Annotated in this window: 41 protein-coding genes and 2 pseudogenes (1 of these 43 cut by a window edge); 23 read left to right on the top strand and 20 right to left on the bottom strand. The window is 58.5% G+C overall.

Features of this window, described 5'->3' with window-relative positions; genetic code table 11:
- Positions 1 to 126 precede the first annotated feature (126 nt).
- Positions 127 to 324, bottom strand: a pseudogene (locus tag VB780_RS31330) (transposase family protein); the annotation flags it as partial.
- 231 nt (positions 325 to 555) lie between these two features.
- On the opposite strand from VB780_RS31330, the gene VB780_RS04925 reads away from it, so the two are divergent.
- On the top strand, positions 556 to 2,019 hold the full coding sequence (locus VB780_RS04925) for a formylglycine-generating enzyme family protein (protein WP_323350026.1): 1,464 nt from the start codon (positions 556 to 558) through the stop codon (positions 2,017 to 2,019).
- A 326-nt stretch (positions 2,020 to 2,345) separates the two neighbouring features.
- On the opposite strand, the gene VB780_RS04920 is transcribed toward VB780_RS04925, so the two are convergent.
- On the bottom strand, positions 2,346 to 2,756 hold the full coding sequence (locus VB780_RS04920) for a tellurite resistance TerB family protein (RefSeq protein ID WP_323350025.1): 411 nt from the start codon (positions 2,754 to 2,756) through the stop codon (positions 2,346 to 2,348).
- A gap of 347 nt (positions 2,757 to 3,103) precedes the next feature.
- A complete protein-coding gene (locus VB780_RS04915; RefSeq protein WP_323350024.1) occupies positions 3,104 to 4,591 on the bottom strand; it encodes a S10 family peptidase in 1,488 nt (495 codons plus the stop codon).
- Between the two features lie 175 nt (positions 4,592 to 4,766).
- On the opposite strand from VB780_RS04915, the gene VB780_RS04910 reads away from it, so the two are divergent.
- Entirely contained in the window at positions 4,767 to 5,621 is an 855-nt protein-coding gene (locus VB780_RS04910) for a DUF1361 domain-containing protein (RefSeq protein WP_323350023.1), read from the top strand.
- A gap of 143 nt (positions 5,622 to 5,764) precedes the next feature.
- Positions 5,765 to 7,297 (top strand): AAA family ATPase, encoded by a 1,533-nt coding sequence (locus VB780_RS04905; RefSeq protein WP_323350022.1) that lies wholly within the window; start codon positions 5,765 to 5,767, stop codon positions 7,295 to 7,297.
- 168 nt (positions 7,298 to 7,465) lie between these two features.
- Here VB780_RS04905 and VB780_RS04900 read toward each other — a convergent pair whose 3' ends face one another.
- Positions 7,466 to 8,617: a glycosyltransferase family 61 protein gene (locus VB780_RS04900; protein WP_323350021.1), complete on the bottom strand. Its 1,152-nt coding sequence runs from the start codon at positions 8,615 to 8,617 to the stop codon at positions 7,466 to 7,468.
- 753 nt (positions 8,618 to 9,370) lie between these two features.
- Here VB780_RS04900 and uvrA point away from each other — a divergent pair.
- Together uvrA and VB780_RS04890 are read left to right on the top strand one after the other, a co-directional pair.
- Positions 9,371 to 12,454 (top strand): excinuclease ABC subunit UvrA, encoded by a 3,084-nt coding sequence (gene uvrA, locus VB780_RS04895; protein ID WP_323350020.1) that lies wholly within the window; start codon positions 9,371 to 9,373, stop codon positions 12,452 to 12,454.
- An 87-nt stretch (positions 12,455 to 12,541) separates the two neighbouring features.
- Positions 12,542 to 14,278 (top strand): toll/interleukin-1 receptor domain-containing protein, encoded by a 1,737-nt coding sequence (locus VB780_RS04890; RefSeq protein ID WP_323350019.1) that lies wholly within the window; start codon positions 12,542 to 12,544, stop codon positions 14,276 to 14,278.
- Between the two features lie 327 nt (positions 14,279 to 14,605).
- Here VB780_RS04890 and VB780_RS04885 read toward each other — a convergent pair whose 3' ends face one another.
- Together VB780_RS04885 and VB780_RS04880 are read right to left on the bottom strand one after the other, a co-directional pair.
- The gene (locus tag VB780_RS04885) at positions 14,606 to 14,971 is read right to left on the bottom strand and encodes a hypothetical protein (protein ID WP_323350018.1); all 366 of its coding nucleotides are present in this window, start codon (positions 14,969 to 14,971) and stop codon (positions 14,606 to 14,608) included.
- A 240-nt stretch (positions 14,972 to 15,211) separates the two neighbouring features.
- Positions 15,212 to 16,840, bottom strand: a complete 1,629-nt coding sequence (locus VB780_RS04880) for an ArnT family glycosyltransferase (RefSeq protein WP_323350017.1) — start codon at positions 16,838 to 16,840, stop codon at positions 15,212 to 15,214.
- 169 nt (positions 16,841 to 17,009) lie between these two features.
- On the opposite strand from VB780_RS04880, the gene VB780_RS04875 reads away from it, so the two are divergent.
- Positions 17,010 to 17,756 carry a methyltransferase domain-containing protein gene (locus VB780_RS04875; RefSeq protein ID WP_323350016.1) on the top strand — a complete coding sequence of 249 codons (747 nt, stop codon included), beginning with the start codon at positions 17,010 to 17,012 and terminating at the stop codon, positions 17,754 to 17,756.
- A gap of 22 nt (positions 17,757 to 17,778) precedes the next feature.
- Here VB780_RS04875 and VB780_RS04870 read toward each other — a convergent pair whose 3' ends face one another.
- The gene (locus VB780_RS04870) at positions 17,779 to 19,935 is read right to left on the bottom strand and encodes an S-layer homology domain-containing protein (RefSeq protein WP_323350015.1); all 2,157 of its coding nucleotides are present in this window, start codon (positions 19,933 to 19,935) and stop codon (positions 17,779 to 17,781) included.
- 105 nt (positions 19,936 to 20,040) lie between these two features.
- Here VB780_RS04870 and VB780_RS04865 point away from each other — a divergent pair, with 105 nt between their 5' ends.
- The 3 genes from VB780_RS04865 to VB780_RS04855 all read left to right on the top strand — a co-directional run bounded on the left by VB780_RS04865 (position 20,041) and on the right by VB780_RS04855 (position 21,466).
- The gene (locus VB780_RS04865; RefSeq protein ID WP_323350014.1) at positions 20,041 to 20,394 is read left to right on the top strand and encodes a hypothetical protein; all 354 of its coding nucleotides are present in this window, start codon (positions 20,041 to 20,043) and stop codon (positions 20,392 to 20,394) included.
- A 77-nt stretch (positions 20,395 to 20,471) separates the two neighbouring features.
- On the top strand, positions 20,472 to 20,807 hold the full coding sequence (locus VB780_RS04860) for a YtxH domain-containing protein (protein ID WP_323350013.1): 336 nt from the start codon (positions 20,472 to 20,474) through the stop codon (positions 20,805 to 20,807).
- 11 nt (positions 20,808 to 20,818) lie between these two features.
- Positions 20,819 to 21,466 (top strand): hypothetical protein, encoded by a 648-nt coding sequence (locus VB780_RS04855; protein WP_323350012.1) that lies wholly within the window; start codon positions 20,819 to 20,821, stop codon positions 21,464 to 21,466.
- Between the two features lie 85 nt (positions 21,467 to 21,551).
- Here VB780_RS04855 and VB780_RS04850 read toward each other — a convergent pair whose 3' ends face one another.
- Positions 21,552 to 23,168 carry a Ppx/GppA phosphatase family protein gene (locus VB780_RS04850; RefSeq protein ID WP_323350011.1) on the bottom strand — a complete coding sequence of 539 codons (1,617 nt, stop codon included), beginning with the start codon at positions 23,166 to 23,168 and terminating at the stop codon, positions 21,552 to 21,554.
- Positions 23,169 to 23,403: 235 nt separating this feature from the next.
- Between VB780_RS04850 and VB780_RS04845 the strand changes: the two genes are divergently transcribed.
- The gene (locus VB780_RS04845) at positions 23,404 to 24,804 is read left to right on the top strand and encodes an FAD-dependent oxidoreductase (protein WP_323350010.1); all 1,401 of its coding nucleotides are present in this window, start codon (positions 23,404 to 23,406) and stop codon (positions 24,802 to 24,804) included.
- A gap of 50 nt (positions 24,805 to 24,854) precedes the next feature.
- Here the strand turns inward: VB780_RS04845 and VB780_RS04840 are convergent, their stop codons facing one another.
- The 3 genes from VB780_RS04840 to VB780_RS04830 form a co-directional block, all read right to left on the bottom strand.
- Positions 24,855 to 25,934: a thermonuclease family protein gene (locus VB780_RS04840; protein WP_323350009.1), complete on the bottom strand. Its 1,080-nt coding sequence runs from the start codon at positions 25,932 to 25,934 to the stop codon at positions 24,855 to 24,857.
- Between the two features lie 110 nt (positions 25,935 to 26,044).
- The gene (locus tag VB780_RS04835) at positions 26,045 to 26,455 is read right to left on the bottom strand and encodes a fasciclin domain-containing protein (protein ID WP_323350008.1); all 411 of its coding nucleotides are present in this window, start codon (positions 26,453 to 26,455) and stop codon (positions 26,045 to 26,047) included.
- 72 nt (positions 26,456 to 26,527) lie between these two features.
- Positions 26,528 to 27,823, bottom strand: a complete 1,296-nt coding sequence (locus VB780_RS04830) for a CO2 hydration protein (protein ID WP_323350007.1) — start codon at positions 27,821 to 27,823, stop codon at positions 26,528 to 26,530.
- A gap of 149 nt (positions 27,824 to 27,972) precedes the next feature.
- Here VB780_RS04830 and VB780_RS04825 point away from each other — a divergent pair, with 149 nt between their 5' ends.
- The gene (locus VB780_RS04825) at positions 27,973 to 28,401 is read left to right on the top strand and encodes an NUDIX hydrolase (RefSeq protein WP_323350006.1); all 429 of its coding nucleotides are present in this window, start codon (positions 27,973 to 27,975) and stop codon (positions 28,399 to 28,401) included.
- Between the two features lie 61 nt (positions 28,402 to 28,462).
- Here VB780_RS04825 and VB780_RS04820 read toward each other — a convergent pair whose 3' ends face one another.
- Positions 28,463 to 30,043, bottom strand: coding sequence for an NADH-quinone oxidoreductase subunit M (locus tag VB780_RS04820; RefSeq protein WP_323350005.1), 1,581 nt, complete (start codon positions 30,041 to 30,043; stop codon positions 28,463 to 28,465).
- 104 nt (positions 30,044 to 30,147) lie between these two features.
- The gene (locus VB780_RS04815) at positions 30,148 to 32,001 is read right to left on the bottom strand and encodes an NAD(P)H-quinone oxidoreductase subunit F (RefSeq protein ID WP_323350004.1); all 1,854 of its coding nucleotides are present in this window, start codon (positions 31,999 to 32,001) and stop codon (positions 30,148 to 30,150) included.
- 431 nt (positions 32,002 to 32,432) lie between these two features.
- On the opposite strand from VB780_RS04815, the gene VB780_RS04810 reads away from it, so the two are divergent.
- The gene (locus VB780_RS04810) at positions 32,433 to 34,733 is read left to right on the top strand and encodes a tetratricopeptide repeat protein (protein WP_323350003.1); all 2,301 of its coding nucleotides are present in this window, start codon (positions 32,433 to 32,435) and stop codon (positions 34,731 to 34,733) included.
- A 40-nt stretch (positions 34,734 to 34,773) separates the two neighbouring features.
- Here the strand turns inward: VB780_RS04810 and VB780_RS04805 are convergent, their stop codons facing one another.
- Complete coding sequence (locus VB780_RS04805) at positions 34,774 to 35,436, bottom strand: DUF2834 domain-containing protein (protein WP_323350002.1); 663 nt, start codon at positions 35,434 to 35,436, stop codon at positions 34,774 to 34,776.
- A gap of 266 nt (positions 35,437 to 35,702) precedes the next feature.
- On the opposite strand from VB780_RS04805, the gene VB780_RS04800 reads away from it, so the two are divergent.
- Together VB780_RS04800 and cutA are read left to right on the top strand one after the other, a co-directional pair.
- On the top strand, positions 35,703 to 36,695 hold the full coding sequence (locus VB780_RS04800) for a pentapeptide repeat-containing protein (RefSeq protein ID WP_323350001.1): 993 nt from the start codon (positions 35,703 to 35,705) through the stop codon (positions 36,693 to 36,695).
- Positions 36,695 to 37,021, top strand: coding sequence for a divalent-cation tolerance protein CutA (gene cutA, locus VB780_RS04795; RefSeq protein WP_323350000.1), 327 nt, complete (start codon positions 36,695 to 36,697; stop codon positions 37,019 to 37,021). The genes VB780_RS04800 and cutA overlap by 1 nt, the downstream gene beginning before the upstream one ends.
- 77 nt (positions 37,022 to 37,098) lie before the next feature.
- On the opposite strand, the gene VB780_RS04790 is transcribed toward cutA, so the two are convergent.
- Together VB780_RS04790 and VB780_RS04785 are read right to left on the bottom strand one after the other, a co-directional pair.
- Entirely contained in the window at positions 37,099 to 37,494 is a 396-nt protein-coding gene (locus VB780_RS04790; protein WP_323349999.1) for a hypothetical protein, read from the bottom strand.
- Positions 37,495 to 37,651: 157 nt separating this feature from the next.
- Positions 37,652 to 38,524, bottom strand: coding sequence for a M48 family metalloprotease (locus VB780_RS04785; protein WP_323349998.1), 873 nt, complete (start codon positions 38,522 to 38,524; stop codon positions 37,652 to 37,654).
- A gap of 325 nt (positions 38,525 to 38,849) precedes the next feature.
- Between VB780_RS04785 and gndA the strand changes: the two genes are divergently transcribed.
- The 5 genes from gndA (at position 38,850) to VB780_RS04760 (ending at position 44,703) form a co-directional block, all read left to right on the top strand.
- Positions 38,850 to 40,274: an NADP-dependent phosphogluconate dehydrogenase gene (gene gndA, locus VB780_RS04780; RefSeq protein WP_323349997.1), complete on the top strand. Its 1,425-nt coding sequence runs from the start codon at positions 38,850 to 38,852 to the stop codon at positions 40,272 to 40,274.
- 409 nt (positions 40,275 to 40,683) lie between these two features.
- Positions 40,684 to 41,211 (top strand): M23 family metallopeptidase, encoded by a 528-nt coding sequence (locus tag VB780_RS04775; RefSeq protein WP_323349996.1) that lies wholly within the window; start codon positions 40,684 to 40,686, stop codon positions 41,209 to 41,211.
- Between the two features lie 45 nt (positions 41,212 to 41,256).
- Positions 41,257 to 43,374 (top strand): pentapeptide repeat-containing protein, encoded by a 2,118-nt coding sequence (locus VB780_RS04770; RefSeq protein WP_323349995.1) that lies wholly within the window; start codon positions 41,257 to 41,259, stop codon positions 43,372 to 43,374.
- A gap of 43 nt (positions 43,375 to 43,417) precedes the next feature.
- Entirely contained in the window at positions 43,418 to 44,014 is a 597-nt protein-coding gene (locus VB780_RS04765; protein WP_323349994.1) for a 5-formyltetrahydrofolate cyclo-ligase, read from the top strand.
- A 53-nt stretch (positions 44,015 to 44,067) separates the two neighbouring features.
- Positions 44,068 to 44,703 carry a CatB-related O-acetyltransferase gene (locus tag VB780_RS04760; RefSeq protein WP_323349993.1) on the top strand — a complete coding sequence of 212 codons (636 nt, stop codon included), beginning with the start codon at positions 44,068 to 44,070 and terminating at the stop codon, positions 44,701 to 44,703.
- Between the two features lie 424 nt (positions 44,704 to 45,127).
- On the opposite strand, the gene VB780_RS04755 is transcribed toward VB780_RS04760, so the two are convergent.
- A complete protein-coding gene (locus tag VB780_RS04755; RefSeq protein ID WP_323349992.1) occupies positions 45,128 to 45,391 on the bottom strand; it encodes a hypothetical protein in 264 nt (87 codons plus the stop codon).
- Positions 45,392 to 45,579: 188 nt separating this feature from the next.
- On the opposite strand from VB780_RS04755, the gene VB780_RS04750 reads away from it, so the two are divergent.
- The 4 genes and pseudogenes from VB780_RS04750 (at position 45,580) to VB780_RS31320 (ending at position 48,830) form a co-directional block, all read left to right on the top strand.
- Positions 45,580 to 46,152: a hypothetical protein gene (locus tag VB780_RS04750; protein WP_323349991.1), complete on the top strand. Its 573-nt coding sequence runs from the start codon at positions 45,580 to 45,582 to the stop codon at positions 46,150 to 46,152.
- A gap of 95 nt (positions 46,153 to 46,247) precedes the next feature.
- The gene (locus VB780_RS04745) at positions 46,248 to 46,730 is read left to right on the top strand and encodes a hypothetical protein (RefSeq protein ID WP_323349990.1); all 483 of its coding nucleotides are present in this window, start codon (positions 46,248 to 46,250) and stop codon (positions 46,728 to 46,730) included.
- Between the two features lie 114 nt (positions 46,731 to 46,844).
- Positions 46,845 to 47,855, top strand: a pseudogene (gene thiO, locus VB780_RS31325) (glycine oxidase ThiO); the annotation flags it as partial.
- Between the two features lie 147 nt (positions 47,856 to 48,002).
- Positions 48,003 to 48,830: a thiazole synthase gene (locus tag VB780_RS31320; protein WP_416349199.1), complete on the top strand. Its 828-nt coding sequence runs from the start codon at positions 48,003 to 48,005 to the stop codon at positions 48,828 to 48,830.
- 43 nt (positions 48,831 to 48,873) lie between these two features.
- Here the strand turns inward: VB780_RS31320 and VB780_RS04735 are convergent, their stop codons facing one another.
- The 3 genes from VB780_RS04735 to VB780_RS04725 form a co-directional block, all read right to left on the bottom strand.
- Positions 48,874 to 49,074 carry a hypothetical protein gene (locus VB780_RS04735; protein WP_323349988.1) on the bottom strand — a complete coding sequence of 67 codons (201 nt, stop codon included), beginning with the start codon at positions 49,072 to 49,074 and terminating at the stop codon, positions 48,874 to 48,876.
- 64 nt (positions 49,075 to 49,138) lie between these two features.
- On the bottom strand, positions 49,139 to 49,516 hold the full coding sequence (locus tag VB780_RS04730) for a response regulator (RefSeq protein WP_323349987.1): 378 nt from the start codon (positions 49,514 to 49,516) through the stop codon (positions 49,139 to 49,141).
- A protein-coding gene (locus VB780_RS04725) for a PAS domain S-box protein (RefSeq protein ID WP_323349986.1) crosses the window boundary here: on the bottom strand, positions 49,509 to 50,292 show its 3' portion. 1,868 nt of this gene lie beyond the right edge of the window; the window shows 784 of its 2,652 coding nt (coding positions 1,869–2,652); its start codon lies beyond the right edge, outside the window — the gene reads right to left on this strand; its stop codon occupies positions 49,509 to 49,511. Before VB780_RS04725 ends, VB780_RS04730 begins: the two co-directional genes overlap by 8 nt.

Below are 50,292 nucleotides of genomic sequence, written 5' to 3'. Positions count from 1 at the left end.
GTACCGTTGCATTTGAGCTTCAATTGGGGCAGGGTAGGGGGTGATCATCTATCCGCTCCTCTCGCTACCTCTCTAGCTTAGGAGCCCAACCCGCAGTATTACACCTTATTCAATCCACGATCCTTAGCGGTCGGTATAGCTCCGCCGGTCCCCCACAAACTCCAAGTCCTCGCTGAACGGCTTACCACACACCGCACACTTAAACTGGCGGCGGTTAACCCGTAACCAGGTCTGGCCATAGTGACTGATGGGCAGGTCTCGCACGAGATGCCAATGATTCTGGTGCAGGTGGTGACTGACGGTGCCACAACGAGGACAGAGGGCTGACGCCGCATGGACTTCCACATCGAGAATCAAGCTGTCCTCAGTGGCCTCATAAGACTCGACATCAACACCAGATAGACCTAGTAATTCCGTGAGCAGAGGCACCATAACGACTCGGTATAGTATCGACTACATCAGCATACTCATTCCCGTAGAGCCCGTTCTATTCAGGAAGTAGCTGCCCTTTTACCTAAAGATGCTCCTGAGAAAAGCTTTTTTGAAAGTGATACTTTGCGTCAAAATTTTCCACTAGGGAATTTTAACTGTTGGGGTTTGCCAGAACGTGCGGAGCCTTCATTCCTAAAGACAAACGTAAGCGATTTGGTGGTTTTTGCCCCTGAAATCGGGAGTGAAGGAGGAGTCAAATATTTTGGTTTTGTGAAGGCAATTTGTCCTGTTCGCTGCTACGCAGCGTCCCGCATTCTCCGGCCTGAGACACCTGATGATCGACTGTTTCCTTTCCTATTTTTCTTTGATACTGAGAAAGGATGTATTCCTTGGTCTAATTTCCTTGAAGAACTTCAATACAAATCGAATTGGAATCCTCGAGGGTGGTACAGAGCCATTGATACCAAGCGATTTTCAAAATGGGGTAGTAAGGAGAACTATGCTCAACATCTGCGTCAGAGCTATGAATTTTCTCCAATTCGCTCAAAGCATCTAGTCGTCGAGCGCCAGTTGCAAAGAAAGCAGTGCTTCATAGAACCTGCCATTCAGCTAGACCTTGTACTAGTTCCTGGCGGCACCTTTACCATGGGTTCTTCACCGGGCGAGTTAGGACGTTGGGATGACGAAGGTCCCCAACGCGAAGTATCTATTCGCCCATTTCTCATGGGGCGTTACCCCGTTACCCAGGCCCAGTGGAAAGCTATTGCTAATCGTACAGACCTGAAAGTCAATACAGACTTAGATCCTGACCTATCTAAATTTAAGGGCGATGACCACCCAGTTGAGCAAATCTCCTGGTTCGAGGCGTTGGAGTTCTGTGAAAGACTCTCTTGCCTCACCAACCATACCTACCGCCTACCCACCGAAGCCGAATGGGAATACGCCTGCCGGGCTGGCACAGAGACTCCCTTCCACTTCGGCGAAACCATCACTACCGACTTAGCCAACTATCGTGGTGAAGATCTTGAAGATAATCCCGAAAATTTTCCTGGTCACCATGGCAGAGGACCAAAAGGTGTTTGCCGGAAGTCTACAACGCCAGTGAATCATTTTCACCCGTTAGCTAATGCCTTTGGTCTTTGTGATATGCACGGCAACGTCTGGGAATGGTGCTTAGACAACTGGCACGACAATTACGAGGGGGCACCGACCGATGGCAGTGTCTGGTTAGCCAAAGGTAAGGAAGTAGGTCGGGTTCAATGCGGTGGCTCTTGGGATGCTACTCCGAGGAATTGTCGTTCCGCGAGCCGTATCTTCCTCGACCCATTCGACCGCGGCAGCCCTCTCGGTTTTCGTAGGGCTCAGCTTTGCATCTGTCGAGGGGCCACCGCCATCAACGAGTCCATTCCAGATGCTCTAACCAGTCATGCCAAATCCTGTTTGGGTACCCCCGATTCGGCAGGGCGAATGTCATTCGCCTCTACGGTTTGGCCTTTTGTGAATCGGGGTTATGTGATTCGGATTTGGTATCAGACTTCAAACACAACGACAAAGACGAATCCCAGCTATGACGATATAGCCTTCTAATTCTCACTTTTCTTAGAATTTGGAGATCAGAGAGGTTTCCAAGTCTCTAGCTTTCTCTTTTGCTCTCCAAGCAAAAGAGAATCGAGCGGGACCGATTCAAAGTCTCATTTTGGTCTCTGCGAGCTTAAAGCCAAGGTTTACCAAAAAAATGCCACCACTTCGTTTTGAGTCTTGTTTGTCTTGCGATGAGCAAGCTTGTCAAAGATTTATATAACTGGCACAGTTGCCATGCCCCAAATTTATGAAAAAATGAGCAGTAAGATAAATCTTTTTCTAGAGATTGCCTTATTGAGATGGAATATTCTCAGTAACCCTGGGGCGGTGCCCTAGCCCCGATTTTTGATCGTCATCACCTGCACAATCTGCTGTGCCATGGTGCCAGAAATCTCTAAAATTCGGTATAGATCTTCTAAAAATGCCTGTTCTTGGGGAGTAACGGTGCGATCAGACAGCACCAGATCGGTGGCGATCGCAAAGGCCGTCTCCCGCAAATCTTGGGGCAAAATGGTTTTGGCCTGGTCAACCATCGCCCCCGGCCCCTCGGTTTTGAGACGCGTTAGCAACCTATCAAACAGGTGGTGCATCGCCTCTTTGGAGTAGCTGCTAAACAGTGCCATGCGCGACAGCAGCATGGTCATATCCTGCCCCTCCTGATCGGCTAGGTAGCCGTCGGCAGCGATCGCCACCAGCGCAATACTGGCTAGCGCCTCGGCGGTGCCCATGGATGACTCGGTCATGGCGATATTCTCGGTATCCTTGGCAAAAAGCCTTGTGTGACCCTATTTTTGCCCCAAAGCCGATATGGCGCAATCCTGTTGTGAGGAGTCTTTACAGCGTTTGTGCTAATGCCGTTGCGTCCTTCACTTGTTGAGAGTTCATATAGCTAGTTGCCAAATTCTGCAACTGACATCCGCCAAACTACGTAACCTTGTGATCAAACTCACCGCTGGCAGTGACAAATTCGCTAGGTTTCCAGGAACCTTCCAGAGATACTAAGGTTGACTCAACTTTAGCCGAGTCATCTACAGGGAACACACAACCAACCGACAAGCCCGCAAGGGACTGTCGGTTTTTTTGTCGTCCCCTACTTGCCCGAGGCCCGCTGGTAGAACCGCTGCATATCTTCAAACCACAGCCGCCGCGACTCATCCCAGGTATAGAACATGTGGCCGCCCTGAAAGTGGCGCAGGGTGAGGTTGGGGCGCAGATCAGGGTTGAGGTTCATTAAATCCTTCAGGTGCTCTGAGGAGAAGTAGGGCGTCACCAGGTCGTAGATGCCGTGGGTAATGTAGACCTGGAGGTAGGGGTTGAGGGCCATGCCCACCCGTAGGTCATCCACCGAGCCCACAAAACCCTGGCGATACTCGCTCTCGGGCAAAAACTCCCAGGCTTTAAACACCTCAAAGCTGAGCAGGTTGTAGGTCAGGGTGGTGTTCACGCCCAACGTCGAGCGCAGGTGGCTGTTGATGGCTCCGGTAAACAGGCGATCGATGCCCTCCAGGGTGGGGTCGGTGCCCTCATGCATCAGGCGATCGGGAAAGGGGTCAATGGCGGTGACCGAGCCGTCGTAGAGGCCCAAAATGCGCTGCTGGTGGCGCAGCAGTTCGCGGGCAAACACCACAATGTCGATGCGACCCCGGTGGCGCTGCACCACCTCCAGCGGTAGACCAACCAGATAGGCTAGCTGACCAAACACCCGCTGCTGGTCTTCGGCGGTGGCGGTACTGCCCAGGGCCAAAAAGGGAATCAGGGTCTTGCGAGCAAAGTCGGCGGCCTTAGCCCCGTGAATGGCAGGGCTGTCGGTGGTGTTGACCTGGCCGTGGTACACCGCCGTAGCCGCCATGGAAGGAATCACCGTGGCCCAGCCGCTGAGGCTGTAGTCGGTGCCCTCTAGCAGCATAAACTCCATCACGGGCGAAATCAGCACTGCGCCGCAGAGGCCAACGCCGTAGTCTTGCTGAAGCTTGCGACAGAGCTTTGCCACCCGAAAGCCACCGTAGCTCTCCCCAGCGATGAACACGGGCGACAGCCAGCGGTGGTGGGCCGACAGATAGCCTTGAATAAACTCACCCAGGGCGTTGAGGTCGCGATCGACCGTCCAGAATTTTTTAGCCTTTTCGTCAGGTTTGTCCTCATCCTTGTCGGCGGGCTTTTCGTCTGATTTCTCAGCCTTGTCGCCATCCTTAGGTAAAACGCGGCTGAAGCCTGTGCCCACGGGGTCAATAAACACCAGATCGGTAAAGCTCAGCCAGCTTTCGCCGTTGTCGGCCACCTGAACCGGCGGGCGCGGCAGGCTGCCGTCAGGGTTAAACACGACTCGACGCGGCCCCAAAGCCCCCACATGCAGGTAGGCCGAGGCTGCCCCTGGCCCGCCGTTAAACACAAAGGTAATCGGCCGCTGGGCTGGGTTCTGGTCAGCGATCGTGTAAGCCACGTGGAACAGCTCCGCCACGGGTTTGTCGTTTTCGTAGAGCGTTTGCCACTGGGCCGAAGCGGTGTAGGGTTGGCTACCGTGGGGAGTAGTCAGCTGGTGCTCAGTGGTGTTGCCCTGACGCGGAGGAGTTTCTGGCATGGCGATGCTGTTGAGAAGACTCTCCCTGTTATAGCGCGGGTGCTGCTGGGCAAAGGGCACAATTCCTAAAGCGAACGTATCACAAATTTTCCTCCACTTATTCAGGAACGGACACAGTGCCCTTTGAAGATTTAGATTGGGTTAAATTAAATTCTGCTTTAGGAGTTGAGACCCGATGAGATGGCTCCTGCCCAATATTATCAGCGCCTTTGATAACGTCTACAGCGGCTGGATTCTATGGAACTTGTTTTTGGCGGCGATTCCGCTGCTGCTGAGCTTTAGTTTATTTCGTCGCCAGAGCTTAGCCAATCGATGGTTTTTGGCGGCCTGCGTGCTGGTGGGGATAATTGGTGTGCTGGGGCTGGGGCCTCGCATCCCTCGTGTTATGCAAGGGCTCTACAACCTGCTCCGAGACAACTCCAGTCCGATCTCCGGGTTTGAGCTGCTGTGGCTACTGGCGGTTACGGCCTTTGCCGGTCTGCTCAGCCTGAAAATTTTTAAGACCAAGCAAGATCCCCAGGGTTGGCTGTGGTGGGTTGGGCTAGTGGTGTTTTTGGTCTTTTTGCCCAACGCGCCCTACGTGCTCACCGACATTATTCATTTGATTCGAGGCACTAGCTCGGGACAGATTCGCATTTTGGTTGTGGCTCTGGTGTTCATTCCCCTTCACGCGGCCGCCATTTTGCTGGGGTTTGAAGCCTACGTCATCTCGATTCTCAACCTGGCCGCCTACCTCAAGCAGCACGGTGCCAAGGCGATGGTTTTGCCCCTCGAGCTAACGATTCACGCCCTCAGCGCGGTGGGTATCTATCTGGGTCGGTTTTTGCGCTTTAACAGCTGGGATCTGGTGGTTGACCCCACGGGCGTCATCGCCTATACCCTCGATGCTCTGACCTCAAAGCAACCGGCCGCTGTTATCTTCGTCACGTTTCTGATTTTGACCAGCCTTTATTGGGTGATGAAGCAGATCACCCTGGGGCTCAAGCTGCGGATTCGCTATGCTCGCCAGGGCATTGACGTGCTCGATTAGCCTAAATTCGGTGTCTTTCTCCCTTTGGGAGACGCAAAGCGAACGACTTCGTCCAGCCACCCAAGCTAGACAGTCCGGAAAAGACAATGCCAACCCTGTAGGAGAAAGCGGGCACCTTAGCCCTAGCGTTACTTCTCGTAGCTATGTCTTTCAAAACCAGCGTGCAGCATTTTCAAACCCTGGTGACCTCTTTTCACCCAGTCGTGGTCATCGACACGGTGGAAGAAGAGCGGGTGCAGGGGTTAATTAGCGCTGCCTGCAACGACATGCAGATGGCGGTGTTTGAGTGGAGCGTTGCCCAGGGTTTGATGCGATCGCCCGACAGTCCCGACCACCGCTGGCAAAACGAGTATGCGCCCCCCGGCACCAAGCGCGGCCAAGCCCTGCCCAAGACCGCCGAACCCCTCGACATGCTGCGCCACATTCAAGAGATGAGCTTTAAAGCCATCTTTTGGCTCAAAGACTTTGCCCCCCACCTCAAAGACCCGGTGGTTGCGCGGCAGCTGCGGGAGGTGGCCGAACAGTTTTCTCACCACCGCTCCACCCTGGTGATCAGCGGCAGCGACAATGACCTACCCCCCGAAATTGCCCACGATGCGGTGTATTTTGATATCAAACTGCCCGAGCCCGAAGAACTCTACAACGCCGTGTCTGATGTGGTGCGGGCGCTGAAGGGGCGCGTTAAAGTCGACCTCACCCCCGAAGATATTCGCGACCTGGTGAGCGCCCTGAGGGGCATGACCCTGAGCCAGACCCGCAAGGTGGTCTCCTACGCCGCTCTGCACGATGGTCGGCTCGATGCCGACGACGTCAAGCGAGTGCTGGAGCGCAAGGCCCGCGTCATCCACGAAGAGGGGCTGCTCGACTACTTCCCCCCTGAAACAAACCTGTCGGAACTGGGCGGGTTTGAGGGTCTCAAGCGCTGGCTCGCCTACGCCAAAGTAGGCTTCACGCCCCAGGCTCGTCAGTACAACTTGCCCGCCCCTAAGGGAATTTTGATCGTAGGCATCCAGGGCTGCGGCAAGTCGCTGGCCGCCAAAACCATCGCCCGCCAGTGGAATCTACCCCTGCTCAAACTCGATGCCGGTCGCCTCTACGACAAGTACGTGGGCGAGTCCGACAAAAACTTTCGCCGCGCCGTCACCATGGCCGAAACTATGGCTCCCTGCATTCTGTGGATCGACGAGATTGAAAAAAGCATGGGCCAAACCAGCGGCGAAGCTGACGGGGGGCTGAGCCGTCGCCTATTTGGCTACTTTTTGACCTGGCTGCAAGAAAAATCCCAGGAGATCTTTGTGGTGGCCACCGCCAATGACTTGTCAGCCATTCCGCCAGAACTGCTGCGCAAGGGGCGCTTTGACGAAATCTTTTTTGTGGATCTACCTGAGGCCAACGAACGCCACGCCATCCTGCATATTCACCTGGGGCGGCGGCAGCAGGGTACCGACAATTTTGATCTCAACCAGTTGGTGATTGCCACTGAGGGGTTTAGCGGGGCCGAAATTGAGCAGGCCATCATCACCGCCCACTACCGAGCGCTGTACGAAAATCGACCTGCCGACACCAACCTCTTGCTCGAAGAGATTAAGCGCACGGTGCCCCTCTCTGTCACCCGTCGCGAAGACATCCAGCGGCTGCGGGCGATGGCCCAAGAACGATTTGTAACCGCCCGCTAGCCCCAGCCGGAAACTGGGATTGCCGCATAGGGTTGAAAAGTGCGATCGCCATTTTCCCTAACCTCTAAACAGATTGGGTGCAGCTAGAGGTTAGGGGAGCCAGGCAGAATGACGCTGAAAGAGCGGGGGAAAGGGAGTATCTGAATGGGCAACCCATTCCCCGGTTTCCTAGTGGTAAATTAGCTCTTTTTCTGGATGGTTTACCCCAATGTAATCGAGGGCCAGTTGAATAGACTGACAGTCAACCTTAAAAGGATTCTGAAAGGAAGGCCGAATGGCATTGGGCGGTAGGTTGCAGAAGTCAACATCCTTCAGGGACTCTGGTGTAATCTGGCCCCGGACGCCGCACCACTGGCCGTTGATACCGGCAACCTGGCGTCGGTGCGCCCACCGACTAGCCCAGTTGGGAGGATAAAGCTCAACCACCTTAACTCCACTACCAGGCAAATCAGGGTTTTGCAGCCCCAAACGATTAAAAACTAAATGGCTGAGGGCAGCACCATGAACAGCGACAACAACCTTGGCATCGCGGGTGAGCGACCATTTTTGAGCGCAGGTTAGATCTTCAAAGTAGTAGGTTTTGAAGCCCTTAGCCTCTAAAAACTGAGCTACTTCGTCATGATTTGCTAGAGCGCGGCTTCCTCGCCGGGGGATAAAAATTTTTTCGGCATCCAGAGACTCAGTCCCAGAAAAATTAGAATTGTTAAATAAAGTCGTATGAATATTGTAAAATTTTGCATCCATCTCGGCGAGGGGTTCGTCATTAATAATAGGGAAAAATTTGGGTTCTTCTGATACTGCATCGACTTGGGGTCGAAAGGCTGAGATAGAGACTACTTCACCGTAGACGCTATCGTCAGTGTAAATTACCGGAATGCCCAGAGTATCAAAGACCTCTCGGGCTAGATTGGGGGCACGCTCTCGGAGAATTACATGGACAATTGTGTCGTAGCCCAAGCGCTTAGTTAGCATTTGCCGAGCAAACAGGGCCAAAGCCGCGATGTTTTCAATGACATGGGCAATGTTAGTATCCAGCTCTAGGCGACCATCAAGCAAAAACTTCTCTGGGTAATCTATTACGCTGTCTCCCTTGACTCTCTTAGAGAGGGCTTTGTAGATCTTCCAGCGGGTAGACCCTAGCTTTCGAGGGCCTGTACGTCCTGATTCAACCTCTATCTTTACTTGCAAAGGTTGCAAATATTCTGCGGGCATGAATATTCTTTCAATTGCCGGGCGCAGCGTATCCCCTAGGGCCGTGGGGTAAGAAAAAATCATTGAGTCGGGGATTTTTATCGCAGGCAAAACTTCAACAAATGACAACCCCATAGGTAGTATCTCTCTTCTCTTTGATAGTTGAAGACTGACAGAAGACGGATTTATCCTGAGCGACTAGATCTATCCAGCCATAAAATTGGCATGCTTGATTCTACGATTTTATAGATGCTGGCACTTTAAAGCTTCAGTGAAGTAATCCGTATTTTTGGTTATAATTCATCAATTATTAAAATCAAGCTAGGTTAATTATTATTAATATCGAACGCAAAATCACACGGGCAACTTTGATGGGCCGCTGTAGACATTATCTCTCCGCTGGTCGCATCCAGAAGCAGCCCTGACTTGCGTTGGTTTGAGGCTGTCCAGTCTACTGTCTTGCCATTTCCCTGCCCTTTGGTTGACACAATGGCAGGGTTGCTGCCAGAGGGCACAGGCCAGGGAACAATTCCATAGCGTCTAAAGTTGTGGCGGCAATAGGCAGACACAACAAACGCCATAGGGCCGACGATGGTAAGTCAATTTTTACCGGCAGGTCACTCCGTTTTGGCCATTGCAGACCTTGGTGACACAGTTTCTTTACTGTTGGGGGCTGTGCTTTAAAAAAGCATCGGCTTCAATGGCGTTCAATTTGGCAAAAGGAGTGCTGTAGGCTATTGGCGCTAATTAGGCTTGGGCGGCTGACCGCTCAGGCTAACCGCCTCGGTCTCTAGGGGTTACCGCCCCTACTTCTTGGTGACGACCTTGACAAGTGTTTATAAATGTTAAATTGGTACATGCGTTGTCACTAAGCCCCCAGACATGCCCAAACCGGACGCTTCCGCCAAGAAAACCGCCGCCTCTAAGAAGGCCCGAGCGTCCAGCAATGACAGCAGCGGCAACCAGCATACCGGCTTAGCCCACCACCATGCCGCCATTGACGACAACGTTATCCGCATTCGCGGTGCCCGCCAGCACAACCTAAAGAATCTCGATCTGGAGATTCCCCGCAATAAGCTGATTGTGTTCACCGGAGTTTCCGGCTCAGGCAAGTCTTCCCTGGCCTTTGATACCATTTTTGCCGAAGGTCAGCGCCGCTACGTGGAGTCGCTCAGCGCCTACGCCCGCCAGTTCCTTGGTCAGGTCGATAAGCCCGATGTGGATGCGATCGAGGGGCTGAGCCCGGCGATTTCCATCGATCAAAAATCCACTTCCCACAACCCCCGCTCGACGGTGGGAACCGTCACCGAGATCTACGACTACCTGCGGCTGCTCTACGGGCGGGCGGGCGATCCCCATTGCCCGATCTGCGATCGCAGCATCTCCCCGCAGTCCATCGACCAGATGATCGACCGGGTGATGGCCCTGCCCGATCGCACCCGCTTCCAGATTCTCGCCCCCGTGGTGCGGGGCAAAAAGGGCACCCACAAAAAGCTGCTCTCTAGCCTGGCCTCCGAGGGGTTTGTGCGGGTGCGGGTAAATGGCGAACTGCGTGAGCTGACCGACAACATTGAGCTGGACAAAAACTACAGCCACAATATTGAGGTGGTAGTCGATCGCCTGGTGAAGAAGGATGGTCTGCAAGATCGCCTGGCCGATTCGCTGCGGACGTGTCTGAAGCGATCGGAAGGCATCGCGGTGATCGACATTCTGGCGGAGAAACCCCAGGAGACTGCTGCTACGGAGCCAGGCAGCAACGTCGTGTCTCTGACCGATCGCCTGCCCCAGGCAGCCGAGGAGGAAGGCAGCTACGGGCAGCCCAAGGAGCTAGTGTTCTCCGAAAATTTCGCCTGCCCCGAGCACGGCGCGGTGATGGAGGAGCTGTCGCCCCGGCTATTCTCGTTTAACTCGCCCTACGGAGCCTGTCCCCATTGCCATGGCTTGGGCAGCCTGCGGACGTTCTCGGCGGAGCTGGTGGTGCCCGACCCGACGCTGCCGGTCTATGCGGCGATCGCCCCCTGGTCTGAAAAAGACAATACCTACTATTTCTCCCTGCTCTACAGCGTTGGCCAGGCCTTTGGCTTTGAGATCCAGAGCCGGTGGGATCAGCTCACCCCCGAGCAGCAGCACATCGTGCTCCACGGCAGCGAAGAGAAGATCTATATAGAGTCAGACTCGCGCTACCGCGATCGCAAGGGCTATCAGCGCCAGTACGAAGGGGTGCTGCCCATTCTCGAACGCCAGTACAAAGACAGCAGCTCTGAGCTACACAAGCAAAAGCTAGAGAAATACCTGATCGACCAGACTTGCGAAGTGTGTAATGGCACCCGGCTCAAGCCTGAGTCGAACGCGGTGCGCATCGGTCCCCACTCCATCAGCGACCTCACCAATGTCTCCATTCGCGAGTGCCTCAGCCGCATCCGCAATCTGGTGGGCGAAGAGGGCGAGGCTCCCAAGCTCTCGGCCCGGCAGCTGCAAATCGGGGCCTTGGTGCTGCGCGAGATCCGCGCCCGGCTCCAGTTCATGATGGATGTGGGGCTTGACTACCTGACCCTGCACCGCACCGCCATGACTCTCTCCGGTGGGGAAGCTCAACGGATTCGCCTGGCCACTCAGATTGGCTCGGGCCTCACGGGTGTGCTCTACGTGCTTGACGAACCCAGCATTGGCCTGCACCAGCGCGACAACGATCGCCTGCTCAACACCCTCTACCGCCTGCGCGACCTGGGCAACACCCTGATCGTGGTGGAGCACGACGAAGACACCATCCGCGCCGCCGACTACCTAGTTGATATTGGCCCTGGGGCGGGGGTGCACGGGGGAGCGATCGTCGCCGAGGGCGATCTCAAAACCCTGATGACCGCGAAGGATTCCCTTACCGGGGCCTACCTGTCGGGGCGGAGCAGCATTCCTACGCCGGCAGAGCGGCGTCCGGGGAACGGGCGATCGCTCTCGATCAAAAACGCCTACCACAACAACCTGAAAAACCTGGATGTCGAAATTCCCCTAGGGGCGTTGGTCTGCGTCACAGGCGTCTCTGGTTCGGGCAAATCAACCCTGGTGAATGAGCTGCTCTACCCGGCGCTCCAGCACCACTTCGGCAGCAAAATTCCCTTCCCCAAGCGGATGGATAAACTCGACGGGCTGAAGGCGCTGGATAAAGTGATCGTCATTGACCAGTCGCCCATCGGGCGTACCCCCCGATCCAACCCCGCCACCTATACCGGCGTGTTCGACGTGATCCGCAACTTGTTCACCGAGACCATCGAGGCCAAGGCGCGGGGCTACAAGGCGGGGCAGTTCTCGTTTAACGTTAAGGGCGGGCGCTGCGAGGCCTGCGGCGGCCAGGGCGTCAACGTAATCGAGATGAACTTTCTCCCCGATGTCTACGTGCAGTGCGAGGTGTGCAAGGGAGCCCGCTACAACCGCGACACCCTGCAAGTCACCTACAAAGGCAAAAACATCTCCGACGTGCTGAATATGACCGCCGAAGAGGCGCTGGGGTTCTTCGAGAATATTCCCCAGGCGGCGGCGCGGCTGCAAACCATGGTGGATGTGGGCCTGGGCTACATTCGCCTGGGGCAGACGGCCCCCACGCTCTCCGGCGGCGAGGCCCAGCGCATGAAGCTGGCCACGGAGCTGGCCCGTCGCTCTACCGGGAAGACTCTTTACCTAATTGATGAGCCGACGACGGGCCTCTCCTTTTACGACGTACACAAGCTGCTGGACGTGGTGCAGCGCCTGGTCGATAAGGGCAACTCGGTGCTGATGATCGAGCACAATCTGGATGTGATTCGCTGCTCTGACTGGCTGGTGGATCTGGGGCCAGAGGGGGGCGATCGCGGCGGTGAGTTAATCGCCGTGGGCACCCCCGAGGAAGTTGCAAAGGTGCCCGGCTCCTACACCGGCAACTACCTAGCCAAGGTTCTAGAGCAGCACCCGCCCACCGGTCAAGCAGCCTCATAATCGAGGAGACTCCCTCACTCTAGCTCCCAAGGCTCAGCGAGCTTTGCCGCTATACTTTTGGCATGGGGTAAGCTACCGAGAAAATGAATGGGTCTTGAAGTTTTCTTCTCATACTCTCACCGCGACGAAGATCTAAGAGATGAGCTAGAGAAGCATTTAAGTAATCTTAAGCATCAAGGTTTTATTTCAGCCTGGCATGACCGGCGAATTGATGCCGGTTTAGATTGGGCACAGATCACTGATGAGCGACTAGCCGCGGCAGATGTCATTCTGCTATTAATTAGTGCTGACTTTCTTTCTTCTGACTATTGTTACGGCATTGAGATGAAAAAGGCATTGGAACGGCACCAGCTAGGAGACGCTCTCGTAATTCCTGTTATTCTGCGCCCTGTAGATTGGCATGGGGCTCCCTTTGGTGAGTTCCAGCCGCTGCCAAAGACCGGCAAAGCCATCACCACCTGGAAAAATCAGGACGAAGCTTTTCTTGATGTAGCTCAGAGTATTCGCCAAACGGTAGTAAGACTTGAGACGAAGCCAAAAGCCAAGTCCGCAGGGATAACTACATCACAACCGCAGCCACACAGAAATAAGATTATAAAACACAGGAGACTTGAAGGATTAGATCGCTTAATTGCGTTATCAAAAGGTTATAATTCTCCTCCAAAATTTTGGATTATTATCGCATCTGCCGCTGTTTTAGCTTGGACATCTAGTTATTTTAATGACGCCTTCATGGCAGATGAATTTACAGAAAACAATTTCCTTAAATTAAAAAATCTAGAGAATTGGTCTCCTGCATCTTATTTTGATGAAGATTCTTATAGTGGATCTAATCCAAAATCACCTACTGCATCAAATCCAAATCAAGTTGCTTTAATGGACTCTGGCAAAAATATAACTGAAGGAGATAAAATATCTCTTCCAGGAGATAGGCCCATATTAGAGTCTGAGACAGAGTCTATTGTAGAAAGTGAACAAAATCTTACACATGAATCAAGGTCACTAGAATCTGCTACAGTTCCACTCACACCAGGTAATTCAACCCTTTACTTTGAAACTGATACCTTTATTGTCAGCATTCATCCAAGAAACTCCCGAAATCTGCTGATGAATGTTTACAACAGAGAGACTCGGCGGTCTGAACAACTCAATGCTTCCGTTACCCGCCACGACGGAATTATTAGTAGTGATTGGATAAGCTATGAAAGCTTTGGCTTGCGTGCAGGCCGCAGCGTCGTATACCGGGCTAGTGGCAACCTACGTAACAACCAGGCCCGCCTCGAAATCGTTGATGCCTCCTCCAGTGCCTTATTGATTAGCCAAAACGACACCAGTGTTCGAGACTTCTTCCTTCCCGGAGCCAACCCCGGCCCTAACCCTGGACAAGGCGACCTGCTCAACCGCACGGTTGTAGGTTTTGATACCCAAAATCACTCGGTTCGGGTGTTTAACGACAGCGGCGTAACCAAGATGAATGTTTACAACAGAGTCTCTAGTCAGGCGCTGGTCAATGGTCAGACTGCTATCACAGAAGCTACTGAGGTTGCCCCCTACCGATGCTGGGTCAACTACCTTGGGGGGCAGAACTTTGGAGGTGTATCAGCTCGCTACTTCGTTCGGTTGAGCAGCAATGGTCAAGCACTTTTAGAAATAATTAACTCTAACGGTCAAGTTTTACTGTCAGAGCCAAGAATAAGTTCTTCGCCATTAGTTACCGGCTTATCTGCACAAAGTTATCCTGCATGTTTTGGCGATTCAGAAGCACGCGCTTCCCCACCTACTTTTATAGCGTCAGCTTTTTATGGTGAAAATGAGATTCAGTAGGTTATCCAGGCCCTTATTCTTAGCAACAGTGGGGCTAACAGTTGTGTAATCAATCTAATTAAGCTGCAGTTTGCTAACATTAGAGGGCTTTAATTTTCCAAAAAAAGAAAAATTAAAGCCGGGGTGCGCTAACGCACCCCGGCTTTAACCTAAATTTTAGCTGTTGTTACTGATCCTGCACCTAAGAGGATGTTTTAAAAGGGTCAGATTGAGCAACAAAAGTTACCTGTACGGATAACCTTGATCCTTAAAACCCTCATTCCTTCGTAGTAGTTCCTCGGTGGTCAAGGTAGTTCTGGCTACCCTATAGGACTTTTCAAACACCCTCTAAAACCCAGCATCCGAGTCCGTCCAGGTTTCGCAGGGTTCGATGCTGCAGCTCGCCATCACCAGCTCGATCAAGAAGTTGCCCTCGTATGGTGCGACAACCCCAGGCACTGCATCAACCAGCGTATCTGAGGCTACTAGTTCCCCCGACTCAGCATCGTAGAGAAACATATCGAGATCGCTACAGTCGTCGTCGCAGGCGGCAAACACAGCCTCATCGGCCAGCAAGTAACCTTCGTAGGTGATCGTTTCGCCAGTGCTGAGCCAGTCTGAGCGAGACTGGGCCTGGGCAATGGCTGCGGTACTGGCCAGGGCGATCGCCCCCAGGGCCACCGTTGCCGTCATCTTCATCCCAAATTTAGCCATAGTTCACAACTCCGGGCAATAAAGAATTAGGTCGAGGCCCAGCGTTACAGCCGACTGTTGACCTTGCATCTAGATTGCCCTCGCCGGTAGCGAATAGAACGTAAATGTAGCCAAACTCTACGGAGGCTTCAAGCAATGATTAAGGAACGCTCTCTCAAGCCTGGGCACATTGCCGATGGATCGCTGGAATGAACTTAAAAAGGCTTCACCGTAGGCCATTTCAACGATGCCGCATTCGTGTTAAGGCAGCTGCACCAGTACCCAATCGCGCACCTGGCCCAGCTGCACCGTGGCAGCGGGCAACTCACCGAGATCGACCGCTGCCACCCAGGCATAGCTGCCCGGCGCTAGGGTCTGCCAATTGTCGGTAGCGCGGCCGGGCTGGGGCGTGTAAAAGGTCAGCAGCACCATGTCTTCCTCGGCGGGGCTAACGGTTTTGAAGATGGCATGGATGGGGTGATTAGCCACAATCTCCCGGAGGGGTGGAGTAGCTAGCGCCAGCTTGACATCGGGGTTGTAGTTGCCCCACAGGCCGGTGGCATAGAGCAAGGCGATCGCCCCCCACGGCCCCAGCAGCCATCCCCCCTGCCACAGGGCAGCGGTCTCAGCGCGCTGTCGAGAGTAGCGCCAGTAAACCGCCAGCGGCACTAGCCAGCCCAGCCCTGCCGCGATCGCCACCAGGCCGTAGCGCCACAGCCCCACCACCGGGAAACGCTGGGGTTGCAGCAGCGCCACGCCCCCCGCCACGATCAGCACCGCGCCAATCACCGCCAGGAGAATGGTTAAACCGGCCACCAGGCGAGGACGCTGACGCGATCGGTAAAGGGCTCCTAGGTTAGTCAGGGTCAGCGCCGCCAGCAGGGCGACGAAGGGCAGCAGCTGGAGCGGGTAATACCATGTGCGGGTTTTAAACAGAGCCAACAGGGTAAACAGCACCAGCGGATACCCCAGCCACAGGGCCTTGCGCGGGTAGGGCGACTGCCACCCCAGCCACACCCCCGGCACTGCCAGCAGCGGCCAGGGAAAGGCATTGAGGGGAATATTCCAAAAATAGTAGAGGGGGCCGACGTTGTGAAAGTCTTCCTGGGCCAGGTTGGCCAGCAGGCCAAAGGTGCGCTCCAGGGGCAGGGTGCCGTAGCGCTGCACGCTGAGGGCCAGCCAGGCGATCGCCGGCACCAGTCCCACCAATAGCCCCAGGTAAAGCGCCGGATTCAGCAGGTGGCGGTGGCGACGGTGCTCCAGCACCAGGTATGGCCCCAGAGCCATCACCACCGGAATCACCATAATGCTCTTGAGCATAAAGCCCAAGCCCACCGTACTGCCCGCCAAAAAGCCCCAGTTCCGCCGCTGAGGTTTGGTTTCCGCTTGCAGCAGCGCCCAAATGCCTAGCAGCTCCAGTGCCGTCAGGGGCACATCCTGAATAGCCAGCCGCGACGCCTGCATCCAGATCGGGGTCGCCGCCAAAATTGCCGCACCCCACAGGGCAATCTGGGGAGACAAACACCGCCGCCCGATCGCATAGGTGAGCATGACCGCGCCCCAAGAGGCGATCGCCCCCGGCAGCCGGGCCGCCCATTCACTCACCCCAAACAGTTTGTAGGAGGCGGCAATCAGCCACTGAATGCCCATCATGCGATCGTGCACCGGAGCCCCCCACCACGCCTGGGTCACCCAGTCCCCGGTTTCCACAATCCACCGGGCCTGCTGGGCATACCAACCCTCATCGTGGGGCATCAGGCTTTGCAGCGGGCTGCGCAACAGCAGCACAATGCCCACCCACAGACTTAGCACTAGGTAGGGCGCGAAGGAAGATGCACGCAGCGATTCAGCTTTGAATCGGCTGTTAGTAAGCCTGAGGGGTAATGGCATGGATAACCCAGTTCACAGCAAAAATGGCCTGGGCAAAGGCCGCTTAATTTCACCCATTACTATAGACAGAATTGAGACAGGCAAAATTAAGCCGCTGCTAGGGGTGCCACAGGGTAAGCAAAGCATTTACGATGGCTGAGGTCGTCTGGGCTGAGAGGAGGATGCTGGGTTGGAAAGCGTTGATCGGCACAATCAAGAAATTCTCAAGAATGCTGAGGCCTGGCAGCAGAAACCGTCTCTGCGGGCCATTTACAGCACCTTTCATCAGTCTATTGCTAAGCACCTGGCGGCGCTGCCCTACCCCACCGTCGAGCTGGGCTCTGGGGTAGCCGATATTCAGCGAGTGATCCCCGGCTGTATTCGCACCGACATCTTCCCCAATCCCTGGATCGATCAAGTCGAGAATGCCTACGCCCTGTCTTTTGATCCCGGCAGCCTGTCAAATCTGATTCTCTTTGATGTCTTTCACCACCTGCGCTACCCCGGCACGGCCCTCCAGGAGTTCGATCGCGTGCTGGCCCCCGGCGGGCGGGTAATTTTGTTTGAGCCCTGTGTCAGTCTGCTGGGTCTGCTGGTCTACGGTGCCCTCCACCCCGAACCCCTGGCCCTAAACCAGCCCATTCAGTGGGACGCTCCCCCCGAGTGGACCCCTAGTCAAATCGATTACTACGCTGCCCAGGGCAACGCTAGCCGCATTTTTCTCAAATCCAAAATTCGGCAAAACCTGCATGGGTTTCGGGTCGTTAAAGTCCAGCGCTACGCCGCGATTTCCTACGTAGCCTCCGGCGGCTACTCTAAACCCCAGCTCTACCCCACCGCGTGGATGCCGCTAATGGCAGCGATCGATCGCCTCTGCGATCGCCTCCCCCAAATCTTCGCCACCCGCCTGCTCGTCGTCCTCGAGAAAGTCACCTAATCCACTCACTCACCCACTCCACCTACGGCCTCACAATAAACGGATTATCAATCCGCCTGGCCCGCAGCTGTAGCACCAGCGCCTGATACACCGCCGCGCACACGTCGGCGCGGCTGGCCACCCGGTTGGGGTGCAGCTGGGCAATGTCGGGCACGTTGACCACCAGACCGAGTTGCGTGGCCTTGGCGATCGCATTCACCCCATAGTCGGGAATGGTGGCGCGATCGCGGTAGCGCTCCAGCAGTCGCAGGTTGCCGGGCTGATTCGGCAGCAGCGCCAGGCCCGACACCAGCGCCACCCACACCTGGGCCCGCAGCAGCGGGTTTTCTGGCCCAAAGGTCTGGTCAGGGAAGCCCGAGAGAAACCCACCCCGGTAGGCGGTTTGAATGGCGCTGGCCCCCCAGTAGCCCAAAGGCACATCGCGAAACAACTGGGCCGGACGGCGGGGGGTGGGGACAAAGGCGCGGTTGACCAGGGCGGCAAACTGGGCGCGGGTCATGGGCTGGGCGGGGTTGAAGCGGCCCGCATCATCTCCCTGCACCAGGCCGAGGTTTAACAGACCCTGGATAAAGTCCAGCGCCCAGTGGGTTTGAATGTCGGGAAACGATCCTTGAGCCATGGCAGCAGGGGGAGTAGCGACAGTAGTTAAAGCAGGGGCCTTGCCCTGGGCCACCAGCCCCTGGTAGATCAGCACGGCGACCTCGGCGCGGGTCATCGTTTCTAAAGGCCGCAGCAGCTCCGGGTCGGGATGGTTGATCACCAGGCCAACCTGGGTGGCGCTGGCCAGGGCATCGATCGCATAGCTGGGAATTTGGGCGCGATCGCGGTACACCCCCAGCCCACTGGCGGGAGCCGGAGGCAGCTTCAGCCCGGTGGCCACTGCCACCATTGCCTGCACCCGCACCATGCCCTGACTGGGGCGAAAGGTCTGGTCGGGGTAGCCGCCTAAAAAGCCCTTGCGCTGGGCCTGGTCAATGGCGCTAGCGGCCCAGTGGGTCGAAGGCACATCCACAAAGGTCACCGCACCGCGCACCGGGTCGAGAGCGCTATAGCTAGCGGCCACCAGCGCCGCAAACTGGCTCCGATTGATCGTTTCCTGGGGGCGATAGGTGCCATTGCCGTAGCCCTTCACCAGACCGCGATCGGCCAGGGCCTCGATATAGGGCGTGGCCCAGTGGCTGCCCAGGTCGGTAAAGCGGCTGGGTACCGGAGCGGCGGGAGCCGGGGGCTTATCCAGCGGCGGGGTCGAAGGTTCAGGCGGCGCAGGGGAAACGGTAGGGCGATCGAGCAGCACCGGAGGCACCGCGGCGGGGTCGGGCCACTGGCTAGCCACCAGATTCACCGCCCCCACCAGCCCCGTGGGGATGACATCGTTGCCCACCAGCGTCAGCCCCGGTTGGGTGTCGTTGCGCAGATCGACCTGGCGGTTGTAGCGCAGAATGTTGCCCGCCGGGTCGTCGGGCTGGCCCAGGTCGGGGCGGCTGGTGTCTTGCACCACCAGGCCGATGGTTTGGTTTTGCACCAGCCGATTTCGCCGCAGCACCGGGCTGGCGGTGCCGGCAATTTGCATCCCCACCTGATTGTTTGAGCACTGACAGTCGCGAATCAGCGGCGCGGCACTCTGGCCAATGTGAATGCCGGTGCCGCAGCGCTCGACGGTGCAGTCTTGGATTTCGCCTCGGGCTTGGTCAATGAAGCTAAGGCCGCGATCGCCGCAGTCGCTCACCGCTGTTTTGGCCACCAGCGGACTAGCGGCCCCGCCCACCTGGAGCCCCACCCGACACTGACTGAGGCGGCAGGCCCGCACCAGACCCCGGCCCGAATTAATTAAAATGCCGATGCCCTGGGGGTTTTGCACCGTTACCCCCCGCAGCTGGCTCTGGCCCTGGATGACCAGCGCCACCGAGGTTGATCCTGGGCCAGGTCCGCCGCCTGCGATCGCAATTCCCTGGCCCTGGGTCGATTCTTGACCCACGATCATCACGCCGTCGGGCACGGTGATGGGAAAGCGTTCGCCCGTGGCGGTGCTGTAGGTGCCGGGGGCGAGCTTAATCAGCGTGTTGCCCTGGGTGGCCCCGAGGGCAACCGTCAGGGTTTTGAAGGGCAGGTGGGGGCGGCCCGAGGGTTGATCGACCCCATGGTTGGGATCCACGTCTAGGGTCTTAGCAATGGTATCCAACGGGAGATATCCTAACGGCGGCGGGAAATACGGCGGTTGGCCCAGAATGTCGCTATGGCAGAATACCGCTATGATTAAGCCAGTTAAAAGGATAGGGCGAAAGTTGTGATTGCGGTTGCCGTAAGCCTAAATCTAGTAATTGCGCTGTTTTGCTTTTATGTCGCCTGGCGGCTCTGGCGGTTGAGTAAAACCCTAGGGGCCGTGGCCGACGCCCTAATGAACTGGGATCGCAACGCCAATTATATTCTTGACCCCGCCGTGGTGCCCCCCGCTATTTTGCTGGGCCAGTCGGGTACGGCCTACCTGCGGCAGCGCTACAGCCTGCTCCAGCTTCAGGTTCAGCGTCTTGAACAGTTGATGGCGGTGGTAGGCCTGTTGCCCATGGCCAGCCGTTGGCTAGGGGTTGGGCGGCGGCGACTCAGCTCTAGAAATGTAGTGGCGCTGGCTAAGCGACGATAGGATTGTTTCATTCCTCTTCGGTGCACTGGATGGGGATGAGACAGGGGTGACATGGGGTACCTACAGGACAAAACATCATGGGCGAAAGACAATCTGGAGGGTTCGTTGGCGGTGTGCTGCTGGGGGCCGCAATGGGGGCAGTGGCAGGGCTGCTAATGGCCCCCCGCACCGGGCAAGAAACCCGTCGTATTCTCAAAAAATCTGCCGATGCCCTGCCTGAGCTGGTGGAAGATCTCTCGACTTCGGTGCACCTCCAGGCCGATCGCCTGTCGGAGACCGCCCTGGTCAACTGGGATCACACCCTGACTCGGCTGCGGGAGGCGATCGCCGCCGGGCAAGAGGCCAGCCGTCAAGAGTATGAGCAGCTTCGCCAGTCTGCACCCGTGGCCAGCAACGGGTCTACCCAGGAGTAGGAGCACCCATTTTGGCCGACCCGCTGTTTTGGCTAGCCCTATCGTTTTTATTGGTCGTCATTAGCCTGACGGCGGTGTTAATGGTGGCCATTCCGGCCCTGCGCGAACTGGGTCGCGCCGCTCGCAGCGCCGAAAAATTCTTTGATACCCTGGGCCGCGAGCTACCCCCCACCCTGGAGGCCATTCGCCTCACCGGGCTAGAAATTGTGGAGCTTACCGATGATGTTACCGAGGGGGTACAAAGCGCCGGGCAAGTGGCGCAGCAGGTCAACCAGAGCATTGCCACCGCCCAGACCGGAGCCAAGCGCCTGAATACGGGCACCAAAACATTTTTTGCTGGAGCCCGCGCCGCCTGGCAAGCCTGGACAAACGATCCCCAGCCGCGGCCCCCGGCTAAGCGATCCGCCAAGTCGGCCCAAACCTCGTCACCCCGACCCGCAGCCCCCGGCCTTCAACCTGGCGATCGCCCTCCCACCCCAGAGAGCCGCCGCCCGGCTGAGGCCCCTCACCCCAGCGACCTTCTCCAGCTAGAAGAAAGCCCTCTGCACGCGATCCCAGAGAACGTCCTAGAGACCGCCCTTCCCGCCGAGCCCCCCGAACTATCCCCCAGCCGATCGGCCCAAGAACCTCGCCGCCGCGCTACTACCGAGTGGGATTAAGGGTTTCTGCCAATTGAGCGGAGTGTTATTGCAACCCATCCACCCGCTCAGGCTCACAACGTCAACGTCGCCGGTAGCGTTTGTCTCAGCTCACCAGCCCGGCGACCAACTTCACCTCAAATACCTGCTCAAAGTAGTCTTTCTTATAGTCCAGATTCCACAGTTCTGAGGCGCAGTCATCGCCGGAGTCAGCGGCTTTGACCTCCATATTCAGCACGTGGGCATCGGCGTCAAAGTTGCAGTGAATGCTCTGGACGGCCCCGATACCCCGGCGATCGAGGGCCACTGCCAGACGCAGCAGGGCGCTGAGGTGGGTAATCATCTGCCGGTGGTAGCGGGTGGGCAGGTTGCGGTAGTTGTCGTGCTTTTTCTTGGGGGCGCTCTTGCGGTGGTAGCGGGCGATGTTGGCGATCGCCTCCAGCTCAGTTTCGGTGTAGCCCAGCAGCTCGCCGTGGCGAATCAGGTAGTAAGAATGCTTGTGGTGCGATGAGTGACTGATAAAGTGGCCGCAGTTGTGCAAAATAGCAGCGGCCCAGAGCAGCTCTCGCTCTAGATTGCCCCAGCTGTGGAGGCTGCCGTGGGTTTGCTCAAACAGATCCATGGCAAAGCGGGCCACCCGTTCAGAGCGATCGAGGTGCACCTTATACTTCTTGGCGGTCTTGAGAATGTTGCGCTGCCGCACCGACTTTTGAAACTGCATGCGGTCTTCGATCAGACCGTGGGTGAGCATCCAGTCCACCACCACCCCTTCCCGCAGGGCGCGCTCGCAGATGGTGATACTCTCGGCCTTGAGCAGATCCATCGTCTCCTGGAGAATCACCGCCCCTGCCACAATAATCTCGGCCCGACGAGACGACATCTCGGGCATGGCCAGCCGTTCGGCATAGGTTGCCTGGCGCAGGGTTTCGACTAGGTTAGAGACGTCCTCATAGGTCATCTGAAACCCGTTGAGGGGGTCGGGCACTAGGCCCAGCCGCTCGGTGGCAATGACAGCCGCCAGACACTCGATGGTGCCCGAGGTACCCAGCAGATGGATCGCTTCTTCGGGCTTGAGTTTGTGCTTAAGCTCGGTGGTGTTGGGTTCTACCATGCCCCGCACGTAGGCTCGCAGGGTGGTAAATTCGGTGTCTGAGATGGGGTCGGTGGAGACAAACTGAGCGGTGAGCCGCACCGCCCCCACTTTGGTGCTGCTGAGAAAACGGTGGGGTTCGCCGGTACCCAAAATCAGCTCGGTGGAGCCGCCGCCAATGTCGATAATAGCGTGGGGCTGGCCGTTAAACTCCATCCCCGACAGCACGCCCAGGTAAATGCGGCGCGCTTCTTCGGTGCCTGAGATCAGGTTGATGGCGAGGCCGACTTCTTTATAGACCCGCTCGATAAATTCTTGGCCGTTGCTGGCCTCCCGCACGGCGCTGGTGGCTACTGCCACAATGTCTTCGGCCTGGAGGCTGGTGGCGATCGCACAGCAGCGTTTCAGCGCCGTGATCGCTCGCTCCATGGCGGTTTCAGACAGCCCCCCGGTGGCATCGTTGAAGTTGCCCAGACGCACGGTCTCTTTTTCGCGATCGACAATGGTGAAGGCGGGCAGGTCGGGCTGAATTTTGACCACCACCATATGGATCGAGTTGGTGCCCACATCAATGGCGGCCAGCACGCGATCGCTGGTGATTTCTGACGGAGCAAAGTTGGAAAAATCTGTCATTGCGGGACTCGACTCGCGAATCGAGGTAATACCTGTCATAGTGCGCCCATGCTGCATTTGCTTCAGATCTTACCTGCCCCGCTGCGCCCCATCAGGACGCTGGAAAAACTTTACTCAGAATCAATGGAGTGGGTGGGTAGATGAAAAAGAAAATTCCACTCACGCACCCACGCATCCACTCACTCACCCCCAATCCCCCTGGCGCTAAACTCATGGGGACACCCACGGAGAAACCATGACCGTTGACTACGACGCAGTGATTCTCGGCGGCACAGTGCAGGGGCGGGAGGCCGCTGCCCTCGCCACTCGGGAAGGGGCGCGGGTAGCGCTGGTGGAGCCGCCAGGGGAGGTGGATCGCTGCATTCGTCGTCAAATTGTGCTCGCGGCGCTAGCCCAGGCCGGCTCAGCTCAGTCTTGGGATACGTTGCGATCCCAGGTCAAAGCCCTGGAATCCGTCGCTTACCCCCATCTGAGCCTTGATGGGCTGGCCACCAGTGGGGTGGATGTGGTGCTGGAGCCAGGGCAGTTTAGCCCCCGCCCTAACCTGGCGGTAACGACGGCGACGCGGCGGCTCAGGTCGCGCGGCTACCTCCTTGCCCCCGATACCGAGGTCACTGTCCCGGATATTCCTGGATTAGCCGAGACGCCGTATCTCACCGTCGATACCTTGCTAGATCAAGGGGCGCTGCCTGAGTCGGCGATCGTGCTGGGGCGGAGTGGTGATGCGATCGCCCTAGCTCAATCCCTAGCCCAACTCGGTTGCCAAACGACCCTAATCACCCGAGGCGATCGCCTGCTTCCCACCGAAGATCCGGACATATCTGCCTTTGTGGCAGCGCTGTTAGAGGCGGCAGGGGTAACCCTCAGATTCAACACTCACTTAGACACAATCCACTACAAAAACAGCTTCGGGGTGTCGCTGGTCGATGGCGACTTGCTCAAGGCTCAAACCCTGGTACTGGCAACCGCCTCCCACCCGACCTTGGGAGCGCTCAACCTCGGCAGCATTGGCATTCAGCCCCAAACGGTTCACGGCGTTGCCACCGCTCTGCCGGTGGACGATCGCCTTGCCACCGCCCATCCCCGCGTGTTTGCCTGTGGTCCTGCGCTGGGCGGCTACTGGAGCGAATCGATGGATAGCCAGGATGTGGCGATCGCCCTGCACAACGCCCTTTACCTACCCTGGCGCAAGTTGTCCTTTTTGAATCGCCCGGCCCTGCTGTCTACGACGCCAGAGTATGCCCGCCTGGGCCTTACCGCCGCCCAGGCCCGCCGCTGGTACGGTAGCGAAGCCACCATAGTCCAGGTTCCCTTTGGCCAGGTACTTAAAACCCACTTCGGCAGCGACATCACGGGCTTTTGCCAATGGGTTGTGCGCCGCGATGGACAGCTACTTGGTGCCCAAATTTGCGGCCCTGGAGCCAGTGAACTTATGCACACCGTCGCGCTGGCGGTACAGCAGAGTATTCCCATCCAACGCCTGGATCGGGTACCCACGCTGCCCCTCAGCCAGGCCGCTATGATTCCGCTCATGGTGGGCGCTTGGCAGCAGCAGCGTTGGCAGCAAGGCACCTGGCGGCGCGACTGGGCCGAGAACTGGTTTAACTGGCGGCGATCGCGGCGGCGGCGGTGGTAAGAGGCGAGGTGGAGAAGATAAGAGGGTGAGGGAGGTGGGGAAGATCGGGTTTAGCGCAGGCTTTCGCAGGCAACGCCGTCGCTGTCGCCATCCAGACGATGAGGATCGCCGGGGGAGGCATTGAGCACCGCCTGAGCTTGTTCCCAGGTAGCGAAGTCGCCGCAGTCGCAGTCGCTAGAGACACAGGCGGGCAAGTTGGCTGGGGCCGTCGCCGGAGACGGGTTAACAGGAGCTGGTGTAATAACAGAGGGTGGAGCGGTAGGGATTGGGGATGCCCCGCCCCGGCGAAAATCCCAGGGTAGGGTGGGGTTGGTCTGACTCCAGAAGTTGCGGCGGGCATTGCGGGCGGCAGATTCGGCCTGGCGGTAGTCGTCAGCGGTGGCGGCACAGCCGGAAATGTACTGCTCGTAGACAACGGCGTATCCCTCGCGCACCAGTTGCAGCCCAACGGATTGGCCACCGCTGTAGATTTCGGCCACGGTTCTGCCATAGCGATCGCGCTCAATCGCCCGCACCTCCACCGGCTGCCCAGTTGAAACTATCTGCCGCAGCCGCAGCGTGGCCTCGGGGCCAAAGGCCTGACTGCTTTCAGGCGCATCCACACAGGCCAGACGAATGGTGACCGGGCCATCCTGCCCCTGCACACGCAGGGTGTCGCCATCGCCCACAGACACTACCTCGGCGGTGGGCAGGGTTTTGGCAGCGGCGGCCTGGGCGGCGTAGGCCAGGTTCGCCTCGTATTCCTGGCGTTTTTGCTGAGCGGTGGCGAAGAGGGTGCTGCTGCTGGGAATGGCGGTGAGGGATGCGATCGCCCCTTCCCACTGACCTTTGACCTGCTGCCAATCGCTGGCAGACTGAGCGGTTTGGGTGGTCACCGCCGCCGCCATACCCTGCTCTAGCGCCTGGTCGTAGTGCTGCTGCCCTGGCGCTGCTTGATCGGAATTTGCCGATGTCAAGGAGCCTGGCTCGCTCTCTGGAGCCTCAGCGGCCACCTTTGCCTGCCTAAAGTTAGCCCCAATAGTCGCCACTTCAGGCAAAGCTGAGCATCCCGACAGCAAAATTAGTAGACCCAGGGCATAGGCAGGCTGGCGAAGAGCTGCTGGATATCGGCGGTCATGGGGCTGGGGCATAGTTGGGGGCTGCTTATGCGATCGCTGGTTTCACAAAGAATGTCACATCGTATACCAAAGATACCTACCCCAGCGATGCAATTCAGGACAGAAACCTCCCAAGCCCCGATCTACCCCATCAACATAACGGTATCCAGCACGTGGATAATGCCGTTGTCGGCCTCAATGTCGGCGGCGAGCACCGTGGTATTTTTCACCTCAAACGCCCCATCGTCAGAGGGTGTGTGGATGGGAATCGGAGCACCTTCAAGGGAGTCCACCGTGCCGAGTTTGATCAATTCATCCTTGGTGTATTTGCCCGCCACCACATGAAACTTAAGGATTCTGCCGAGCTGGGGCGGATTTTGCACCAGGGTTTGCACCGTGCCGGGGGGCAGTTTGGCAAAGGCAGCATCGTTGGGGGCAAAGACCGTAAATGGGCCAGGGCTTTGTAGAGCCTCGACCAACCCAGCGGCCTGAACGGCGGCGACCAGGGTAGAGAACCCTTCGGTGTTGACGGCGATATCGACGATGGTAGGCATAGGGAAGTTTAGATTTGTGATTTTGGATTTTGGCGGATGATTTGAGGGATTAGAAACCCGGTTTCTAGCGGATTAGCGGTAGTCCTGACCCTGCACGTCGCGCAGCCGGGCTTCGGGGCGCACGAAGCGATCCATTTGGGCTTCGAAGAACTGGCGGTTAGCCATCAGGTGGCGGGGATTTTGGTCATCCAGGGGATATAGCAGCGCCGCCCTCAGCGCCTGAATCACCGCTGAGGTGACGTTGTACATCGATCGCTGGAAGGTAATCCCCAACTGAATCAGCATGTCGTCTTCGCCCCGGCAGTGCTGCTGGTAATACTCCAGTAGGTAAGGGGGCAAAAAGTGGAGCATGTCCTGCATTAGCAGGGTGGGGGGAATGCCCGCACTGCCCACGGGGAACACGTCGGCGTAGAGAATGCCGTAGTGGAAGTCATGCTGATCGGCGGGCACCTGCCCGGCCTGGGCGTTGTAGGATTTGGTGCCTCGGAAGGGGGCAGTGCGGTAGAACACGGCTTCGACGTAGGGCAGGGCGGCTTCGTAGAGCCAGGTAAACCCGCAGGATTTGGGGATTAGCTCAAAGCATTCATCGCCCACGTAGACGTGGTGGTAGATGGGGCGACCGGCCACGGCAAATATGCCGTTAACAATGAAGTCCATGGCATCGGGCACGCCTTTGAATCCGCCCTCGTCGTAGATGTCGGACATCTCGAAAAACACTGGGGCCATCACTTCCCAGAACAGACCGAGATTGGAATAGTAGGAGAGTTCGCGGCACTTTTCGTAGAACATCTCGGGGAAGAGTTTGTGCAGCCCCAGCATGGCGGGGTTGCCTTTGAAGTAGGCGCGGATGGCGCGATCGCACGCCCCCTTGTATTCCTCGGTATACAGATAGTCGTTGAACCGCCCGCCCATATCCTGATGCCAGAGCATCGCCCGCATACAGGCTTCGGCAAACTCCATATTGATGCGATCGTGCCAGAGGTGGAGCAGCAGTTTAGGCAGCTTGCGCTTCGTCTCGCCCTGGGCCATAAAGTCCAGTAGCTCAGGATGGGCAGTCGCTGCGCCCCGCCAGATCCGCAGATCCGCCGTATCCCCGGCGTAGTGGTTGGGCAGATCTAGATATTCTTGCGGCAGAAAGTACTTAAAAGCCGGGACAGGGTTGAGAAACACCCGTTCGGCAATGTAGAGCAAATCGCGCCAGTAGAAATCCATCGGCACGGCGTAGGCCTTGTAGATGCCGATAATCTGCATCAGGTTCTCTGGTGTGTCGGGCAGCATCGAGCCGCCCGCCTCTAGCCGGTGAATGATGTCGGCGTGGGGGTGGGTGGAGGGGGAGATGAGGGTTTGGGGTGGGGTGAGGGTGGGCATAGGGGTGGATGGGTTAAGGGGTGGATGGGTGGGTGGAGGAAAATTCAAAGTTCAAAGTTCAAAATGGAGTTGATTTTTTGAATTTTGAATTGTTCATTTTGCATTCCCAATTCTCTCTATGCTGAGACAGGTGATTTAGGAAGCTGCCAATGGGAAAAAAAGATCGGATTCGGCCAATTTCAATTTGTTTGCTGCGGCGGGGTGAAGAGATTCTCGTTCACGAAGCCTACGACTCGGTGAAAGAGCGGGGGTTTGCGCGGCCTCTGGGGGGCGGTATCGACTTTGGGGAAACCAGTGCCGAGGCGGCAATTCGCGAAATCAAAGAAGAGCTGGGGGCCGACATTACCGGGGTTGAGCTGTTGGGCATCGTGGAAAACATCTTTGTTTACGAGGGGGAGCCGGGGCACGAAATGGTGTTTGTCTACGACGGGCGGTTTGTGGATGAGTCGCTGTACCAGCGGGAGTATTTGGATGGAGTGGAGGGGAAACGGCAGTTTAAGGTGGTCTGGCGATCGCCCCAAGCCCTGCGCGACGGCCCCTGCTACCTGGTGCCCGAAGAAATTTGGCAGTTCCTCTAGCCTTCGCCCTCAGTCATAGGATGGTGCATCCGCACAGCGATGCATCCTACGGGGTTGGGGGTCATGGCAAGGTTGGGAGGCTAGCAACGGGTAGAAGCAAGGGGTCGGTCGGGGATTCCTTGGGGTATTCAATAGCCTGGGGCAACGCCTCAATTACCTCATCCGCCACGACCTCGTTCAGCACTACCGGAATCGCCGCTAGCATAACGCTGGCGGTGGGTTCGCCCCACTTCACCAGCCAGTTGGGCTGAATGCCGAGGAAGAGAATCAGCCCAGCCAGAATGTAGGCAGGTAGCTTTTCGGAAAACGTGACCTTGGGAAAGTAGGCGATCGCATTGTCCAGCCGTCCAAAACAGGTGCGGTTGAGCAAAATCACGAAGTACACCGCCGTCAGGCCCGTGCCGATTACCCCCAGCAGGGTCTGCACTGGATACGCGGCATAGCTGCCCTGGAACACCAAGAACTCCGTCACAAACCCGACGAGTCCGGGAATTCCGGCGCTGGCCATGCCCCCCAGCACCAGCAAAGCGCTGACCATGGGCAAGCCTCGCACCGGGTTCATCAGGCCGTTCAGCACGTCCAGCTCGCGGGTGCCGACCTTGGTTTCAATCACCCCGACCAGGTGGAACAGAATGGCCAGAATGATGCCGTGGGAGACCATTTGGCTGACGGCCCCAGTGAGAGCCAGGTCGGTCATCGCCGCGCCGCCCAGCAGCACGTAGCCCATGTGGCCAATGGAGCTGTAGGCCACCATGCGCTTGATGTCTTTTTGTGCGATCGCCGTCACCGCCCCATACAGAACGCTGATCGCCGCCCAGGTTGCCAGATAGGGCGACAGCTGCGCCCAGGCGTCGGGGAACAGCCCCAGGCCAAAGCGAAACAGGCCGTAGGTGCCCAGCTTAGCCAGCACCCCACCCAGCATCATCGCCACCGGGGTCGAGGCCGATACGTAGGTATCGGGCAGCCAGGTGTGAAACGGCACCAGGGGAATTTTGATGCCAAAAGCCACCAGCAGCAGACTCAGCAAGACTACCTGCCACACCATCGGCAGCTCGTGGCCCATCACCGCGTAGTAGGTGAAATCCTTTGCGCCACTGAGCCACACCGTACCGAGGAACCCGGCCAGCATCAGCGCCCCCGACAGCGCCGTGTAGAGCAAAAACTTGGTGGCCGAGTAGGTCTTTTTCTCGCCGCCCCAGATGGCGATTAGCAGGTACAGCGGCACCAGCTCAATCTCGTAGAGCAAGAAGAACAGCATCAGGTTCTGGGCGACAAAGGCTCCCGCCACCCCGCTGCTCACCAGCAGCAGCAGGCTGTAGAAGAGTCGGGGCCGCTCGGTTTCGGGGGAGCTGCTCCAGATCGCAATCCAGGTGATCAGGCTGTTCAGCGCCACCATCAGCAGCGAGAGACCGTCTAGGCTGAGTTCGTAGTTGAGGCCCAGGGCAGGCAGCCAGGGCAAAAACTCGTGAAACTGAAAGCCGCCAAAGGAGAGGTCGAACTGGGTGAATAGGGCGATCGTCCATAGCAGAGCGGCACCGGAGGCGACCAGGGCACCGTTGCGGGCCTGCGGGCTAGTGAGGCCGGGCCAGCAGGAGAGGGCGATCGCACCGAGGAGTGGAATGAGTAAGAGTGGTGTGAGCATGGTGGGTTGAGAGGGTGGGTGGATTAGAAAAATTCAAAATGAGCAATTCAAAATTCAAAAAGGGGAGCCAATCTTGAATTTTGAACTTTGAATTTTGAACCGGTTCAAAACAGAGCCGCCAGCGCCGACCAATTCATCAATACTCCCAGCGCGGCGACGCCCAGAGCAATGGTCAGCACATAGAACTGAAGCTGCCCGGTGTTGCCGTACTTGAGGGTTTCGCCGCTAAAGAGGGAGGCGAGGCCTACGGCATTCACCAGACCATCCACCACATAGCGATCGAGCCAGTCGGTCATGCGCGACAGCACATCCACACCTGCCACAAAGGTATTGCGGTAGAGCTTGGGGGTGTAAAAGTCGTAGGCCAGCAGGTTTTGCAGCGGCTTCTTCACCAGCCCAGCCGGATGTTCAAAGACGCGGTTGACGTAGAGCAGGGTGCCGATCGCAGCGCCCAGAATGCTCGACCAGGTGAGCAGCAGCGCCATATCTTTGCTGACCTCGGCCCAGGCGGGCAGCAGGTTGAGCTGAGCCATCACCACAGGCAGGTGCAGCGTAAAGCCAGCGACAACGGCCATTGGCAGCACAATCAGCCAAATCGGTTCGGGAGAACGGATAGTCATCTGCTGGGTTTTGCCCGCAAACACCAGGCCCATCATTCGCGCCAGGCTAAAGGCAACCAGCCAGTTCACCAGCAGCACGATCGCCACCAGCAGCCCTCGCTGGGCATCCCACAGACCCGACACCAGCGATAGCATTGCCCAAAAGCCACCTAGGGGAGGTAGGGCTACCAGACCAGCGGCTCCGGCGATCATCGCCATAGCGGTAACGGGACGACGCCCCCACAGGCCGCCCATCTGGGTCAAATCCTGCGTGGTGATATTGATGATGATTGAGCCCGCGCCCATAACTAAAGCCGCCATTCCCAGGGCATAGATTAGCGCTAGCAGTAGGGCGGCACCCGGCTGATGAGCGCCGACAGCAATGAACATCAGCCCCATATAGGCGCTGCTGAGGTAAGACAGCACCCGCTTGATGTCGATTTGAGCGGCAGAGATGAGAGTTGCACCGATCGCCGTGACGGCACCCACGGCGATCGCAAACGCACTTGCCGTAGACGACAGCGCAATCACCGGCTCCAGCTCCACCAGCACCCATACCCCCGTCGTCACCACCACCGCGTTCCGCAGAATGGTGCTGGGCAGCGGGCCTTCCATGGCTTCATCCAGCCACAGGTGGAGGGGGAACTGAGCGCATTTACTCATCGGGCCAGCAATTAGGCCAATACCAATTAGCGTGATCAACCCAGGATCTACATTTGCCGTCTGGGCCCAGGCCGCCAGCTCGCGAATATCCCAGGTGTGGGCGAGGGGGTAGATGGCCAGCACCGCCATCAGCAGCACCAGGTCGCCCACCCGCTTGGTCAAAAACGCGTCCCGCGCCCCGGTCACCACCAGAGATTGGTTGTACCAAAAGCCCACCAGCAGGTAGGTACCCAGGGTGAGAATCTCCAGCAGCATGTAGGCAAACAGCAGCGAGTTGCACAGTACCAGGGCGCACAGACCCGCCTCAAATAGAGCCATCATGGCGAAAAATCGGCCCCAGCCCCAGTCCATTTCTAAATAGCCGACGGCGTAGATCTGGGCCAGCAGATTCAGCGTGGTGATCAGCACGCAGGCCCCCAGGGTAATGGCCGACGCCTCTAGGGGAATGGTGAGATTCAGCCCCGCCACGTCTAGCCAGGGCGCAAAGAAAAACTGCGGCGACGACTTGCCCCAAAAGGCTAAAAATGCTAACAAACTGTGCCCCAACGCGAAGGCCGTGGTGACAATATTGATATAGCCTGCTGGGCGTGGCCCGGTGCGGGTAACAAAGGCCGGTGACCAAGGAATCGTCAGCAGCGCTCCTATTAAGGGATAGAGGGGAATCAGCCAGCTTGTCTGAGCCAGAATCGGAGTCATGGTCGAGGCATCCTCGGGCAAAAGGACAGCAAAAACATTGCCAGACAGAGGCTGGCGATCGCCTCACCCAGCGGCGGGGTGGCGGGCGCTGATTGAGCTTTGTCAATCAAAACGCCATCTAGATAGACTTAAACCTATTTCAATAGAGTTTAGCCAATGCCTCACCCAAAGAAAAGGGGTAAATTGATTAAATACTATTTGCTTTTCGTTTCTGATTGATAAATTTCAATAATGCTTTTCCCTGGACTGCCCGGCCCAATCCCTGACATTCTCTCAAAATCATCCTGACGCTGCGATCGCCCCCTGAAGAGTAAACCAGTAGCGGTGTAGCCCCCTGACGCCCCCTCAGTCACCGCCACGCCTCAGCGGTTGTCATCATCAGGGGAAATAACGTGGCCGATAATCATTGGTTAACCCGAGCCGAACGCGCTTTGGTTGTAGGATCTGGCGTCGGTGCCGTGGCATCGATTGCCGCCCAAAATATTGCTCTGACCTCCGCGCCGCTGACGGTGCTGGTTGCGATCGGGTTGCTCAACCGCAACCGTGTTGAGCAGCAGCTCGAAGAAGCTCAGGAAAAGCTCGCCCGCCAGCATCGCCAAACCGGGCACCGCCTCACCAACCTGGGCAAGCAGGTCAGTGCCATGCCGTCGCCCGAGGCGCTGACCAACTTTCAGCGGGCGGTGATGGAGCGCAACAACCACTCCTTCATTCGCTTCTCAAAGGAAATGAAGGGGCTCAAGGCCCACGTCGATCAGCGACTTGAGGCCCTGCCTGCCCCCGATCTGACGGGCATTAACCAGCAGATTGCCCAGCTGCAAGAGCAGTCGGCGGCGGCCCAGGTGAGCTTTGAAAACCTCAACACCTACATGCAGCGGCTGGTCACCACCCCTCGGGTAGAGGCCGCCGAGAACAAACTCTCCCAGGTCAAAACCGATTTGATGCAGACCCGCGTGAGCCTAGAGAACCTGCGCTCAGACACCCGCTGCCTGGTCACCAACCTGCAAGATGCCCTGGGGAAACTCGATCGCCGCTGGAATGAGTTTCCCCAGAGCAATACCCCTGGCCAGAGCCGGGCCGAAATGGGCGATATGATCAAGGCCATGGCCACCCTGGTGCCGCAGTCGGAATTCAGCCGGTTAGTCGATCATGTCAAAGACCTCACTCGCCAGCAGACTCGCCTAGAGCAGGCCCTCACCAAGATTCCGGTCGGCACGGTAAACGGATTTCCGGCGGCACCGCCCAGCACCGCCCAGCTAGAGCAGTTGACGGCGGAGTTAAAGCAGTTGCAGCAGCAGGTAAGCCGTCAGGAAACCGCTGGCCACACCCAGGAACAGGTGCAGCAGGTGGTATCGCAGTACCTAGGGCAGGTTAAGGCCCAGGTGGCCCAGCTGGAGGGGGTGACGCGATCGCTCTCCGAACGCCAGCACCAGCTCACCAGTCAGCTGGTCACCGCCCCCGCCGACACCGCCAACCGCAAGGCCCTAATTCAGCTGGCGCGGCGGGTGCAGCAGACCGAAACCGAACTCAAAACCTCCCGCGACCATCCGCCGGCCCAGCCCGCTGTCGCCTCCCAAGTGGACTGGATTATTGACCTACCCGTGGCCAATGCCCCTGAGCAGGCCACAGAGCCCCAGGCCATGGCCAGCCGCCAGGCCCTAGAGACTGCTCTGAAGATGGCGACGCGACGGGTGCTGCTGGTGTGGCCCTGGGCCAGCTACGTCACCATTGATGACAATTTGCTAGAGCAGTTTCGTCAGCTGCTAGAGCGCGGTGGCCAGCTCGAAATTGGCTGGTGCCACCGGGGCGACCAGCACGATGGTCGCTTGGCCTGGCGCATTAGCCAGCGCTGGGGCACCGAGTCGAGCCAGCTACAGTTGCTCAAAGCCTCCCTCAACCAGCTCTTGCCCCTGCGGGAAAACTACCCCGATCGCTTCAAGTTCAGAATTATGGGCACCGCCGAGAGCTATCTGGTCTGCGACAGCGGCAGTAGCGCGTCCCCCGAGCAGACCTACGCCATTGTCAGCCTTAAGGCGCTGCCCACCCAGAGCGCCGCCATCCCCGACCTAGACGCCAAGCTGCGCACCGCCGAACCCGCTGTTGTTCAAGCCCTCATGCAGCGCTTCCGCGATCCGGCCATTCCCCCTGGGGATACGGTGGCGTTCTTTAACCGGGGCACCACCCGCCACGACCTGCGCGACCAGCCCGGCGCGATCAGCGACTACAGCCAGGTGATTGCCCTCCAGCCCGACCACGCCATTGCCCTCAACAACCGAGGGGTGGCCCAGCTCGAACTCAATCAGGTCGAGGCCGCCGAGGCCGATCTGACCGAGGCGATTCTGCAAAACGGCAAGTTGTTTGCCCCCCACTGCAACCGAGGCTGGCTGCGCCTAGAGCAGCGCCGCTACGCGACGGCGATCGCCGACTTCACCCAGGCGATCGCCCTCAAGCCCCACCTGCCCATGGCCTACGTCTACCGGGGCAGCGCCCTGCAAAAGCTGGGCGATCTCAAAGGGGCAGTGCGCGACTACAGCGACGCTATTGCCTGCGGCGACCCCATCGCGCTGCCCTACTGCTACCGCAGCGCCGCCTACCAAAGCCAGGGCGATCAGGCCAGGGCGATCGCTGACTTGGAGCGGGCCAGCGCCTATCTCGAAGCCCAGGGCGATCGCCAGGGTCTTACTTCTGTGCAGCGTACCCTGAGCCGGTTGCAGGGGATTGGGGTGAGTGGATGAGTGGGTGTATGAATGTGTTGAGGAGAGGGGAGTTTAATTGTTATCCCTCACCTACCTCACCCGCCTCACCCACCTCACCCAAACCGGGCCGCAGCGCTAGATACAGACAGGCTCCCACCAGCGGCAGGGCCAGCACCAGGGGCATTGCCCAACCGCCAGTGAACCCGCGCCGGGCCATGTCGTCGCGCAGCAGCACCGGGAACAGCAGCCACAGAGCACAGAAATCCAGCGACATCACGTGAATAAAGCGGCTGGTCTGCCACTGCTGCCAAAAATCGGGCCAGTCTCCTTTAATTAATGCAAAGGCGACCAGGGCGATCGCCCCCGCCGCCAGGGCCGCCCCCAGCCAGCGCGACTCTAGCAGCCGCAGCAGCGCACTTTTGGGGCCGCTAAAATCGGGGTTGGGCTGTCGTAGGGCCAGGTAGGGCAGCAGCGCAAAGGCTCCCACTGCAAACGACACCAGCACAAAGGGCCAGGCCCGCTGCTTTTGCCCATGGCCGTCTACCAAAGCCACAGCGGCGTAGACCATTGGCCAGATTCCCATAGCGTTGAACAGCGCCACAATGGTGGGGTTGATACCATCCCACTGGCCCGTAGAGAGCCGCAGAATCAAATCTGCGGTGTCGGGGCGATCGGGGGGAGCAAGTATAAATGCATACAGAATGAACCCAAACCAAAGGCCCCAAAAAATCAATCGATTCATGCTTTGTCGAGTGCTAAGTTTCTCACCAAATTATCAAACAAAAGCAACGAAGTCTGTCAGGCTAGAAAAAAGCAAATAAGCTGTACCCAAGCCATACAGCCCCTATATATGGTGATTGTTAAAAAATAATTAATCACATTTTGAACTGTAAATTTATGTTCCTGAGTCTTAGTTAAAGAAGCGTTAACCTTACTCATAAATCCAATTTTTAAGGTTGCTTTTCATACCCCCTCATAGTCTGTATGCCCCCATTTTGGGAACCTGCCGTGCCGTTAACTGCCCCCCGTGAGTCTGGCGCTTCCCCGGCTCACCACAGAAGCATTATGCACATTGAATATTTCCTAGAGCTTTACGAAGCCGGCTACCGCGACTTCACCGGCATCAGCCTAGCCGGTGCCAACTTTAGTCGTCACATTTTGGTCGATGTTGACCTCAGGCGCGCCAATCTTAAGGGTGCTGACCTCAGCCGCTCCTTTCTCACCCAGGCTAACCTCGACTATGCCACCCTCAACTGGGCGAACCTGAGCTTTGCCAAAATGAGCGAAACTCACCTGAGCCAGGCCGACCTCACCAAGGCCAACCTGCGCGGGTCATTCTTAGTGCGGGCCGACCTGCGCCATGCCAAGCTCAGCGGCAGCGACCTGTGCCATGCCAACCTGCGCAATGCCGACCTGCAAGGGGCCAACCTCTGCGGCGCCAACCTGACCGGGGCCAACCTGCGCGGCGCTAATCTGAGTGGGGCCAACCTATCCTGGGCGCACCTGACCGGAGCCCGGCTCAGCGGGGCCGATCTAGAGCGCACCCGCATGGATGCCGTCAACCTAGAGGGGGCCTGGCTCAACGGCGTAGACCTGCACGGCATGAATTTGGCCGGGGCAAACCTCAAAGAGGCCAAGCTCAACGGGGCCAACCTCGACCACGCCAACCTCAGCTCGGCCAATCTCACCCACACCACAATGCGCGGGGTGAGCCTGATAGGGGCCAACCTCAGCGGCTCTGACCTCACCGGGGCCGTACTGTGGAACGGCATTCTCGATGGGGTTGACCTGTCTCGCGCCGACCTCACCCGCGCTCATTTAGGAGAAGCCTCTCTTAAGGCAGCGGTGGTGGTGGGCACTGAATTCACCGAGTCGGTGCTGCCCACCGAGGCTCGGGCTTACCTCTACGAGACAGTGCAGGGTGAAACCCGTTGGACCCACCGTCCGGCTCGGGAAACCCTGAACCAGTCGCAGTTTGTCGATCGCATTTCCCAGCAGTAATGTCGTCCCCATCCTTAGGAGTTGTGCTGGTCACCGCTGGCTCTGAGGCCGAGGCCGAGAGCCTGGCCCGCCATCTGGTAGAGGCCCGCCTAGCCGCCTGCGTCAGCGTCTTTTCGGTGCGATCGCACTACCGCTGGCAGGGCAAAATCCACGCCGAGCCCGAGTGGCAGCTAATCATCAAAGCCGATCTCAACCAGTTTGAGGCGATCGCCCAGGCCATTACCCAGCACCACAGCTACGAGGTGCCCGAAGTTATTGCCCTGCCAATTGTGGCGGGTCTGCCCAACTACCTGACCTGGCTCCAGGCCCAGGTGCAGCTGTCCTGAGAGCAAAAAAAAGGACTGACCAACGGCCAGCCCCTATTCAGCTACTCAAGGAGATTTTTAACCATAGTCAAGCCGATCTAGCGCCGGTAGGCCAAAGCCACCTCACTCTCGATCTCAGCTGGCTCAGACACCAAAACAGTTTCGGTCTCGGTGGTCATGCTCAAGTCAACTTCAGCCTCCAGGACTGCCCCATTGGCCGCTGCTGCTTGGGTTAGCCAGCGCTGACGCACCAGCAGGGTACCGCCGGTCAACAGAGCGGCGATCGCCCCCAAGCCGCCCAGGGCCATCCCCAGAGCGTTGCTGTCAGGCGAAGCCGCCCAAAAGCCGCTAGGGCCATCGCCCAACGTCGAAATCCCAGAATTACCCCAGTTAGATAGGGCACAGCCAGAAGACGCAACGCCGGGGCCAGCCGTAGCCAGAAGACCAGCCGCTAGCAGAGAAGCCACCAGGGCAGAACGAGACAGAAGTTTCATAAGCCAGATGGAGAGAGAACGCTACAACGTAACGCCATTGTTGCGGCACTTCCTCAATCCCACAGCTTCAGAGGCTACAGAATCTCAGAAAAACCACGGCAGGCGTTTGGGAGAGTCGATACGTGGGTAGGTAAGGACAAGACATCACCTGCCCCACCTACATCACCTTCACCGCCTTTGCCAACTCCAGCTCCAGCTGCCGCAGCTTCTCAATGCGGGCCTCGGTGGCGGGATGGGTGGCAAACAGCCCCGCCACGCCCTCGCGGGAAAAGGCATTGACAATCAGCAGCGGCTCAAAAGCGGGGTTGCCCTGGATAGGGGTTTGGCGAGCGCTGGCCTCCAGCTTTTGCAGGGCAGTGGCCAGGGCACCGGGTTTTTTGGTCAGTCGCCCGGCTCCGGCGTCGGCCTCAAACTCGCGGGTGCGAGAAATCGTCATTTGAATCAGCGTCGCCGCCAGGGGGGCAACAAAAATCGCCAGCAGCAGGCCCAAGGGGTTGGGGCCACGGTTTTCGTCTTGGTGGCTGGCCATGCCGTAGCTGGCCCACTGGGCCATATAGGCCAGCGACGAAATTGCGCCGCCCACGGTGGCCGCTACCGCCTGGGTCAGGGTATCGCGGTTGATGATGTGGGAAAGTTCGTGGGCGATCACCCCCTCCAGTTCCTCCATAGTCAGCATTGAGACAATGCCCTCGGTGACGGCCACGGCTGCATGGCTGGGGTCGCGCCCGGTGGCAAAGGCGTTAGCCGCCGGGCTGGGGATCAGGTAAACCCCCGGCATCGGAATTTCGGCGCTGAGGCTGAGCCGTTCGACGATGTCGTAGATGGCCGGAGCCTGGTCACGGGTGATGGGCTGGGCGTTGTAGGCCCGCAGGGCAATCTGGTCAGAGAAATACCAGGAGCCGAGGTTGCCCACAGCCGCCATCGCCAGACCAATAAAAATGCCCGTAGGCCCGCCAATAATCAAATAGCCGAGGCCCACCAGCAGCCCCGACAGCAAAGACAGAAGCGCAAGGGTTTTGACCTGATTCATCACCATTTCTCCTGAATGAGGGGTCAACTCAAGTTGTGTAACCGAGACTACACAGCCTACAGACAAATCATAAGCAGGGTCTAAGGGCCCAAAATCCTGCACCTGGGGTGGATTGCCGGACTCTGAAGGTCAGGAATTGTTGGCTTTTGGGCCACACACCTAAAGAAAACCTTTGGGAGCATGGCCATCTTGAAAAAGTTGTTTAGGCTGTTGACAGTTTTGATGCCCGCGGCATTATATTCACTTCCCATTGCCCCGTCCACCCCAGAGTTTTCGTAGAAACCTGCCTAAGACCGTCGACCGAACCGTTACCGAGAATATTGATATGGCACAGAGTTTTGGTGTAATCGGCCTCGCCGTCATGGGCGAGAACCTAGCCCTCAACGTTGAAAGCAAAGGCTTCCCGGTGGCGGTGTACAACCGCACCGCTGCCGTGACCGAAAAATTTATGGCCACCCGCGCCCAGGGCAAAAACGTCAAGGCAGCCTACAGCCTGGAAGAGTTTGTCCAGTCCCTTGAGCGCCCCCGCCGCATTTTGGTCATGGTCAAGGCGGGCGGCCCCGTCGATGCGGTGATCGACCAGCTGCGCCCCCTGCTGGATGACGGCGATATGATCATGGACGGCGGCAACTCCCTCTACGAAGACACCGAACGCCGCACCAAGGATCTCGAATCCACTGGCCTGCGGTTTATCGGTATGGGGGTCAGCGGCGGTGAAGAGGGGGCGCTGCTTGGCCCCAGCCTGATGCCCGGCGGCACCCGCGCCGCCTACGACTCGATCGAGCCGATCGTCAAAAAAATTGCTGCCCAGGTGGACGATGGCCCCTGCGTCACCTACATTGGCCCTCGCGGCGCGGGCCACTACGTCAAGATGGTGCACAACGGCATCGAGTACGGCGACATGCAGCTGATTGCCGAAGCCTACGACCTGATGAAGAGCGTGCTGGGCCTTGACCACAATCAGCTTTTCGACGTGTTTGCCGAGTGGAACCTCACCGACGAGCTGAATTCTTTTTTAATTGAAATTACCGCCGACATCTTTACCAATATTGATGCCGAAACCGGTGAGCCCCTGGCGGAGCTGATTTTGGATGCGGCGGGGCAAAAGGGCACGGGCCGCTGGACGGTAATGAGCGCCCTGGAGCTGGGGGTGGGCATTCCCACCATTACCGCTGCGGTGAATGCGCGGATTATGTCGTCGATCAAAGAAGAGCGGGTGGCGGCCTCTAAGGAGCTGAGCGGCCCCACGGCCAGTTTTGATGGCGATGTCAAAACCATGGTGAACAAAATCCGCGATGCGCTGTACTGCTCGAAGATCTGCTCCTATGCCCAGGGTATGGCGCTGATTGGCGCGGCCTCTAAGGCCTATGAGTACGATGTCAACCTGGGCGAAACGGCTCGGATTTGGAAGGGGGGCTGTATTATTCGCGCCGGGTTCTTGAACAAGATCAAGCATGCCTACGATGAGAACCCCAGCCTGCCCAACCTGCTGCTGGCCCCTGAGTTTAAGCAGACAATTCTCGATCGCCAGACGGCCTGGCGAGAGGTAATCGCAATGGCGGCGACGTTTGGCATTCCGGTGCCGGCGTTTAGTGCATCGCTAGATTACTTTGACAGCTACCGACGCGATCGCCTGCCGCAAAATCTCACCCAGGCCCAGCGCGACTACTTTGGGGCGCACACTTACCTGCGGGTCGATAAGGAGGGCACATTCCACACGGAGTGGACGAAGGCTCCGGCTCGGGTGTAAGGGTTTCTTGCACTAGACACCTCATTACAGATTGTTGCCGTCGATCTATTTGGGTCGGCGGCGTTTTTGTGGGGGCGTATGGCCTGCGCCCAGGCAGTATCTAGTGAACTGAGTTGTGGCGTACTAAATCTCTAGCTCTCCATTCTGTGGGGGCAGGCAAAAATCCAATTCAAAAAGTGTCCCAGTTCTGAAATCTGGGATAAGCTAATTGGCGACGTTCGCTGCTCCTCCGATCGCGATTTACACCATGAATTGGCGACTCTGCAATCTCCCCAGACTGACTTCTGCTGCTCGATTCAAACCCGGCATGGTTAAGACTTTAGTGCGTAGTTTGGCAGGCGGTTGGGGGCAGAGGCCTCGCCGCAGGGCCTTACTCGCGCTGGGGTTGGCAACAGCCGTATTGGTCACTATGGCGCTGCCCCGCTCGGTATCGGTGGCCAATGCCCAAGACCTCACCGCCGCGCTCTGGACTCGGGCCTCGTTCCCGGTCGAAAATTTCCAAACCTATACCTCCCCCTTTGGCTACCGCAGTGACCCCTACAGCGGTAGCTCTCGTTTTCATTACGGCCTCGACCTGGCCGCCCCCAATGGCAGCTACATTCGCAACTGGTGGGCGGGCGAAGTGCTGTGGGTCGAAGGCGATGGTGCCTGCGGTACATCTATGGCGATTAAATCGGGGGAATGGACCCACATTTACTGCCACATGCAGGGCCATGTGGAGGGCAGCGGCCAGAACAAAGTCATGGTCGATCGCGATGGCGGCATTCAGCTGCGGGCGGGCCAGGCGATTCCGGCGGGGGCACGCATTGGTCGGGTGGGGATGACGGGCCGCACCACCGGGCCCCACCTGCACTGGGGTCTCAAATACCAAGACAACTGGGTTGACCCGGGTATGGTGCTGCGGGCCATGTACGTTGGCCAACAGGCGGCGCTGTAGGTCTCGGTGCCTTGCCCTTGGCGATGGTGGATAGCCTGGTTGGGGATGGTGATATTGACGGTGGGGGTGGCGATCGCCCAGCCGCTCCCGGCCCTAGCGGCGGACAGCCATCCCCCCCTGACGCTAGATCTGCTGCGCCAGCGGTTAGCTGCCCCGGTACAGCGGGAGGGCAGGCCCGCCGTTGATCTGCGCTACTACACCATTGACCTGCGGGCCGACAGCCCCCTGACCGATAGTTTTTACCGACTGCTGAGCAGCGGGCTACAAAAACCAGCCACGGCCCCGGCCCTAGACATCAGCTATGCCGTGGTGCAGGGCGATCTCGACTTGCAGCGCCTCGGCCAGCGCGAACCCCTCTACGGCGACAATCTTTCACCCCTGCTCAGCGATGCCGGGCGGGCTCAGCTCAAGCGCGATCGCCAGCGCCTGCTCCAGCTCAGTCGGCTCTCCCAGTCGCTGCTGATTCAAGGGCAGGGCAGCAGCCAGCAGATCTATCTGTTTAAAGCGCCGCTGGTGGCGGTGCAGACTCGCTTCACCGGCCAGGTGCTGGGGGGCGATACCTTCTTTTTGGGGCGGGTGCTGGCCAGCGGGGCGGTGTTTGACCAGGGGCTCACGGTGGGCGGGGCGCGCTTCAACCAAGCGGTGAATGTTTCGGGGGCCGATTTTCGCCAGGGGGTGCAGGCCAAGGGCAGTCTGTTTTTTGAGCCCGCCCGATTTGACCAGAGCCAGTTTCGCCGTGGGGCTACCTTTCAGGGGGCCGAGTTTAAGGCCGATGCCAACTTTAGTCGGGCGGTGCTGGCGGGCGACCTCAACTTTAGCCGAGTGCAGTGGCGGGGGGTGGCCGACTTTGCCCGCACGGTATGGCAAGACAGCGCCTTCTTTGTGCGCAGCTACTTTGCCAAGGCGCTGTTTTTTACCGAGGCCCGCTTTGACGCGCCGCTGGTGCTGCGCCAGACCCGCCTTGGCGAGCCGGTCAACCTGCGCAACGCCATGGTCGGCAGCGAGGTCGATCTGGGGGATGCGCTGTTTCTGCCAGGGGCCTACCTGAACGTGGCGGGCCTGGAGTTTAGCCTGGAGCAAACCCAAATTTTGGGCACCCCCGGCAAAATTGGCCGGGTGTTTTCGGTGCCGCAGCTGGCGGGCAACGAGACCCTGCTGCGCAACCTCGAGCGCAACTTTCGCAATCAGGAGCAGATTAGCGACGGTAACTCGATTGCCTACACCGCCGAGCGGCTGCGGCTGAAAAGCTGGCAGCAGCGGCTGCTGGGCACCAACATCAACACCGCCTCGGCACCGGCCCTAGTGCGGTTGGGGTTTACCGAGGCCCAGGCGGCGGCGGTGGTCAACCAGCGCCAAACCCAGACCTTTATTGGCACCGAGGGGGTGCTGAGCGTGCCGGGGGTTGACCTAGCGGCCTATCTGAAGGTGCGCGATCGCATCTTTGCCCGCGACACATTCCCCCTTACCCAGCGTTTTACCCTGGCCCTGCGCTGGCTGGGGCTGGGGGGCCTGGTGGTGCTAAGCCGCTACGGCACCAGCTTTGGCCTCACCTTTGGCCTGGGGCTGGTGGCCATCCCCACCTTTGCGCTGATGTTTTGGGTCGTCGATCGCTACCGCCGCCGCCGGGCTCCCCCAATTTTGCCGCCCCTGGAGGAAGGACTGTGGCTGGGAGGCGGCGGTAGCCTGCTGCTAGGCCTGGGGTTAAACGCCCTGCTGCGCTCCGCCGACTACCCGCTGCTCACCCTAGGCTTTTTGTTTGTGCTGCTGGTGCCGGTGCCCGCCCTGCTGATCGGCCTGGTGATCAAGCGCGGGCGCTACCACGACCTGATGGAGGAGAGCTACTTTGTCGAGGATGGTAGCCTGCGCCAGCTCAGGCTCTTGATCGCCCGCCTGCCGGTGATACCCAAGTTTCCGTTTTTTCGCGATCGCTACACCTACCTGCTGCTCGATCGCCGCTGGAACTGGCTAAACTACCTCGACTTTAGCCTCAACAACTGGCTGAAATTTGGCTTTAATGACATCCGATTACGAGATCAGCACGTACCGGGGTTGATTACGGCTTTGGTGTGGTATCAATGGGGGTTGGGTCTGCTCTACACGGCACTGCTACTGTGGACGCTCTCGCGCACCATTCCAGGTTTAAATCTGCTGATTTATTTCTAGCGCCGCCGTTGGTTCTTTTTCCATCAGACTGTGCACGCGTCCTGTGATTCAACCCTCTCCCTCAGACCTCAACCATCAGGCTAAATCCGATCTGCGCCGCCGCCTGATCAGCGCCCGCCAGAGCATTCCCCCCCAGCTGTGGAAGCAAAAGAGCGATCGCATCTGCGCCCACCTGCTCAACTGGAGCTACTTTCGCCAATGCCGCATTATCTTGGCCTACACCAGCTTTCGCCAAGAGCCCGACCTCAGCCCCCTGACGGCCCACCACCCCCACTGGGGTCTGCCCCGCTGCGTCGATAAAAAGCAGCTCACCTGGCACTACTGGTCGGCCAACAGCCGCTGGCCCCTGCGCAAGGGCTCCTACGGCATTGTTGAACCCCACCCCAGGTCGCCCCAGGTAGACTTGTCCCTGGTGGATCTCATTCTTGTGCCCGCCGTCGCCTGCGACGTGCGCGGCCACCGCCTCGGCTACGGCGGCGGCTACTACGATCGCCTGCTCAGCCAGCCCCCCTGGCAGAGCATCCCCACCGTGGGCATTGTGTTTGAATACGCCCGCCTGCCCACCCTGCCCAAAGACGTGTGGGATAAACCCCTCGCCGGAGTCTGCTCCGAAAGCGGCCTGTTTCTGGGTGGGAAATAACCGCCCCATCTTCCCTACCTTCCTCATCCCCTCACCCTCCCCATCTCCCTCCCATGCCCGGCCCTCACCCCACCACCCGCCACCCCATCCCCGGCGTCACCCGCACGGCCTTTCTCAACACCCTCGTCACCAACCCCAACATCGTCGTCGGCGACTATACCTACTACGACGATTTCGAGAATCCTGAAAACTTTGAGCGCAATGTGCTCTACCACTTCGACTTCATCGGCGACAAGCTGATCATCGGCAAGTTCTGCTCCATCGCCTCCGACGTCAAATTCATCATGAACGGCGGCAACCACCGTACCGACTGGTTTACCAACTACCCCTTCCCTATATTTGGCCAGGGCTGGGAGTCGGTCATGCCCAGCGAATGGCCCCACAAAGGCGATACCGTTATTGGCAACGACGTGTGGATTGGCTACGGTGCGACGCTCCTGCCCGGCGTGCAGGTGGGGGATGGGGCAATTATCGCTGCTCAATCGGTCGTTACCAAGTCGGTGCCTCCCTACGCCGTCGTTGGGGGCAACCCCGCCCAGCTGATTCGCTACCGCTTCGACGAGGCCACCATTGAGGCTCTGCTAGACCTTCAGTGGTGGCACTGGGATATTGAAAAAATCACCCGCCACCTGCCCGCCCTCTGCGGGGCTGACTTCCAGGCTTTGCAAAATGCCATCCGAAGCGTTTGATACGCCTCCGAGAGGGTATCGCCCCTGCTAACCGGGTACTTTTCTCGTCGTAAGCAAATCCTGTGGGATAGCCAGACGGCTATCCTCTCTCCAGCAACTAAAGCCTCACAGCAGCACCTAGGTTAATTCGCAGATCTCCTATAGAGCAAGCCTTCCATTAAATCAATCCGTTCACCTGCTCAACAGCCTGTTTCCAAGGGCGGGCGTTGACACCTAAGGCGTTTTGCAAGGCTGCCAAGGTTTTGTACTCTTTTGTCAAAGCAGCCTCTGTCCACACTTCTCTCCCAACCCTGCTCTAGCCGTGGCTGCTGAAACCGGCTGGGGCTGGCCCGCAAAATGGGTCAACTCTTGCTGGGTTTTCAGCATTCTGACCTGGCGCTCTAGCCGGGCAACGGCTAATTCATCGAGCCACTGTAGCTTCTCCTCAGTCTCCTGTCATGTTGCCCAGCCGCCCCCGCATCGAGTTGCGCGACTTGATGGCATTCATCAGCCGCTGCAGCAGGTTCTCATTCTCCTGTTTGTGTTTGATGGCCTTTGCAGAAGCCTTTTCAGCGGCTTGCTGCTGGTTTGCCAATTCGGCATCGGCGGCTTCGAGCTTGTTCCACAGGTCATCGACCTGTTTGCGGCGACTCTCCAGTTCCTCCATGCGTTGCGCTAGGTTGTGCTGGTGGGCTAAGGACGCGGACACTGAAGGTTGAGCGCGATTGAGGTTTTTCATAAGGCGAGTACCGCCTGGGTGACTCACGATCGCACAGTCGCAGAGGGCAGCGCAGTTGAGCTAAACCAAAACGCTGACCGTCTTGATCTGGTTGTTTGTGTTCTCGGCTAAACCATCTGGGGTACTCTTTGGGCAAATTCCTTCGGGTGGCTAAGAGCATGAAACGGCGCAGCATAGTTTATTACTTGTCTTTGGCGATCGCGGTAGCGGTGCTCTTAGTCTGGCCTTTGGGGTCGAGCGCCCCGGCCCAGCAGAGCACTGGATCGTCCCCATACCTGGGTGCCCTAGTGCGAGAGTACGAGGTCATTAGCATGCCCACCGCCAGCGCCTACTCGGTTTATACCACCAACACCGCCACCCCTCACCAGGTGTGGTACCGCGTCTACGGCGGCGATGCCCTGTTTCGTCAGCGGATGCGGGTCTACCAAGAAAATGCTGGCCCGCGCCCCATGAACCAGCTGCCGCCTGAGTCTGAGTTAAAGGAAGAAATCACCAACAATAATGCCACCCGCTGGTTTCGCTTTGGGTCGGAGGCGGATGTGTTTACCTACTATTTTGACGGCGACAATCGGCTGACCGCCGGCAGCCCCTGGCGCGATGCCTTTGGGGTCAAGGTCAAGCGCACTCGCTACGCCAACGGCAACCGCTATGAGGTCGCCTTCGAAGATCAAAACTCCCTCGACGACTTTGACGATCTCAAGCTTGAGGTCGTAATTCTTCAGTCGATCTAGCGGTGCCAGGCCAAAACCAGGCAAACAACGGCCTTGCCTGCCTCAACGGGGAAGATCTGCGCGATGATAGAGCGTAAGTATGGGTGAGGAAGGCTATGAATCGCTTTATGATTGGCGGCATTCTAGCGGCGTTGGTGTTAATGCTGATGGGCGGGCTCAACCGGATCCTCGGCGATCGCTCCCAGGAAGCGCCGCTCGCTAGCCAGCAAAATACCACCGCTCAGGACGTCAGTGACCTGGGCACGCTGCCCCTCGAACAGGCCGGTCGCCTAGTGCAGCGCCAGAGCGAGGTGGGTACCAATAACGGCATTGCGGCTACGGGAGACAGCACCTTTATCGATCAGGGCAGCGGTCGTACGACGATCTCTCCCTCCAATACGGGTACGGCGACGGGCACAGCCGGAACCAACGGTGTCACCGCCGCCCCCGGCAACGTGATTCCGCGCACCGGGGCGGCGACTACGTATCCAACTACGGGCGGCGACATTGCGCCCATTCAGCCGGGCCTGGTGCAGCCCGGTGTGGTCGAGCGTCCGGCCCCTGACCCCGACTTAGACTCGATTCCAGCTCTGTGGTAGAGGGTCTTCTCTCACACTTTCCTCGCACTTCCCTCGCACCAGAGGCGCGGCATCGCCCCCTGCGGTGGCCGACTGGTGGCCTAAAATAAAGGCTGAGCACTTGAGTTGAACGGCATGGCAAATCAGGGAATCGACGTCCTGGTGGTGGGCGGCGGGGTTATTGGCTTGGCAATCGCCCTAGAGCTGCGGCAGCAGGGGGCCGCCGTTACCGTACTCAGCCGCGATTTTCAGCAGGCGGCCAGCCATGCCGCTGCGGGCATGCTAGCTCCCTGCGCCGAAGGGCTGCCGCCGGGGCCAATGCTCGATCTCTCCCTCGCCAGTCTGGCGCTGTATCCCAGCTGGGTGAGCAAACTGGAATCGCTCACCGGACAGTCGGTGGGCTACTGGCCCTGCGGCATTTTGGCTCCGCGCCGCACGGCTCCAGCGCTACCCATCGAGGGCTGGTTGGATGCTGCAACGTTAAGCTATTGCCAGCCGGGCCTCAGTTCTGATGTGCAGGGAGCGTTTTGGTACCCCGACGAGGGCCAGGTGGATAACCGTTTACTGGTGCAGGCGCTGCGATCGGCGGTGATTGACCTGGGGGTGACCCTGCACGAGGGCACTGGGGCGATCGCCCTACGCCAGTATCAGGGGCGCGTTGAGCGGGTTTGCACCGCCGAGGCGGGGGACTTTAGCGCCGGTCATGTCGTGCTGGCCACTGGGGCCTGGGCCCACGAGCTGCTGCCCCTGCCGGTGTTTCCCAAAAAGGGCGAAATGGCGAGCCTGCGGGTGCCCCCCGGCTACGGCACCCCCCAGCCCTTGCAGCGGGTGCTGTTTGGCGAAGACACCTACATTGTGCCCCGCCGAGATGGCCGTATTGTGCTGGGGGCCACCAGCCAGGAGGTGGGCTTTGCGCCCCACAACACGGCGGGCGGGGTGCATCAGCTGATGGGCAATGCGATCGCCCTGCTGCCCATGCTGGCCGACTTCACCCTCGAAGAAACCTGGTGGGGGTACCGCCCGGCCACCCCCGACGAGTGGCCCATCCTCGGCCCCGGCCCCGCCGCCAACCTCACCCTGGCCACCGGCCACTATCGCAACGGTATTTTGCTCGCCCCCGTTACCGCCCAGCTGGTAGCCCAGGCGGTGCTGGGCAAGCCTGAGCCTCGCCTAGATGCCTTCTCCTGGCAGCGCTTCCACACCGCCTCGCCAACGCCTCCCCACCTTCCCGCTGTTTCTCCTACCCCTCAGGCTATGACCTTTACCGATGCTGCCCCGGCGACCCCCGCTCCCCTGGGAACGAACCTTTCCTTCGCCAGCGACCCAACTGACACCCCCCTAACCATCGCTGGACGCACCTTTTCGTCGCGGCTGATGACCGGCACCGGCAAGTACGACGATTTTGAGGTGATGCGCCAGAGCATTGCCGCCAGCGGCTGCGACATTGTCACCGTGGCGGTGCGGCGGGTGCAGACCAACGCCCCTGGCCACCAGGGACTAGGCGAAGCCCTCGACTGGTCAAAAATTTGGATGCTGCCCAACACGGCGGGCTGCAAAACCGCCGAGGAGGCCATTCGCGTAGCTCGCCTGGGCCGCGAAATGGCCAAACTGCTGGGTCAGGAAGACAACAACTTCGTCAAGCTCGAAGTCATCCCCGACGCTAAGTACCTGCTGCCCGACCCAATTGGCACCCTAGAAGCCGCTGAACAGCTTGTGAAAGAAGGCTTTGCGGTGCTGCCCTACATCAACGCCGACCCGCTGCTGGCCAAGCGCCTAGAAGAGGCGGGCTGCGCCACCGTCATGCCCCTGGGGTCGCCCATTGGCTCGGGTCAAGGCATTCGCAACGCCGCCAACATTCAAATCATTATCGAAACGGCCAACATTCCGGTGGTGGTGGATGCCGGGATTGGCACCCCCAGCGAAGCCGCCGAAGCCATGGAAATGGGGGCCGATGCGCTGCTGATCAACACCGCGATCGCCAAAGCCGCCAACCCGATCGCCATGGGTCGCGCTATGGGTCTAGCCACCGTGGCCGGTCGCCTGGCCTACCGCGCTGGGCGGATTCCGGTGCAGGGGGTAGCGAGTGCCAGTTCGCCGCTGACGGGGCGGGTGACGGAGTAGCGGTAACTGTAGGTCGGCAAATTTTGCCGACCTACAGTTACCGTTAGTCCACAATCTTCACCCGTCCCAGCTGAATCGCATCGAACAGGCGATTGACCTGCTTGCGCTCGCTTTCATCGACGGTGCCATCGGCCAGTACCAGAGTCGTTAACTCCTGGTACTGCGCTTGGGTGATGATGCGGGCCTGAATAAGCTGGCTAACAAGATCGGTAATAGGGCAGCCAGGCTGAGCGGGTGACGACATAGGGCAGACCCTTGGCAAAGGTAATGTACCAGTTGTAACCGTTCGATACCGCTGGTGGCGAACACTACAGGCTCCAGTTAAGCAAGGCGGCAATCTGCTGGGCCAAGGTGAGGGGATTAAAGGGTTTGGTAATGAGGCCCGTCACCTGGAGGGCGGCAAAGCGGGCGCGATCGCGCGCCAGCACCTTAGAGGTGAGCACAATCACAGGAATTGCCTGGGTGGCGGGATGGTTTTGCAGCTTTTCATAGATCTCAAAGCCATCCATATCGGGCAGAGAAATATCCAGCAAAATAACATCAATTGCCTTTCCCTGGACTAGCTGCAACCCTTCGGTTCCAGAGGTTGCCCCAAAGGTTTGCCAACCCGCCAGCTCCTCCAGCGCCGCCTGCACAATGGCGCGGATATCCTCTTCATCGTCAATCACCAGCACCCGCTTAGTCATGGCTGGGCTCCGGAAGGAGGGGCATCTGCACAAAAAAAGTGCTGCCTTGACCCAGCTGGCTCTCGGCCCAAATCCGGCCCTGGTGCTGCTGCACAATCCGCTTGCAGATTGCCAAGCCCAGCCCTGTGCCGCCGCGCTGCCGCGAGTCCGAGACATCCACCTGCTGAAACTGATCGAAAATCACCTCCAGTTTTTCGGCGGGAATGCCGCGGCCGTGGTCTTGCACTGTAAACAGCACCGAGGCTGTTGATGCCGCGGCATCAACAGCCTCGGTGCTGGCCTTAACCCACACCGTCCCCCCCGGGCGCGAAAACTTGATGGCGTTGCTGAGCAGGTTAGTCAGCACCTGAATGAGGCCGTCGGGGGCGGCCCAAAGCGTCAGATTTAGCGGCACAAGGACAAGGGTAATGCCGGAGCGATCGGCCAGGGGCTGAACGCTGTCGATGGCCTGGTACATCAGGGTGGCCACCTGACAGACCTCTTTTTCGAGCTGCACTTTGCCCGATTCGAGGCGCTCAAAGCTGAGAATGTCATCGACTAGGCGCACCAGGCGATCGCTGTTGGTAATGGCAATGTCGAGCATGCGGCGGGCCTTCTCGGGGCGATTGGCGTAGACCCCAGCCCCAAGCAGCGCCAGCGCCCCCTGAATGGCGGTAATCGGGGTGCGCAACTCGTGGCTGACCACGGAGATGAACTCATCTTTCATGCGGTCGATGGCCAGGCGATCGCGAATATCCTGCACGTGGCCCACTGAATAGAGGGGGATGCCTGCCGAG

The organism is Leptolyngbya sp. CCNP1308 (genome assembly GCF_034932455.1).
GTDB lineage: Bacteria > Cyanobacteriota > Cyanobacteriia > Phormidesmidales > Phormidesmidaceae > Nodosilinea.
The sequence above is the reverse complement of the archived record's forward strand: the minus strand, read 5'-3'. Positions and strand labels throughout refer to the sequence as shown.

Coding starts and splice junctions, on each gene's coding strand:
- VB780_RS04920 (WP_323350025.1), bottom strand. CDS start 2,756: ATGACCGAGTCATCCATGGGCACCGCCGAGGCGCTAGCCAGTATTGCG.
- VB780_RS04915 (WP_323350024.1), bottom strand. CDS start 4,591: ATGCCAGAAACTCCTCCGCGTCAGGGCAACACCACTGAGCACCAGCTG.
- VB780_RS04910 (WP_323350023.1), top strand. CDS start 4,767: ATGAGATGGCTCCTGCCCAATATTATCAGCGCCTTTGATAACGTCTAC.
- VB780_RS04905 (WP_323350022.1), top strand. CDS start 5,765: ATGTCTTTCAAAACCAGCGTGCAGCATTTTCAAACCCTGGTGACCTCT.
- uvrA (WP_323350020.1), top strand. CDS start 9,371: ATGCCCAAACCGGACGCTTCCGCCAAGAAAACCGCCGCCTCTAAGAAG.
- VB780_RS04890 (WP_323350019.1), top strand. CDS start 12,542: ATGGGTCTTGAAGTTTTCTTCTCATACTCTCACCGCGACGAAGATCTA.
- VB780_RS04885 (WP_323350018.1), bottom strand. CDS start 14,971: ATGGCTAAATTTGGGATGAAGATGACGGCAACGGTGGCCCTGGGGGCG.
- VB780_RS04880 (WP_323350017.1), bottom strand. CDS start 16,840: ATGCCATTACCCCTCAGGCTTACTAACAGCCGATTCAAAGCTGAATCG.
- VB780_RS04860 (WP_323350013.1), top strand. CDS start 20,472: ATGGGCGAAAGACAATCTGGAGGGTTCGTTGGCGGTGTGCTGCTGGGG.
- VB780_RS04850 (WP_323350011.1), bottom strand. CDS start 23,168: ATGACAGATTTTTCCAACTTTGCTCCGTCAGAAATCACCAGCGATCGC.
- VB780_RS04845 (WP_323350010.1), top strand. CDS start 23,404: ATGACCGTTGACTACGACGCAGTGATTCTCGGCGGCACAGTGCAGGGG.
- VB780_RS04840 (WP_323350009.1), bottom strand. CDS start 25,934: ATGCCCCAGCCCCATGACCGCCGATATCCAGCAGCTCTTCGCCAGCCT.
- VB780_RS04835 (WP_323350008.1), bottom strand. CDS start 26,455: ATGCCTACCATCGTCGATATCGCCGTCAACACCGAAGGGTTCTCTACC.
- VB780_RS04830 (WP_323350007.1), bottom strand. CDS start 27,823: ATGCCCACCCTCACCCCACCCCAAACCCTCATCTCCCCCTCCACCCAC.
- VB780_RS04825 (WP_323350006.1), top strand. CDS start 27,973: ATGGGAAAAAAAGATCGGATTCGGCCAATTTCAATTTGTTTGCTGCGG.
- VB780_RS04820 (WP_323350005.1), bottom strand. CDS start 30,043: ATGCTCACACCACTCTTACTCATTCCACTCCTCGGTGCGATCGCCCTC.
- VB780_RS04815 (WP_323350004.1), bottom strand. CDS start 32,001: ATGACTCCGATTCTGGCTCAGACAAGCTGGCTGATTCCCCTCTATCCC.
- VB780_RS04805 (WP_323350002.1), bottom strand. CDS start 35,436: ATGAATCGATTGATTTTTTGGGGCCTTTGGTTTGGGTTCATTCTGTAT.
- cutA (WP_323350000.1), top strand. CDS start 36,695: ATGTCGTCCCCATCCTTAGGAGTTGTGCTGGTCACCGCTGGCTCTGAG.
- VB780_RS04790 (WP_323349999.1), bottom strand. CDS start 37,494: ATGAAACTTCTGTCTCGTTCTGCCCTGGTGGCTTCTCTGCTAGCGGCT.
- VB780_RS04785 (WP_323349998.1), bottom strand. CDS start 38,524: ATGAATCAGGTCAAAACCCTTGCGCTTCTGTCTTTGCTGTCGGGGCTG.
- gndA (WP_323349997.1), top strand. CDS start 38,850: ATGGCACAGAGTTTTGGTGTAATCGGCCTCGCCGTCATGGGCGAGAAC.
- VB780_RS04775 (WP_323349996.1), top strand. CDS start 40,684: ATGGCGCTGCCCCGCTCGGTATCGGTGGCCAATGCCCAAGACCTCACC.
- VB780_RS04770 (WP_323349995.1), top strand. CDS start 41,257: ATGGTGATATTGACGGTGGGGGTGGCGATCGCCCAGCCGCTCCCGGCC.
- VB780_RS04760 (WP_323349993.1), top strand. CDS start 44,068: ATGCCCGGCCCTCACCCCACCACCCGCCACCCCATCCCCGGCGTCACC.
- VB780_RS04750 (WP_323349991.1), top strand. CDS start 45,580: ATGAAACGGCGCAGCATAGTTTATTACTTGTCTTTGGCGATCGCGGTA.
- VB780_RS04745 (WP_323349990.1), top strand. CDS start 46,248: ATGAATCGCTTTATGATTGGCGGCATTCTAGCGGCGTTGGTGTTAATG.
- VB780_RS04735 (WP_323349988.1), bottom strand. CDS start 49,074: ATGTCGTCACCCGCTCAGCCTGGCTGCCCTATTACCGATCTTGTTAGC.
- VB780_RS04730 (WP_323349987.1), bottom strand. CDS start 49,516: ATGACTAAGCGGGTGCTGGTGATTGACGATGAAGAGGATATCCGCGCC.